This is a genomic window from Pseudomonas sp. PAMC 26793, from assembly GCF_000313235.1.
GTDB lineage: Bacteria > Pseudomonadota > Gammaproteobacteria > Pseudomonadales > Pseudomonadaceae > Aquipseudomonas > Aquipseudomonas yamanorum.
Genome location: NZ_AMXG01000030.1, coordinates 229,995 through 287,665, shown reverse-complemented (window position 1 = coordinate 287,665; position 57,671 = coordinate 229,995). Strand labels below are relative to the sequence as shown.

The window sequence follows — 57,671 nt, the reverse complement described above, 5'->3', positions numbered from 1 at the left end:
TCCAGCGGTAGCACGGCATCATCACCAGGTCGCCGAACAACTCCAGGGCTTCGGTGGCAATCGCGAAATCGACGGTGCCGTCGGCGGCCATCTCGGCGATCTGCATCGGCGAACCCTGGTGCATGTGCAACGCCACGTCCGGGTACTGCTTGATAAAGCTGCTGATCACCGGCGGCAGCGCATAACGTGCCTGGGTGTGGGTGGTGGCGATCGACAGGGTGCCTTTCTTCTCGTTGGAGAATTCCTGGGCGATCTGCTTGATGCTTTCGACCTTGCGCAGGATCTCGCCGGCAGTGGTGATGATGCGCTCACCGGCCGGGGTGACGCGGGTCAGGTGCTTGCCGCTGCGTGCGAACACTTCAACGCCCAACTCATCTTCGAGCAGGCGGATCTGCTTGCTGATACCGGGTTGCGAGGTGTAAAGGCTTTGAGCGGTAGCGGAAACGTTGAGGTCGTGGTGCGCCACTTCCCAGATGTAGCGCAGTTGTTGAAGCTTCATATGTGTCCCTCAAAGCGGATAGACGCCACGGGTATCAGCGACGGTATATAACTATATTAAAGGTCAGACTGATAAATCTAGAACTTTTTATCGTTTTTTACCCATCACACATCATCACTGCGGCGGCGCTGTAAAAGTGGCACCAGGTATACCGGCACCTGAGACAGCTGCAGCACCCGTGCAGCAGTTCTTCCCAGGGGGGTCGCCACACCGACCGCCTGGCTGTGACTACCTACGATCAACAAATCCACAGAGAGTTTCTGCGACTGGTCGAGAATCACTTCACAGGGGTCGCCTTGGATCACCCGCACCGAACGGATCAACTTGAGGTCCTGCTCCCCTTCCCCCAGTTCCTCGCGAAAACTGTCAAGCACCCGTTGCTCGATGGTCGCCATCACTGTCGTCAGGCCCTGGCTTTGCCATTCACTCAAGGCCTTCTCATCAAGGTAGCTCTGCAACACCGATTCGGCGAACAGCCCGATGGGCTCGACCACGTGAATCACGTACAGATCGGCCTTGAACGTTCGTGCCAGCGCCAGGGCATGTTGCATCACATAAGGCGCGTATAGACCGAGGTCAGTGGCGTACAGCATCGAACGAATCATAGAACCTCCTGGGTAGCCAGGATGGCGGGGATTGATTCAGCTTAGCAGCGCCTTTGGCAGTGCTCAGCCCTCGGTCTGAATTTTCAACTCGTTACTGATGCCGTGGGGTACGTGCCCGGTGGCCACGAACTCCCGGGCCTTCTCGCAATGCCCTTCCTGGTCATCGAAAAACACATCGGCGGCAAAGGCCTCGAGGAACGCCGACTTCTCCAGGCCACCGAGAAACAGCGACTCGTCGAGACGGATATCCCATTCCCGCAGTGTGCGAATCACCCGCTCGTGGGACGGCGCCGAACGGGCGGTGACCAGTGCGGTGCGGATCGGGCAGGACTCGTCCGGGAACTCGCGCTGCAACAAGTTGAGCGCCGCTAGGAAACCCTTGAACGGACCTCCGCGCAACGGCTCGCGTGCCGACTCCCGCTCGCTGGCCTGGAAGGCTTCAAGACCTCCCGACTGATAGATACGCTCGGACTCATCGGAAAACAGCACCGCGTCGCCGTCGAAGGCAATCCGCAATTCGGCACTGGAGGCCCGACGTGCGCCGCCCGACAGGATGGTCGCTGCGGCAAACCCGGCATCCAGGGCGCTGCGCACATCCTCGGCATGGGTGGACAGAAACAGGTGGCAGCCAAACGCTGCCAGGTAGGGATAAGGACTGCGCCCGCCGACGAATGCGGCGCGGGAGATATCCAGGCCGTAATGCTGGATCGAATTGAACACGCGCAGGCCGGTGTCGGCACTGTTGCGCGACACCAGCACCACCTCGACCCGGGCACGGCCGAGGCTGGCGTTGAGGCTCAGGAGTTTTTTCACCAGCGGGAAGGCGTCGCCGGGCTCGAGGATTTCATCCTCGTGGTCGATCTGGTACTTGCGATACGTCTCGACCCCTTGGGCCAGGTAGACCTTGTGGCTTTCGCTCAGGTCGAACAGCGCCCGCGAGGAAATCGCCAGCACCAGTTTGTCGCCCAATCCCTTTGCCATGGTGTTCCCTCCAATCAGCGGTTATGCCGATCCATAAAACTCAAGGCCTGGTACAGCGCCTGCATTCTTGGCAATTCACAACCCGCCGCCTTCGCCGCCGCCAAGGGGCGTGCGTAAATCGCCGCCAGTTCCAGCGGGCGCTTGTGCACGTAATCGTGATACATGCTGGGCAGGTAGTCATCCATGCTTTCAGTCATGGTGAACATCTGCCCGGCGTAACTGGCGGGGATTTCATGCCCGCAGGCGTGGGCGCCCTGCACCACTTCGGCCATCAGCGCCTGGATCAGTTCACGGCTGGATTCATCCGCCATCATCGCCGTGGTGCCAGTGCCGAACACGACGGAGAGACCGTTGTAAGGCACGTTCCACACCAGTTTATGCCAGCGTGCCTGATGCACATTGGCCATGGCCTGGGAGTCGATACCGGCCTGGTGAAACAGCGCGGCGCCTGCTTCGACAATGGCCTGCCGATGAGTGTCATCGTTGGCCGCGGGGCCACTGTGGTAACCCAGGTTGACCCGGCCCAGCGCCTGATGTTCGACAATCCCGGGACCGGAACGGTGCACGCCGATGTAGCACAGGCCACCCAGCAAGTGCAGCGACGGCGGCAAGTGTTCCCGCAGGCTGTCTTCGACATCGAGGCCGTTTTGCAGCAGCACCACCTTGGCGTCCGGGGCGGCGATCTGGGCGATGGTTGGAGCCAGTTCGACATTCCCCGTCGACTTGGTGCCCACCAGCAGCCAGTCGCACGGCGGCATGTCTGCGGCGCGGGCATAGGCCTGCACCGGGTGCAGGTGCACGGTTCCGTGGATTGTGCTGTTGAGTTGCAGGCCGCGCTCGCTGACCGCCGCGTACTCGCTGCGCAGCAGGAAATGCACATCGAAGCCGGCACGCGCGAGCATCACCCCGTAGAAGCCACCGATGGCCCCGGTGCCGATAATCCCGATCCGTGGCGACTGTGTTTTTGCAACTTCGGTCATGGCAATTCCTCTGGTAGTCGTTTGAGCGCCTGCTGCACACCTTGCGTCAGGTCGCCGGCGGTCAGACGCGTCAGTGACGCTAATATTCCATGGAATTTCCCGTCGCACACCACAAACAACGCGGGCAGATGAAAGATCTCGTAGCGCTCTACCGCGCCGCCATTGTGGCCAGCATCCACCCAACAGACCCGGTCCACCGGCAAGTCCCAACCCGGCAGTTGCTGGTGCAGGAAGCGGCAGCGCGAGCATCCGTCACCGGTGAACACCACCAGCGAGGTGCCGGAAAGCCCCAATAATTGCTGGTCGATATCCAGATCGGTAAGGTGCAGTTCTTTCACTATGCTGCTGCCACCGCCATCAACTGGACGGTGCTCGGAGTCCGTGTGCATGGGTCGTTTCTTTCCTCACCCTGATGATGTCGCTGTCGAATTAACCCAACGTCCCATTTCCGGCATTTCCCGCCAACGGCTGCACACTATCGGCCTGGGCGGCGTCGCATGCAATTACCCGGGCGGGCGCCCATTGCACTTTTTGTGCAGACGCCGCGGGATTAAAGCGGCCTTTGCCCATTGTCTCGCAGCCTTGTAACGCGCTAAGGTTCGGCTCCCCGCTGCACTTAAATCATGCTGTGCTCCGCCGCACGGGGATCGCTGGCGGCCGGCACCCGTGACCCTGACGAGTAACACGATGGCTGATTTACCGATCAACGACCTTAACGTCGAATCCAACGAGACCCTGATCACACCCGATCAGCTCAAGCGCGAAATCCCCCTGAGCGACGCTGCCCTGCAGACCGTCACCAAGGGCCGCGAAGTCATCCGTGAGATTCTCGACGGCACCGACCACCGCCTGTTCGTGGTCATCGGGCCGTGCTCGATCCATGACCTCAAGGCTGCCCACGAGTACGCCGAGCGCCTGAAGGTGCTGGCGGCAGAAGTGTCCGACACCTTGTACCTGGTGATGCGCGTCTATTTCGAGAAGCCGCGTACCACCGTCGGCTGGAAAGGCTTGATCAACGACCCGTACCTGGACGACTCCTTCAAGATCCAGGATGGTCTGCACATCGGTCGTCAATTGCTGCTGGACTTGGCGGAAATGGGCCTGCCGACGGCAACCGAAGCCCTGGACCCGATTTCCCCGCAGTACCTGCAAGACCTGATCAGCTGGTCGGCGATTGGTGCACGTACCACCGAATCCCAGACTCACCGGGAAATGGCTTCCGGCCTGTCCTCGGCGGTCGGTTTCAAGAACGGTACCGACGGCGGCCTGACGGTGGCGATCAACGCCCTGCAGTCGGTGTCCAGCCCGCACCGTTTCCTGGGTATCAACCAGGAAGGTGGCGTGTCGATCGTCACCACCAAGGGCAACGCCTACGGTCACGTGGTACTGCGCGGCGGCAACGGCAAGCCCAACTATGATTCGGTCAGCGTGGCCCTATGCGAACAGGCGTTGAACAAGGCGAAGATCAAGCCGAACATCATGGTCGATTGCAGCCACGCCAACTCCAACAAGGACCCGGCCCTGCAACCGCTGGTGATGGAGAACGTGGCCAACCAGATTCTTGAAGGCAACCAGTCGATCATCGGCCTGATGGTCGAAAGCCACCTGAACTGGGGCTGCCAGGCGATTCCAAAGGATCTGGCCGACCTGCAATACGGCGTGTCGATCACCGATGCCTGCATTGACTGGGCTGCCACCGAGACCACCTTGCGCAGCATGCATGCCAAGCTCAAGGACGTGTTGCCCAAGCGCCAACGCGGCTGAGCAAACACTGCGGACACAAAAACGCCGGGCTAAACCCGGCGTTTTTTTTGATCGTTCCCCCGCTCTGCGCGGGAATGCATCCTGGGATGCTCTGCGCCCGCCCTACTCAATGCTCAAAGCTTTGCGGCATGGCGCTGGTGGCGCTCCATATAGCGCTCCACGTAAGAGCAGGACGGGATCACCGTATAACCTGCCTCTTCGGCGAACTTCAACGCTTCCTCGGTCAGCGCGGCAGCAATGCCGCGGCCTCGCAATGCGTTGGGCACGAAGGTGCGATAGATATCCAGGGTCTGCTTCCCAAGGTCCATATAGGTCAGATAGGCACGATGACCGTCCACATTGGTCTCGAACTGATGACCAGCCTGGTCATGGTGGATGGACAACGCCTCGCTCATCACTACTCCTCGCGGGTCTTGGTTTCTGACCCCTACCTTACCGATGTTTTTCCGGCGAAGGAACATCTACGCCACCCGGTGCCGGTTTCGACAACGAGAAAAGCGGCCAGTGCCTTGCACTAGCGCTCACAACCAGCACAGGGAAATAGTAGGCGCCAATCGCACAATTGCTCAAGACGCGCTTGTCTTCCGTTGCGCTGGCGGACATAGAAAGGGCCGATCGAGATTCCTTACGTCGATGGCCTGAACATTGCCGGCAGTTGAAGCTTGAGACGAACACGCGCTCTTAAAGTCACCTCAACATGCACAAAAGATACCGAAGACCGAAAAGACAATCTGAACAATAGTGTCAGGGACGATATATAAAATGACTTATGTTTACATGGCTTAACACATGCCAGCCGGCCCTTTCAGGCTGGATCCAATCCTCGGCCGAGTGCAAAAATCTGGATATTTTTTATACAGACTCTGAAAAGATTAGCCAAAATAGATTGGGCGCGAGAATTTTTTTTGCTTCTTGCGCTACGTCAGTTTACTTACTACAAGTAATGGGTAGTATGTACGCCGGCTATTAGCTCACTCTGAGAAAGTAGCCATTTAATAGAAAGTCCTTGAAGGGGAACACGATGAACAACGTTCTGAAATTCTCTGCTCTGGCTCTGGCCGCAGTTCTGGCTACCGGTTGCAGCAGCGTCTCCAAAGAAACCGAAGCTCGTCTGACTGCAACTGAAGACGCAGCAGCTCGCTCCCAGGCTCGTGCAGACGAAGCCTATCGTAAAGCTGATGAAGCTCTGGCTGCTGCTCAAAAAGCACAACAGACTGCTGACGAAGCTAACGAGCGCGCTCTGCGCATGCTTGAAAAAGCAAGCCGCAAGTAATAATCCTTCGGGGTTGTTATCAAGCCGGTCCATTCTTGGATCGGCTTTTTTTTGCCCGCCATTTGGCTGGATTCCAGACAATAAAAAACCCGTCACCGCGCGAGGCGATAACGGGTTATGGATCGTGCAGGCTTATTGCTGCAGATCGACCGGCGTACTCGACACCATAGGCGCCCCGCCCGGCACGCCGATTTCCGTCGGGATACCGTCTTCAGCCGCCACGACGTCACGCACCTGGTCCCAGTTGACCCGCAGGTTGCTGGACAGGTCTTCACGCTTGAGCAAGGCGTTGATCACCGCAGTGTGCTTGTCGACGACCGATGGCGTGCCATCGTCGTTCAATGGCGTATGCGCTTCCAGGTAGACCTTGCCACCGGCTGCGCCGAACTTGTAGGCGTCGTTGATAATCCGCACCGACGTACCCACCGGCACCATGTCAGCCATTTCCAGCACGTTGTTGTTGAACATGCGGAAGCAGCCGTGACTGGTACGGGTACCGATGCCGAACTTCATGTTGGAACCGTGGATCAGGTAGCCGGGCGTGCCCAAGGTGAACTTGAACGGCCCCAACGGGTTGTCCGGGCCGGCCGGCACGACGTTGGGCAACGGGTCGCCATTGGCGGCGTGCTCGGCCTTGATCGAGGCTGGCGGGGTCCAGGTCGGGTTCGGGATCTTGCCCGTGATGGTGGTGTGAGCCACTGGCGAACCCCAGCCTTCACGGCCAATCCCCAACGGGAACGTGTACACCACGTTCTGGCCCTTGGGGTAGTAATAGAGCCGGTATTCCGCCAGGTTGATCACGATGCCTTCACGGGGGCCGGGCGGCAGGATGAAACGCGTCGGCAACACGATCTCGGTACCCGCCCCCGGCAACCAGGCATCGACGCCCGGGTTGGCGGCGACCATCTCCGAATAGCCCAGGTCGTAGGTGGTGCCCAGGTCAGCGAAGGTATCTTCGTACTTGGCCTTGATCACCTGGACCTGGCCAACGATATCTTCACCCGGTGGCGGCAAAGGCAACTGCAAGGCTGCAGCAGGACCGGCCGCGCAGAGTGCAGCAAGAGACAGGCAGCAGGTGACGGCGGAAAGGCGCGACAACATCCGGGAATTCCTTCGCAGATCGACGGGTTGTAAAAAATGGATTGTACACGGCTGCCCGGCGGGCACCCATATTCAAAGTTCGAAGCGCAGCTCTGGCCAGATCGGCGGTGTGCCGCGTTTTTGCGACTCGAGGATCGCCCGGCACAGGGGGCACAAACGCTGGTCCTGGAAGATCGAGCGATCCACCGACGACCAGCGCGGCTGGGCGGGCAATAACGTACCGCAGAGGGTGCGGTCGATGGACCCGCCCAACTCCAATTGACGCGTCACCAGATGCACCCGGACTTCCTGGCAGGCGAACAGATCCAGCTGTTCGTCAGGCTCGATCAGTTGGTAGGCAAACAGGGACCAGGCAGGACGCGACATCGGGGGCTCCAAATCGGGGGGGCGCCACCTTAGCCGAAAGACCGCTGCTAGAAAAGCGTCATAGCAGTGGTTTTAGCGTTGGCCAGACATTTTCCAGCAACTTGCCCTGCGCGCCAACCGCCGGGTGCAATTGGTCAGCCTGCATCAACTCGGGATGGCCGCCGACGCCTTCAAGGAAAAAGGGCACCAGCGGGACGCTTTTTTCCTTGGCCAGCTCCCCGTAAACCTGCGCAAACGCGGTGGTGTATTTCGGCCCGTAGTTGGGCGGCAACTGCATGCCCAACAGCAGCACCTTGGCACCGCTGGCCTTGGACTGGTCGATCATCGATGCAAGATTTTGTTTCAATTGCGCGGGTGGCTGCCCACGCAGGCCGTCATTGCCGCCCAGCTCAATGATCACCAGGTCCGGCTTATGCTCTGCAAGCGCCGCCGGCAGCCGCGCCAGGCCTCCGGCACTGGTGTCACCGCTGATGGAGGCGTTGACCACTTTATCGTCGAAACCTTCGCTCTTGAGCCGTTGTCCCAACAGCGCTACCCACCCTTTGCTGGTATCCAGCCCGAAACCGGCACTGATACTATCCCCAACGATCAGGACTGTACCCGCCGCTGCGTTCTGGGCCATGCACATCAAGGCCAGGCCAGCACTCAAAAACCACATTCGCATTGGATTCTCCATGGGCGCAAGCATTCTCACCGCGCGAAACCTTAGCAAAGTGGTTCCCAGCGCGGAAGGTGAACTGACTATCCTGCACGAACTGAGCCTGGAACTGAACAAGGGCGATAGCCTGGCTATCGTCGGCGCCTCCGGTTCCGGCAAATCCACCCTCCTCGGCCTGCTGGCCGGCCTCGACCTGCCCAGCAGCGGTGAAGTCACTCTCGCCGGCCAAGCCCTGAGTACTCTCGACGAAGACCAGCGGGCACGCATCCGCGCCGAGCACGTGGGGTTTGTGTTCCAGTCTTTCCAGTTGCTCGACAGCCTCAATGCCCTGGAAAACGTAATGCTGCCCCTGGAACTGGACGGCCGCAAGGACGCCCGCGAACGGGCCAGGCACCTGCTGGAGCGCGTCGGCCTGGGCCAGCGCCTCACCCACTCTCCGCGCCAACTCTCGGGTGGCGAGCAGCAACGGGTAGCGATTGCCCGGGCGTTTGCCGCCGAACCTGACGTGCTGTTTGCCGACGAACCCACCGGCAACCTCGACAGCCACACTGGCGAGCGTATCAGCGACCTGTTGTTCGAACTCAACAAAGAGAGCGGCACGACCCTGGTGCTGGTGACCCATGACGAGCGCCTGGCCCACCGTTGCCGCCGCCTGATCCGTCTTGAAGCCGGCCTGATGGTCGCGCCCCTGGAGCCTTGATGGCACGCTTGCCCTTGTTGCGCCTGTTCAGCCTTGCCCTTCGCCAGTTGCTGCGCGATGCCCGCGCCGGCGAACTGCGTGTGCTGTTCTTCGCCCTGCTGGTGGCCGTCGCTGCCAGCACCGCCATCGGTTACTTCGGTGCACGCCTGAACGGCGCCATGATGTTGCGTGCCACGGAATTCCTCGCGGCCGACCTGGTGCTGGAAGGCAGCTCACCCGCCCGTACCGAGCAAATCCAGAGTGGTACCGAGCTGGGATTGCAACACGCCAGGGTCGTGGAGTTCTCCAGTGTTATTGCCACCGACAACGGCATCCAGCTCTCCAGCATCAAGGCGGTCAACGACGAGTACCCGTTGCGCGGCGAGTTGAAGAGCGCCGCCGAGCCCTTCGGCAAGGAAACCACCGGCGGTTCGCCCAAGCCCGGCGAAGCCTGGGTGGAAGCACGGTTGCTGACAGCGCTGGGCCTGAAAATCGGCGACAGCATCGACGTCGGCATGAAGACCCTGCGCCTGGCCCGCGTACTGACCTACGAGCCGGACCGTGCCGGCAACTTCTATAGCCTGACACCCAGGGTGATGATCAACCTGGCCGACCTCGAGGCCACCGGCGTGGTGCAACCCGGCAGCCGCGTCAGTTATCGCGACCTCTGGCGCGCGCCCCAAGGCGGCACCGTACTGCAAACCTATCGCGACCTGATCAAGCCCGGCCTGGCTGCCAACCAGCGGCTGCAGGATGCTCGCGACGGCAACCAGCAGATCGGCGGCGCCCTGGGCAAGGCCGAACGTTACTTGAACATGGCCAGCCTGGTGGCGGTGCTGCTCTCCGGCGTGGCAGTAGCACTCTCGGCGAACCGCTTCGCCAGCCGACGCTTTGATGCCAGTGCCTTATTGCGCTGTCTCGGACTGTCCCGGCGCGAGACCATGTTGCTGTTCAGCCTGCAATTGACCGTGCTGGGCCTGCTGGCCAGCCTGACCGGCGCCCTGCTCGGCTGGCTGGCGCAATTGGGGTTGTTTGCGCTGCTGCATGACCTGCTGCCGGCGGACGTTCCACCCGGCGGGCTGTTGCCGGCCATTGCCGGGATTGGCACCGGACTGGTCGCCCTCGCCGGTTTTGCCCTGCCGCCATTGGCCGCACTGGGGCGCGTGCCACCGCTGCGGGTATTGCGACGCGACCTGCTGCCGATCCCTTCCAGTACGTGGATGGTCTACGGTGCCGCGCTGTTTGCCCTGGGCCTGATCATGTGGCGCTTGAGCCTCGACCTGGTGCTGACCTTCGCCCTGCTGGGTGGCGGCGTGATTGCTGCACTGGTTCTCGGCGGCCTGCTCCTGCTGCTGTTGCAAAGCCTGCGGCGCCTGCTGGCCCGGGCTTCCCTGCCCTGGCGCCTGGGGTTGGGCCAGTTGCTGCGTCACCCCTTGGCGGCGGCGGGCCAGTCCCTCGCATTCGGGCTGATCCTGTTGTCCATGGGACTGATCGCATTGCTGCGGGGCGAATTGCTGGACACCTGGCAAAACCAGTTGCCCAAGGACGCCCCCAACTATTTCGCCCTGAACATCCTGCCTGCCGACAAAGACACCTTCGGCGCACGTCTGCTGGAATTGCAGGCACAGTCTGCTCCGTTGTATCCGGTGGTGCCGGGACGCTTGATCAGCATCAATGGCGCCCCGGTGCAGGAGATCGTCAGTAAGGATTCCAGCGGCGATCGCGCAGTGCAGCGAGACTTGAGCCTGACCTGGGCCGCCGACCTGCCGCCGGGCAACAAGCTGACAGCGGGCTCGTGGTGGACAGCGCAACCGACCGACGAAATTCCCGGCGTCTCGGTGGAGGCCAAGGTCGCTGACAGCCTGAAACTCAAGCTCAACGATCATCTGGTATTCACCGTGGGCGGGGAAAACCGTGAAGCGCGGGTTACCAGCCTGCGGGAAATCAACTGGGATAACTTCCAGCCGAACTTCTTCATGATCTTCCAACCCGGGACCTTGAAGGACCTGCCGGCCACCTACCTGACCAGCTTCTACCTGGCGCCCGGCCATGACCAGCAGATCGTCGACCTGTCCCGGGCCTTCCCGGCGGTGACCATCCTGCAAGTGGAGGCACTGCTTGAACAGCTGCGCAGCATCCTGGCCCAGGTCACCCTGGCGGTTGAGTACGTGCTGTTGTTTGTCCTGGCCGCGGGGATGGCTGTGTTGTTCTCCGGGCTCCAGGCAACCCTCGATGAGCGGATTCGCCAAGGTGCCCTGCTGCGGGCGCTGGGAGCAGAGCGCAAGTTGCTGGTCAAGGCGCGGCGTATCGAGTTCGGGCTGTTGGGCGCGGTCAGCGGCCTGTTGGCGGCGTTGGGTACGGAACTGGTGACACTGGTGCTGTATCGCTACGCGTTCGACCTGACCTGGCACCCACATCCGTGGCTGTTGCTGCTGCCGGTGATCGGTGCCGTGCTGATCGGCGGAGCCGGTGTGTTCGGCACTCGCCGCGCACTGAACGCCAGCCCGTTGACGGTGCTGCGCGAGGGCTGAAAACGCAGATGGCCCGCACGCGTTCATGCGTACGGGCCATCCGTTGTCACTTCACATATTCGATAGCGGTGATCCACCAGCACACTTCGCCGCCAGGGGTCTGCACGAGCGCCTCGTCATCCACCTCTTTGCGCAACAACGCACGCGCCATGGGTGAGTCGATGGAGATGTAGTCCATGCGCTCATAGATCTCATCGTAACCCACGATGCGAAACCGCTTGGTTTCGCCCTGTTCGTTTTCAATCTCCACCCAGGCGCCGAAAAATACCTTGCCTTCCTGCTCCGGCATGTACTCCACCACGCGCATGTCTTCCAGGCGCTTACGCAAATAGCGCACCCGGCGATCAATTTCCCGCAGCAGCTTCTTGTTGTACTGGTAGTCAGCGTTTTCGCTCCGGTCTCCCAGGGAAGCGGCCCACGTGACTTTACGGGTGGTATCAGGACGCTTTTCTCGCCACAGGTAATCAAGCTCCTTTTTCAGGGCTTCATGACCTTCTTTGGTAATCAGCTTGGTGCTCAAAAGCTCTACATCCCCTGGAAGTTTCCATTTTTCAGACCCGCTGCCGCATCAGGCACAACGTATTTAACGCCCGATGTCGACTGTGGAGGTCGATGATAAATGAACACAGGAAAGTAGCCAGACCCACCGATGGATTCCGGCAGCCGGCGTCAATCTGCATCCGACTGGAGTGGGCGTCTTTCAGGTTGGCTGCGTCCGGCCTCACTCAGCCATGGGAGCGACTCATCCAGGGTTTGAAGCGCGCCCCTCAGGGTTTCCCGCAGGACTGGCAACTGAAATAGCGCTGCCGTCAGCTGTTGCTCCTTGTAGCGAATCGCCAGGTCACGATCGTGCAACTGGGCTTCCTGACTCTCCAGGTAGCGCGCACGCTCGTCCATTCGACGCTGCTCTGCCTGATTCAATGCCGAGCAGCCGGCCAGATGCTCCTCCCTGGTGGCCAGCGTACGGGCCAATAGCTCCAGAGACGCTTCTTTTTCGGCAACTCTCTCGGCGCTTCGTTGACTCTCCTGCTCAAGGTCGAGCTTCTCCTGGCGCAGTTCGAGGCGTAGCTGCTCAAGTGCTTCCTCCTGCTTGAGCACGCTGAGCTTTTGCTGTGTCAACTCTTGCGACAGTCGGGAAAGATTGCTCAGCGTATCGTCCACCTCGAACAGTGAGGGCGTTTCCTGCCGGGCAGGCGGCGGCGCCTGGCAGGCGGGTTCAGGCTGTGGTGCTGCCGGTGCCTGCGGTGGCGCGACGACTACCGGCGCCTCGACGGGCGGCTCGATCAGCGGCTCGGTTATCTCGTACATATCCACGGGTGCCTGTGACACCGGTTCGGCCACGGGCGGCGCGGACTCGGAAGGGTCCGCGGCCCTTGGAGGAGAAATCATCCTTGAGGAGAAACGAATAGACGGGACAATCAATGAGCTGCTTTCGATGGCAGGCAAACCGGGCGTCGAGGTTCCCAGGGTAATGACCTTCATCACCAGGGATTTCTTGATCGTCAACGAGTGATGATCTTCAGGCCTGGCGGGGGGCAGCTTGCAGCCTTTCAGGTCAACAAAATGATAAGGAATCTGAGTTTCACCGGTGTTTGCGGACTTGGTCCCGGCTGCCGCGGCAAGCGTCAGTATTTGCTTGAAGACATGGGTCGCTGTTTGCAGGTCTTCCTTGGAATCTATCGCGCCCAGAAAGTACCGATCGGACTTTTTGCGCAACGCTGCGATGTATACCCGTGAACTACCGGGTTCTGTCTCTTCATCCAGACTATAGGCAAGGAAGTTCGAAGCGATCTGGGCCACTGCAAAACCACAAAGCAGTGCGCCGTTGACCGGCGCATCATGCCCGGATTGTTCAAGAACAAGGGTACGTAGAAGCAGCATGACGTTCAGGCTCCATTTCAAATTGGCAGAACTTCAAATACACGCCAAATAAACAACGACAGTAATTAAAGCATCAAAAGCCTAACAATTGTTTCAGCGAGCCATCGCTTGACACGTAGGATTTATCTTATTCAGGCGCCTCAACGTTTCCAACACTGCCTATTGAACGTACCATTTTTTAACAATACGGCCTTGGACATGCGCATAACAAAATATTTCAACCTTTGACTTTTCGAACATTCACAACCTGCCGCTCATGCAGGTTAATCGAGGCCTCACCTTAACCGAGCCTTGCCATAAACATTCAGTAGAAAAGCATAATGATCGAGATAACGAGCCTGACAAAAAAGATGGGCGGGAAAAATATCATCCACGACTTTTCATTCAATGCCCAACCTCAGGAATGCCTGGGATTATTTGGAAATGATGGTGCGGGGAAAACAACTATCGTCAAAATGATAGCAGGCTCGATTCTCCCCTCTTCAGGCCATGTAAAAGTATTCGGTAACGATATTGTCCTCAATACACTCCAGGCGAAGAAAATCACCGGCTACCAGCCAGAACGATGCCTGAGTCATGGCGCAATGAGCGTACAGGGCTTTCTCAGTTTTATTGCCGACGTACGCGGATTCAGCGGCGCAGAAAAGCGCAAGATGATTGACCGCGCGGCCGCCCGGCTCGAACTTTGTCGGATACTCAAATCCCCCATCGAAACCCTTCCGGCAGGGTTGAAACGCAAAGTAGCCATCGCTCAGGCAATCCTGCATGACCCCAGCCTGCTGTTGCTCGATGAGCCAACGGAAGGTCTGAATGCCGACCAGAAACACAAAGTCAGAATGCTCATCAAGTCGCTGACCGACGAAATGACGATCATTGTTGCGTCCCGCACGCCCGAAGCGTTGACCGGCATTTGTAATCGGGCACTGGTCATCGCCGACGGTCGATTAGTGGCAGACACGTCCTTGCCCGAACTGCAGCGCAGTTCCCGGCACTACCAGGCAGTCACCCTTGCAGCCGAGACGCCGCTGGACCTGTTGGCCCTGGCGGTATTACCCGGGGTCGCCGGCATCGAGGAAGACCGCGAGACGCCCGGCACAGTGACCGTACTCGCCATGCCGGGGCAAACCATTTACCCCCATATCAACGCACTGATCACCCACCGCCGCTGGAAAATCAATGCCCTGAACCTAGAGCCAGGACGCCTGGATGATGTCATCCATCACATGAGCCAGGAGGCTTCGGTTTGAAACTTCTACCGGTCATCATCAAGCGTCAACTGGCCAGTTACTTTGGCGCGCCCGTCACTTACCTGAGCACTGCAGCTTTCCTGACAGCCGCCGCCGTATTTGGCTTCCATTCAAGCCAGCTACTGGAACAAAACAGTGTTGACTTGCATGGATTCTTCCAACTGCATCCTTGGCTTTATTTGCTGTTGACCCCTGTGCTTTCCACGCAACTTTGGGCGGATGAACACACTGCGGGCTCCAGGGACTTCCTAAGCACCCTGCCCGTCACGGGTTTCGAGAGGGTAGTCGGGAGGTTTCTGGCGGCCTGGATGATTTCTGGCATTGCCTTGATGTTGACCTTTCCCATTGTTATCACCGTCAATTACTTTGGAAACCCAGACAATACGATCATTGCCTCCCAATACGTTGTAAGTTGGCTATTAGCCGGAAGCTATCTATCGGTGGGCGGTTTTATTTGCACACTGACAAACCATCGCCTGATTATATTTACGGTCACGTTGTGTTTGCTCCTGGTCGCGAGCGGACTGTCTCCCATTCTTGATGCCATTGAACATCAAGCTCCGATCTGGCTCATCGACCGTATTACTTCCCTAAGTCCCTCAACGCGCTTTGACGCCATTGACCAAGGAGTACTGGCGCTTCAAGACAGTTTGTACTTCATCAGCATCATCATCGCATTTCTCGCCATGACGACGATTGCCCTGAACGTCAGAAACAGTTGAGAAGGACACGTCACGATGAAAACGCCGTTAAGCGCCAGCCTCACAATCATCACCCTACTGTTACTCTTTCTTGCTTTTAACCTGGTGTGGGCACTGAAACTTCCAACTATACGGCTGGATTTTTCAGAACATAAAATCCATACATTATCCGAACCTGTACGGACACTGCTCGCCTCACTGGAGCGACCGGTTGACCTGTACTTTTTCAACTCGAGCAAACATCCGCAAAAATCCAATGCCGTAAAAAGCTACGGTAAGCGGGTCGAGTGGTTGCTCAAGGAGTATGAAAAAGCGGCAAAGGGCAAAATCAACCTGCACCTCATCGATCCCAAGCCTTTTTCGGAAGATGAGTACAAAGCCAGGTTACTCGGGCTCGACGACCAACAAGGATTCTTCGGCCTTGTCGGTACCACCACGGGCCAAGGGCCACATAGCATCCAGGCATTCAGGCTGGACCGGGAGTCGCTGCTGGAATATGAGATCAGCCACCTGCTTCATAAAGTGATCCACCCGGAGCAACCGGTGATAGGCCTGATATCCACGCTGCCAATGGACGGCGAACGGGATGAGCACAGCGGCGTGAATACGCCTCCCTGGCAGTCATTGCAGGCACTGCGCCGCCAATTCAACCTCGTTAGCCTGGAGCCAGGCATCGAAAAAATTCCCGAACACGTCAAAACCTTGATGGTGGTCCATCCCGGCAAACTGCCTGACCCAACCCTGTACGCGATCGATCAGTTTGTATTGGGTGCAGGCAAATTGATGATGTTTATCGACCCGCTTGCCGGGCTGGATACCAGCGTCACAGCCCCGGAAAACCCCAGATTGGAAGCATTACTGGCTGCCTGGGGCGTCCAGATGCACGCGAATAAGGTAATTGCCGATCATGACCACGCCACTTCAGTGATCATGACCACAGGCCAGCCCGCGGTGCGCCATCCCGCTGCGCTAACCTTGCCGCGCCAGGCGATGGCACAGGACGACATCAGCACCTGGAAACTCCACAGCATCAATGTCTTGAGCAGCGGTGCGCTGGCCCCCGCCAAGAAGAGCCGCATGACCTTCACCCCGCTGCTGCAAAGCTCCGGGCACGCGGCCCTGTTTGATACTGAGCGCTTTGCCCTGCCGGCGCAGTTCGATTCACTGATCAATGAGGCTGCCGCCCGTGGTCAGCAACAGGTCATCGCCGCCCGCATTGAGGGGCCCGCCTACTCCGTCTTTCCTGACGGGATCAGCGAGAGTAAAGCCGGCTTGCAAAAGGCTGCGCACATCCATGTCGTGGTGGTCGCGGACACTGATCTGCTCAGCGATCGTGTGGCTGGAATGCTCAAGGACAACCACGCGCCGAGTGGCCCCTCGTCAGATAACGCAATGTTTGTCTTGAACACCCTGGATAACCTGGCAGCGCCTGACACTCTGATGAACGTTCGCCCTCGCGCAGGTGGCGGTCGATCGCTGCAGGTGTTACAGGCAATGCGCGAAGACGCGACACGGGCCTTCCAGGAAAAGTCAGCCGAACGTGCGCAACGCCTGGAGCAAACGGAAAAGGAATGGCAATTGCTGAGCCCCCGACCGCTTTCCCCAGGGGCCCAGGCCGTACCTTCCAACGCATTGCTGCAAGCGCTCAACAAGGAGCGCTTGCGAATACCCATGGAGATTCAAGCGCTGAAGGTTCAGTCCTATGCCGAAGTTCACGCCCTGGAGCGCAAAGTGAAGCTGCTCAATACCCTGCCTGTACCGCTGATACTGTGCCTGATTGCGTGGGGTATTTTCCTGCTGCGCCGCCGTCGCCAGCATCTGCCTCCTGCGGCGTTTCACTGAGGGTTCAACGCCGGGCTATCAGCCCTTGCCGGGCAATCCGGGTCAACTGGCGTATCACTTCGCCCGCGTCGCTGGCACTGGGGGCTTGAATAACGGCCAGGTCAAAGCTGTTGGACGCAAAGCGCGCAAGAGAGTCGCCGTCTTCGACAAACTGGATCAAAAAGGCCAAAGGCCGCCCCGTGCGACGTGGCCAACCATCCAGATAACGCAGTAGCGTCGGCTGGTGCTTGCCGCCCAAGAGGATTTTCGGATTGCGTTGGGTAAGGTCCGCGGTGATCGGGGCCAGGCGTATGAGGGGGCGTAGTGCATTCATTGTGTCGTGTCTCTGCCTCAAAAGTCTGCGGGCAGGTGAGAGGCAACACCGAACCAGCGCTTTAGCGGAATTTCGAAGCGGGCCCAGGGCTCTGGCTTCTGTCGGGACTGTGATCAGTCACCGGTGGCGCCCCGCAATTAGCTGTTTAAATCGGCGCAAGCAACATCCTAGAGAAGCCTGTAGGGCGGTGTCAAGAATCCCGAGCAACGAAAAGGCCCGCACAGGGCAGGCCTTTACAGGGAGATTCGCGGTATCAGCGAGTGATGGCGCGGTCGGCAGACAATTTGCCAGCCCCCTCCAACAACACCGCCAGCGTACCGCCCAGCAACGCCAGGGCGAACTCGTAACCGTTGTTGGCCATGAACAAACCGTTATGGATATGCACCGAGAAAATCGCCACCAGGGAGATGATCGACAAGCCCAGAGCCGCAGGGCGCGCCAGCAAGCCAATGATCAGCGCCAGACCGGCGAAGAACTCAGTACCGCCGGACAGCACCGCCATCAGGGTACCTGGGGCCAGGCCAATGCTTTCCATCCACTGGGCAGTGCCTGCCAGGCCACCACCGCCAAACCAGCCAAAGAGTTTCTGCGAACCGTGGGCGGCGAAGATGATCCCGACAAAAATCCGCAGGATCGTCAGGCCGTAGCCAGCGCGGGTGGAGAGGATGCGGGTGATCAATGGGCTCATGCTGATAATCCTTTTCGATGTAGGGGTTGGGTTGGCCGCTATATTAATCAGTTTAAACAATGATAAAAGCCGATAAAACGGCTAATAACAATCGATTTAATAGATTATTTCCGTGACGCCACTCGCGGCGCTGCCGGCTCCAACGACTCCCGTTCCCGATCAAACGCCAGGTAATACTTGTTCACGCTATTAACATAGCTGACGCCGCTCATTCCCACCTGCTCCATAGCAATGCGCTCGACCTGGAAAAACCATTGGTTCGGGTTAAGCCCCCGCCGCCGCGCTTCGGCACGCATTCCCTGGACCCGCTCGGGCCCCATGTTGTAGGCCGCCAGCACAAACGCCATGCGCTCGCGCTCGTTGAGCTTGGGGCTTGAGAAGAACTTGCGCCGGATCATCGCCAGGTATCGCGCGCCGGCCTGCACATTGCTGTCCAGGCTTTCGATGTTGTTCACCCCAACCCGCTGTGCCGCCGACGGGGTGATCTGCATCAATCCGGTGGGGCCGCCGCTGCTTCGAGCGCCGGGATCGAGGGCCGATTCCTTGAACGCCAACGCGGCCAGGTTCAGCCAGTCCATGCCCTGCTCGCGGGCATGCTTTTGCAGCACCGGGCGCAGTTTTTCCAGGCGCTGGCGGTCAGCACGGGCCAGTGGATAACGCACCTGGTACAGGCGGCGATAGATGCGCTGGAACGCCACATCCTGATCGGACGGCGTGTGGTAAGTCTTGAGGAAACGATCAATGCTGGCCCGCAGCATCGAAGCATCCTGGCGCACAAACCAATACTCTTCGCCCGGCTCACTGATCGCTACTTGCCGGTCAAACCGCAGCTTGGGCAGGATCTTCGCCCAGCGCTCGGCAATCGGTCGCTCGACAATGGTCAGGTGGAAAATCCCGGCCTGGACCATCTCCAGCACGTCTTCCACCGCCAGGCTGGGGTCGACCCACTCCACCTTCACCGGCGGCAACTTGTGCAGCGCCAGCTTCTGGTTGACCTGATTGATCGCGTCCGACGCAGCGCTGCCGGTGGTCAAGGCCAGCGTGCGCCCGGACAATTGCTCGAGTTTGGTAAACCGCCGCTCACCCTTGAGCCCTACCAGCCACAGCGGCACGTCGCTGGCAATCGGGTCACTGGTGGCAATCTTGTGGGCGGCCTTCATATCCAGTAATTCGCCGGGGGCGACCAGGTCACCCTCACCGCGCGCCAACGCGCCGATCAACTGGTCCTTGGCCTTGGGAATAATCTTGAGGCTGATCTCCTCACCGTCACGGGCATGGCCGTTGAGGTATTGCTCGAAAGCGCGCAGGCGGTGGTATTCAACACCGATGGCCTGGCCCTGGACTTCGCCGGAACTGTTACGGCTCTGGTTGACCAGCACTCGCAAGGTGCGGCTGCTGCGGATCTGCGCGAGGTCACGGACCTTACCGGGCTTGGTGACTTCCAGCGGCCCGTCCAGACGCGCAACCGCCGCCATGGGCAGCAGTAACGTCAGGCACAACACAAGCAACGCCGAGGGTCGGATCATCCGCTCTCCGGAAGAAAGAATACTGCCCATTGCTTCGCGAAAAACGAGGCGTTGGGGGACAGAAACAGAGCGCCATGAGCGCAGGCTTTGGGCGCAAGGGTGGCACGGCAGATGGCGACAAACCAAACACGGTGTTACTTGCGACTTTCAAAGACAGCTTTAACTCGTTGTAGTTCTTGGCTTTTCTTATAAATCTACAGCTCTGATATGCTTTCCGACCGCAGGCGGAGGTAGCACCATGCAACTCATTGATATCGGCGTCAACCTGACGAACCCAAGTTTCGACGAAAAGCACCAGGCCGTTCTCGACCGCGCCTACGCCGCCGGGGTGAGCCAATTGGTGCTCACCGGCACCAGTGTCGACGGCAGTGAACAGGCCCTGGAACTGTGCCAGCAGCTGGACGAAAGCGGCCAACGCCTGTTCGCTACCGCCGGTATCCACCCCCACTCCGCCAGTGACTGGAACGCCGAGAGCGCCAAGCGCCTGCGCGGTCTGCTCAAGGAAAGCCGGGTACGGGCGGTGGGTGAATGCGGGCTGGATTTCAACCGGGATTTCTCGCCGCGCCCCCAGCAGGAAAAAGTCCTCGAAGAACACCTGGCCCTGGCCGTGGAGTTGAAACTCCCGGTTTTTCTTCATGAACGTGACGCCAACCAGCGCCTGTTGGAAATCCTGCGGGACTACCGTGATCACCTGTCAGCCGCCGTGGTGCACTGCTTCACCGGCGAGCAGCGTGCGCTGTTCAGCTACCTCGACCTGGACCTGCACATCGGCATCACCGGCTGGATCTGCGATGAGCGCCGTGGGACGCACCTGCATCCGCTGGTCAGGGAAATTCCCCGTGGTCGCCTGATGCTGGAAAGCGACGCGCCCTACCTGCTGCCCCGCACCTTGCGGCCCAAGCCCAAAAACGGTCGCAACGAACCCGCCTATTTGCCGGAAGTCCTGCGGGAAGTCGCCCTGCACCGTGAAGAGACCGTGGAAGACCTGGCGCAACACAGCACGGCCTGCGCCCGTGCCTTTTTTGGATTGCCTGTGCCGGATTGACGCGGCGCATTGACCCATATCAAAACCTGCCGGGCCGATAGCGGCACAATAATGGCACCTTGCCAATGCTGTTTCCGCTATCAGAGAAAACCTTCCATGGGTGCCTGGCTTAGCAACATCTCACTGAAGTACAAATTCTGGGCCGTGAACGCGGTCGCCTTCATCACCACCCTGTTGCTGGTGCTGTACGCCGTGCAGCTCGAACAACAGGCTCGCAGCCAAGCCTCTCAGGCTTCGGCGCAAGCCCAGGCGCGCTTGCTCAGTGCCTGGCCCGCCGGCCAACCGCTGCCCAAGGGCGAGCACTGGCTGACCTATGCCAAGGGCAAAGCCCCACAACTGGGCGATGAGGATCTGTCAGCCCTGGCCACCGCCAGTGGATGGGTGGATTTCAATCACATGCCGTTGTTCGGCGAAAACCCGCTGATGGGCGCCGAAGTGATCACCCGCGCCGACGGCCAGCAGGTCGCCGTCCTGGCCTACGGTCCCAGCTTGAGCCAAGTCTTCGAAGGCCGTTTCGCCAACTACGCCGTGGCGGTGATGATTCTGATGCTGGCCATGCTCGGCGCCTCACAGCTGCTGATCCGCTTTCTGCTCAGCCAGCTCAATACCTTGAAAGACGTGATGCTGCACGTCGAAAAAACCGGCGACCTCTCGGCCCGCGTTCCCTTGGCCTGCAAGGACGAGGTCGGGCAGATGGCCAGTGCCTTTAACGCGATGCAGGCGGGTTATCAGCGAGTGGTCAACACCGTCGCGCGCACCGCCAAGCAACTGGACGACGGCGCCGCACGCCTGGCCAGCAGCATGAACGAGGTGCAACACGGCATGCTCGGCCAGCAAAGCGAAACCGACCAGGCCGCGACTGCAATCAACGAGATGACCGCCACCGTCTACCACATCGCCCAGCACGCCGGCGCCACCCGCGACCTGTCCCAGACTGCCGACACCCTCGCCGGCAGCGGCCAGGAGGTGGTCAGCCGGGTGCAGCGCTCGATTGCCGGGCTGTCCACGGGTGTGCAGCAGACCGCCGAAATGATCCAGAAACTGGCCGAGGACAGCCAGAAAATCAACAGCGTGGTCGGTGTGATTCACAGCATCGCCGAACAGACCAACCTGCTGGCCCTCAACGCCGCCATTGAAGCCGCCCGCGCCGGCGAAATGGGCCGGGGCTTTGCCGTGGTGGCCGATGAAGTGCGCAACCTGGCCAAGCGGGTGCAAAGCTCCACCGATGAAATCACCCGCATGGTGTCCGCCCTGCAAGCCGGCACCCGGGACGCGGTGGATTTTATGCAGGAAAGCTCGTTCAAGGCCGACGACTGTGTGCAACAGGCGCAAGAGGCCGGGATTGCCCTCGCTGAAATCACCGGGGCCGTGGCGCAGATGCGTGAGAGCAATACGCAGATTGCCGTGGCGGCCGAACAGCAAAGCCACGTGGCCGAGGAAATGAATCGGGCGGTGGTGAGCATCCGTGACGTCACCGAGAACACCGTGCAACAAACCGTGGACTCGGCCACCACCAGCAATGAGCTGGCAACCCTGGCCGGGGAACTGAGCAAGGCCATCGGACAGTTGAAGCTGTAAACCATAAGTGGATGGCTATGGCGTCCATAGCCATCCTTGATTCGCCGCCCCGCCCCGCCCCGACCTAAACTCTGCTCAAGATGTTTCAACGGACAGAGGAATCACGATCATGGGCAAACGTCATCCAAATCTCCCCGCCTGGCAATGGCGCACTCACCCGCAGAATCATCAGCACGCGACCAATCAAGTGTTGCAGCTGCTGGCGCTGCCGCTGCTGGTGATCGGCTTTCTGCTGATGGTGTCCGGAGTGTTCAGCGAGAACCTGGCGAGCGTCGCTATCGGGGTCGTCGGCATTGTGGCCGCGCTGGCATTGCAGCATCACGGTCGCAGCCTGGAGGCACGCGCCAGCGATGCCTCCAACGATCAACACCTGTTGGTCTGAGGGCTCAGGCGAACACCACCACCGACTGGCGGCTGATAGCGATCAGCTGGCCGTCGGGGCTCCACAGCTGCGCAGCCGCATGGCCGTAGCCGTCGCGGGCATGCTCGATGTGGACCCGGTATTGGCACCAGTCCAGGGTGCTGAGGGTTTGCAACGGTTGGACGAATTCGATGGTCCAGGTCAGGGTGCTACCCGGTGCGGGTTGGGTCAGGTGCGGCAACACCGAAGGTGGCCACGCATCCACCAGCGCGAGAATATGCGCCTCGGTCAGCGGTTCTTCTTTCACATCGCCACGCAAGCGCACCCAACCGCCCATCTCACGGGATTTATTGCCGGTGAATGGTAGGCCGCCGACGCTCCAGCGCATCGCCAGGTGCCGCATGAATTCCGGTGTCACCCCTTTGACGTAGGGCAGCTCCTGGCACTCATCCCAGTGTTTGAAGGTGGGCGCCGGTTCAGCGGCGACGTCGATTTGCGACGGCCGCGACGCGCCAAAACTGGCCTGCACCAGGGTCATCGTTTCACCGTTCTGCACCACACGGCCCAGCAACTGGCTGACAGCCTTGCCTTCGCGCAGCACTTCGACTTCGTAGCGGGCAAACACATCCGGCGCCACCGGGCCGACAAAGGTAATCGCCAGCGAACGCAACGGGCGATCCGCCGGGACCTGCGCACGCAGGGCCTCGTACGCCAACGCCACGACCAGGCCGCCGAACGTGGCACGGCCCTGGGCCCATTCGGCCGGGATCGAAACGTCCAGCGGGTGGTTGCGGGCAGCGTCGAGCAAATCACTGAAGCGCATGGCGATCTCAACTTAAAAAAAGAATTGAGGGATCTTAACCACCCGGCCTGCGCCATACAGCGCCTATTCCAGCCAAAAGTCCGGACAGATAGGCCGCAGGTTCAAGCGAAGCAGTCGGCGTTCAGTTTATCCAGCACACGGTCCGCCTGCCCTTCAGCCTCGGCCATGGTGCGGTGCCAGCCGGATACGCACGGCTGCAAATCAGGTTCGTGCCCGGCTTGCGCCAGCCATTGCCAGCAGTCGTGCCAATCGCCGAGGGCGCCTTGGGCGGCCTTGAGACGGGACACCGCTTTGCGGGGCAGCTTATCCAGCTCGGGATAAGCCTCGGCCGCATAACGCACACGCTTGATCAACAGGCGCAGACGATGGCGGTCATGGTTGGGATCGTGCAACGCTTCGCCGAGTTTTTTCCATTGCTTGGCCAGGCGTTTTTCAATGCGGGTGCGCAAGCTGTTGAGCAATTTCTGCCGTTGGGATGCGCGGATAAAGCGGGGGAATGCTTCGAGGATCAACAGCAGTTGCGCCAGCTCCGGCCCTTGTGCCACCGAGCGGTAGGTGGCTGGCTGCTGCCGCATACGCCGCTCAGCTGCTTCGTGATGGCCATGCTGGTGGAGGTACGCCGCCAACACTTCACGGTCGCGAAACGGCGTGGTCAGTTGGCCCACGGCACTGGCGGCCTGTTCGAGCTGCTCGACGCCGGGCAACCCGCGCAACGGCCGCAACAGGCTGCGCAAGCGCCGCACCGTGGTGCGCAGATCGTGCAGGGCCTCATCATCCGTGACGGCGGCGAGGCGCGCCTGGCAGCTCAGTAACCCTACTTCCAGGCCGATGACCTGAGCGACTAGCTGATCTACCAACGCTGCCATGCCTGTTTCCCCTGTTGAAGAACGGGCGCCTGCTTGGGCAAACGCCACACAACACTATCGACTACCTTTCCTTGGCACCCTGATCAGGATCAACGTCCTGCGCGCGACTCACGAATATAGAAACGCGCTTTCTCGGCCTTTTCCGAGCAACCTTCAAAGGCTTCGAACTGCTGCTGGGTCTTGGCGCCAGTCAACAACGACAGAGCCTTGGAGTAACTCACAGTACCGGCAAAACCTTCGGCCTTGGCCAGGTCCAGTTCGTGCCACGCAGCGTCCAGTTGCGTGCCGCAGCTGTCGCGATAAGCAGTTTTCCCGGCACAACCGGCCAGGGCCAACACGATCACAGGTACACACATCCAGGCTTTCATCAAATGACACCTCAAGAAAAGAAAAAACAGTCACTGGTGTAGACGTTGCCTACACCGAAAAGTGCCTTATCCGACTGCCTGAATCCGCAGTGCCGATTGCCAGAGCATACCCGAGCCCAATGGCTCCCTCGCGAAAATATTCGGTTGTGACCGTGATGATTGAAGCCCGACCCTCGATGGGTGCATTGTGGGCACCTGTTTTGCGAAGGATCAGGTCATGAAGAAACGTGTTGCATTGGTGCTGGGCTCCGGTGGCGCCCGGGGCTACGCCCATATCGGCGTGATCGAGGAAATCGAAAAACGCGGCTATGACATCGCCTGCATCGCCGGCTGCTCCATGGGTGCGGTGGTGGGTGGGATCTATGCCGCGGGCAAGCTGGACGAGTATCGAAACTGGATCGAAAGCCTCGACTACCTGGACGTGCTGCGCCTGGTGGACGTGAGCTTTCGCTTGGGGGCGATTCGTGGCGAAAAGGTGTTCGGGCAGATCCGCAAGATCGTCGGCGAGATCAATATCGAAGACCTGCGCATTCCCTACACCGCCGTGGCCACCGACCTCACCAACCAGCAGGAAATCTGGTTCCAGGAAGGCTGCCTGCACCAGGCCATGCGTGCCTCGGCGGCGATTCCCAGCCTGTTCACCCCGGTGATGCAGGGCAACCGCATGCTGGTGGACGGCGGCCTGCTGAACCCGCTGCCGATCGTGCCGGTGGTGTCCAGCCATTGCGACCTGATCATTGCGGTCAACCTCAACTCCACCAACCAGAAGCAGTACAAGCTTCCGGTGATCCAGCGCCCACCGGCGTTCAGGAGCCGCTTCGATAACCTGGTGCGCTCACTGGGTTCGCACTTGCCGTTTCGGCGCAAGCAGGCCGAGCAGTTGTTGATGCTGGAACAGGAAGCGCTGCTGGCCCAGGCCGCCGATATCAACCCTTGGCTGGACTCTGCCGAACCCGAGGCACAACAACCGGCGGCCGCCCCGGAAGAGGCCGGCGCGCCGAAGTCGGCGACCGGCTCGTTCATCATCGATAACGTGGGACCCGCGTCGCTGCTGGATTTGATCAACCAGAGTTTCGAGGTGATGCAGACGTCCCTGGCGCAGTACAAGATCGCCGGGTATCCGCCGGATATTTTGATCAACGTGCCGAAGCGGGTATGCCGGTTTTTCGAATTTTACAAAGCGCCGGAGTTGATCGCGCTGGGGCGGGAGATCGCGAGCGATACGCTGGATCGGTACGAGAGCGAGCAACACTGAAGTTTTATAAGCAGGGCTTTTGTGGCGAGGGAGCTTGCTCCCGCTGGAGTGCGAAGCGCTCCCAGGATTTTGGGGCTGCTGCGCAGCCCAACGGGAGCAAGCTCCCTCGCCACAGGTTAAGCACCACCCTTAAGCTTCGGTGTTCAACAACCGATAGCCCACCCCGGCCTCAGTCACGATAAACCGTGGCTGGGTCGGATCATCTACCAGTTTCTGGCGCAGATGGCCCACTACAATCCGCAGGTAATGGCTGTCTTCGGTATGGGTCGGGCCCCAGATATCCTTGAGCAGTTGCTGCTGGGTAATCACCCGCCCGGGATGGCGGGCCAGTTGCGCCAGCACCGCGTATTCCTTGCGGGTCAGCGCCACTTCGACACCGTCCAGCAACACCCGCCGATAGGCCAGGTCTACGGTCAACGGGCCAAAACGCAATGCCGCTTCCTGGGCCTCCCCCGCCGGCGCCTGGCGCAACAATGCCCGTACCCGCGCAAGAAACTCCTGGATGCCAAACGGCTTGGTCACATAGTCATTGGCGCCGTTATCCAGCGCCTCGACCTTTTGCACTTCACTGGCTCGCACCGACAGCACCAGCACCGGTACCGTGGACCATTCACGAAACTCGCGCAGCACCTGCTGGCCGTCCATGTCCGGCAGGCCCAAGTCGAGCACCAGCAAGTCCGGTTTACTCAAGGCGGCCTGGGCCAGGCCTTCGTTGCCGGTGCCGGCCTCGATCACTTTGTAGCCCTGGGAGGCCAGGCTGATACGCAAGAACTTGCGGATCTGCGGTTCGTCGTCAATGACCAAAATCGTCGCAGTCTGGCTCATGGTGTCCAATCAAAATCCGTGAAAAAAAGAGGGTAGCTCAAGGTTCGCTTTCCAGGCCAGGCTGGGCCTGCAATGGCAGGAATAAAGTGATGCAGGTGCCGCGGCCTTCGATGCCGTCGGCCACGCTGATATGCCCGCCGTGCGCACCGACCATGCCCTGGCAGATCGCCAGGCCGAGACCGGTACCCTGCCCGCCCCGGTCGCCGCGGGCGGCGGTGTAGAACATGTCGAAAATCTTCGCCCGCTCCGCCTCGGGAATGCCCGGGCCTTCATCGGCAACGGCAAAGAACAATTGATTACCCTGCACGCCAGCACTGAGTTGCAGGCGGCCTTGTGGCGGTGAGAAGCGTGCGGCGTTTTCCAGTACGTTGACCAGTGCCTGCTCGATCAAGGCGGCGTGCACGTAGAGCAATGGCAGCTCGGACGGCACATCAGTGGTCACTTGCAGCGGCGCCAGCACCGCACGCAAACGGCCCAGGGAGCTGCCGACGATGTCGCCGGGCGAGACCCAATCCCGCGCCAGCTTCAGGGCGCCGTGGCCCAGGCGGGTCATGTCCAGCAGGTTCTGGATGTAGCGATCCAGGCGCTCGGCTTCATCACGGGTACCTTCCAGCAACTCCCGACGGTCTTCCAGGGGAATCGCCTCGCCGAGGGCCAGCAGGCTGTCGATGCTGCCACGCATGGAGGTCAGCGGTGTGCGCAAATCGTGAGACACGGAGGCCAGCAAGGCGCTGCGCAATTGCTCGGTTTCGCCATGCAGACGTGCCGCTTCCAGTTCCTGGCCGAGCTGCGCACGGGCCAAAGCTTGGGCCAATGGCTGACTCAAGGCGGTGAGCAGACGACGGCGTTGCCCGCTCAGTTCAAGCCCGGCTTTCGGGCTGACACCCAGCAGGCCCAACGGGCCTTCTTCGCCGGACAAAGGCCACCACCACCAGCGCCCGAACGGCAAGGTGCCGGTGCCCATGCCGGCCGGTTGATCGTGCTGCCAGGCCCAATCGGCGGCGGCGCGCTCGGCTTCGGTGAAGGTGATCGGGCCACCGGTCTCGACCTTCCAGTCACCCTGACCGTCGCGGTTGAGCAGGCACAATTGCAGGTCGCTCCAGCCTTCCAGGTGATGCGCGGCGGCACTGATCACCGCCTGGCGGTCCGTGGCGGCGGTGAGCTTGCGGGACAGGTCGAGCAACTCGGTGGTTTCTTCCTGGGTATCGCGCAACGCCTGCAACTGCCGACGCTGGCGCGCGGCCAGGTTGCCGGTGAGCGCGGCCATCAGCAGGAAGAACAACAGCGTCAGCACGTCCTCTTCACGCTGGATCGCGAAGGAAAAACTGGGCGGGATAAACAGGAAGTCGTAGGTCAAAAACGAGAGTGCCGCCGTGGCCAGCGCCGGGCCCAGGCTGCTGCGCACCGCCACCAGCAATACCGCCGCGAGGAACACCAGCGAGATATTGGGCAACGGTAGAACGCTCGATACTCCCCACGCCACGGCAGCGGCGATGACCGTCGCGACCACGGCCAGGGCATAGTCAAACCACACCAGCCCACGCACATCCGGCAGGCGCGGCGGGGCCGGGACCTCGTCGCTGTCGAGGACGTTGATTTCCAGGCCCCGGGCATTGCGCAGCAAGCGTGAGGCCAGGCCACCACCAAACACGGTGCGATGCCAACGCGGCCGGGACTGCCCCACCAGGATCAAGCTGGCGCGACGCTCGGCGGCGTGCTGGATCAGGGTCTTCGCCACCTCACCCGCCCGCAGCAACACCACTTCACCACCAAGGCGCTCGGCCAGTTGCTGAGCGTTTTGCAGGCGCAGGCGCGATTGTTCATCCCGCACCCGGCCGTTATCCACATGCACCAGGCTCCACGGCAAATGCCGACGCTGGGCCACGCGGCTGGCGTGACGCACGAGGCGTTCAGCCTGGGCATCGCCATCCACGCCCACCAACAACCGGCCGCGCACGGCGGGTGCGGCCTGGCCCAGTTGGCGGTAACCCTGGGCCAGGTCATCGTCGACGTGGGCCGCAGCGGTTTGCATCGCCAGTTCGCGCAGGGCCATGAGGTTGGTCTGGGTGAAGAACGCATCGATGGCGGCGCGAGCCTGTTCCGGCACGTAGACCTTGCCGTCCCGCAGGCGCTCCAGCAGTTCGCGGGATGGCAGGTCGATCAGCAGCAGTTCGTCGGCTTCCTGCAAGACCCAGTCGGGCAAGGTCTCGCGCACTTGTACGCCGGTGATGCCGCGCACCTGGTCGTTGAGGCTTTCCAGGTGCTGGACGTTGACGGTGGTGAAGACGTTGATGCCGGCGGCGAGCAATTCCTGGATGTCTTGCCAGCGTTTTTCGTGGCGGCTGCCGGGGGCGTTGCTGTGGGCCAACTCGTCCACCAGCACCAGTTTGGGCTTGGCGGCGAGCAGGCCGTCGAGGTCCATTTCTTCCAGCACCACGCCGCGGTATTCGGAGCGCAGCAGCGGCTGTTGTGGCAGGCCGCTGAGCAAGGCTTCAGTCTCGGCGCGGCCGTGGGTTTCCACCACGCCGGCGATCAGCCGCACACCCTGGCGCAGTTGGGTGTGGGCGGCCTGAAGCATGGCGTAGGTCTTGCCCACGCCGGGGGCGGCGCCGAGGAAGACTTTGAGCCGGCCACGGCCGTCCCGGGGTAGATCGGCTAACAGGGCATCGGCGCGGCCGGAGTCGCTCATGCGGGCGGTCTTCCTTCAGGTGTTGATGTGGAGATTGTGATGCCGTCATCGCGGGCAAGCCCGGCTCCCACATTGGAGTGCATTTCCCTGTGGGAGCCGGGCTTGCCCGCGATTGGCGGCGCCACGGCTTACAACTTTTCCAAGGCCATATTCAGCGCCAGCACGTTCACCACCGGCGGCCCCACCAACGGGCTTTCGATGTGCTCGTCCATCAAGCGCTCCAGGGTGGCCACCGGCAGATTACGTGCGGCGGCTACCCGGGCCAGTTGATAGGCAATCGCCTGCGGTGGCAAGTGTGGATCAAGACCGCTGCCGGAGGTAGTCAGCAATGCCATCGGCACTGGGCCCTGGTCTGGCACCAGCAGTTTCTTGGCATCGTCAAATACACGAGTGGCCAGCGCTGGGTTGCTTGGGCCGAGGTTGCTGGCGCTGCTGGAAACCGTAGCAAACGCACCGGCAGATGGCCGCGGGTGGAACCAGCCGTCACCGGTGAAATCCTGGGCGATCAGGCTCGAACCGCGAACCTTGCCGCTGGCATCGTGTACCAGGCTGCCGTTGGCTTGGTCGGGGAATGCGACTTGCGCCACGCCGGTAACAACCAGGGGATAAGCCACGCCGGTGATCAGGGTCATCAACACCAGCAGGCTCAGGGCCGGGCGGATTATGTTAGACATTTCAAATTCCTCAATTCGGTTATTGCAACCTGCAGGCACCGGTTTGCCGGTACCTGCGGGCATCGAGTCAAACCAGGTGCAGCGCGGTCAACAGCATGTCGATCGCCTTGATGCCCACGAACGGCACCACAATCCCGCCCAGGCCGTAGATCAGCAGGTTGCGGCGCAGCAACGCCGCCGCACTCGCCGCCTGCACACGTACACCGCGCAGTGCCAGTGGGATCAGCACCACGATGATCAACGCGTTGAACACGATGGCCGAGAGGATCGCGCTCTGCGGGCTTTGCAGGTGCATCACGTTGAGCACACCCAGTTGCGGGTAGATCGAGGCGAACAGCGCCGGCAGGATCGCGAAGTACTTGGCCACGTCGTTGGCGATGGAGAACGTCGTCAGTGCACCGCGGGTCACCAGCAATTCCTTGCCGATCTGCACCACGTCCAGCAGCTTGGTCGGGTCGCTGTCGAGGTCGACCATGTTGGCCGCTTCACGGGCGGCTTGGGTGCCGTCGTTCATCGCCATGCCGACGTCCGCCTGGGCCAGCGCCGGGGCGTCGTTGGCGCCGTCACCGCACATCGCAACCAGGCGACCATCATTCTGTTCGTGACGAATACGTGCCAGCTTCTTCTCTGGAGTGGCTTCGGCGAGCACGTCATCCACACCGGCCTCAGCAGCAATCGCGGCAGCGGTCAGCGGGTTATCGCCGGTCACCATCACGGTGCGGATCCCCAGCTTGCGCAGCTCGGCGAAACGTTCGCGGATGCCGGGCTTGACCACGTCCTTGAGGTGAATCGCGCCGAGCAACTTGCCGTCGGCACACACCAGCAACGGTGTACCGCCGCTCTGGGCAATCTTGTCGATTTCCCGGGACAGCGCCGGTTGCAGGTCGCGGCGTTGCAGGCCGATGAAGGCCAGCAGCGAATCCACGGCACCTTTACGGAACACACGGCCCTGGTAGTCGACGCCGGACAGGCGGGTTTCCGCGCTGAACGGTACGGAGGTCAACTCATCCGTCGATGGCTCGGCTTGCGGGTGCTGGCCACGCAGGTACTCGACGATGGACTTACCTTCGGCCGTGTCGTCCGCCAGGGACGCCAGCAGTGCGCCTTCGGCCAGCTCCTTGCCACTGACACCCGGCGCGGCGATCACGTTGGTGCAGCGACGGTTACCGAAGGTGATGGTGCCGGTCTTGTCCAGCAGCAGTACGTGCACGTCCCCCGCTGCTTCCACCGCGCGACCGGATTTGGCGATCACGTTGAGGCGCACCAGGCGGTCCATACCGGCAATACCGATGGCCGACAACAGGCCGCCGATGGTGGTCGGAATCAGCGTCACCAACAGCGCCACCAGAAACACCAGCGGCAGGTTGCCATTGGCGAAGTGGGCGAACGGCTGCAGGGTCACCACCACCAGCAGGAAGATCAGCGTCAGGCCGATCAGCAGGATATCCAGCGCGACTTCGTTGGGGGTTTTCTGACGTTTGGCGCCTTCCACCAGGGCGATCATACGGTCCAGGGTCGACTCGCCCGGGTTGGCGGTGATACGGATCATCAACCAGTCCGAAACCAGGCGGGTGTTGCCGGTGACGGCCGAGCGGTCGCCGCCGGACTCACGGATAACCGGAGCGGACTCGCCGGTGATCGCCGCTTCATTGACCGCAGCAATCCCTTCGACGACTTCGCCGTCACCCGGGATCATTTCCCCGGCGACCACACGCACCACATCACCTTTGCGCAGGCTGGTGGCCGGTACGACTTTGAAGCTGCCGTCGGTTTCCTTGCGACGGGCGCTGAGGCCCTCGCTGCCCGCCTTGAGGCTGTCGGCACGGGCCTTGCCGCGACCTTCAGCCAAGGCTTCGGCGAAGTTGGCGAACAGCACGGTGAACCACAGCCACACCGCGATTTGTACGGCGACGTAGGTCGGTACGGCAACATCCGGCACGAAGCACAGGATGGTGGTGAGGATAGCGGTCAGTTCGACCACCAGCATCACCGGCGAACGTTGCAGCTGGCGCGGGTCCAGCTTGACGAACGCCTGAACCAGCGCCGGGCGCCACAGGGCCGACATTGCGGTCTTGGCCGGCTCCTGGGTTTTCACCGGAGCCGCGTTTTTTGCAGGCATATTCATTTTCATATCCCCTTAGAAGCCCATGCTCAAGTGTTCAGCGATAGGCCCAAGTGCCAGCGTCGGCAGGAAGGTCAGGCCGCCCACCAGCAAAATGGTCACGGTCAACAGGGTCACAAACAGCGGGCCGTGGGTCGGGAAGCTGTTCTGGCCAATCGGTGCGGTCTTCTTCACCGCCAGGCTGCCGGCCAGGGCCAGTACCGGGAGGATGTAGCCGAAGCGACCCAGCAACATCGACAGGCTCATCATCAGGTTGTGGAACGTGGTGTTGGCGCTGAAACCGCCGAACGCCGAACCGTTGTTCGCACTGGCCGAGGTATAGGCGTACAGCAACTGGCTGAAACCGTGGGGGCCAGGGTTACTGATGGCACTGGCCGGGCCCGGCAGGGTCGCAGCGATGGCGCCCAGTACCAGGGTGCCCACCGGCATCACCAGCAAGGTCACGACCAGCAGTTGCACTTCCTTGGCCTGGAGTTTCTTGCCGAGGTATTCCGGTGTACGGCCAATCATCAAACCGGCGAGGAATACCGCAATCAACACGTTGAGCAACATGCCGTACATGCCGGCACCAACGCCGCCGAAGATCACTTCGCCGACCATCATGTTGACCAGCGAGACCATCCCGCTCAGGGGATTGAGGCTGTCTTGCATACCGTTGACCGAGCCGTTGGACGCGGCGGTGGTCGCCACCGACCACAACACGGTGCCGGTGGTGCCGAAGCGCGCTTCTTTACCTTCCTGCGGCGCGGCCTGTTCAACCGCCGGGTTGTTCAGCGTCGGGTTGAGCTGGTACTCGGCCCACATCGCGGTTGCGCCGCCGATGATGAACAAGGCCAGCATGCAACCGAGGATCGCCCGACTCTGACGCAGGTCTTTCACGTAGTGGCCAAAGGTGAACACCAGCGCGACCGGGATCAGGATGATTGCACCCAGCTCGAACAGGTTGGCCCAGGCGGTCGGGTCTTCGAACGGATGCGCCGAATTAACACCGAAGAAGCCACCGCCGTTGGTGCCCAATTGCTTGATCGCAATCTGGCTAGCGGCAGGACCCAGCGGGATCACCTGGTCAACGCCCTGCAGGGTCACCGCGTTCACGTAATGAGCGAAGGTTTGTGGCACCCCCTGCCAGACCAGGAACAACGCAAACACCAGGCACAACGGCAACAGGCCGTAGAGGGTAGCGCGGGTCATGTCGACCCAGAAGTTGCCCAAGGTCTTGGTGGATTTGCGACCGATCCCACGGCACAGCGCAACCAGCACGGCGAGGCCGGTGGCGGCGCTGACGAAGTTCTGCACGGTGAGACCGGCCATCTGGCTGAGGTAGCTCAGGGACGCTTCACCACTATAGTTCTGCCAGTTGGTGTTGGTCATGAAACTGATCGCAGTGTTAAACGCCAGTGTCCATTCCAGACCCGGCAATTTCTGCGGGTTCAGCGGCAGATACTGCTGGAACAGCAAAAACGCGAACAGCAGCAGGAAACCCGCGAAGTTGAATGCAAGCAGCGCCAGCGCATATTTCTGCCAGCTCTGTTCCTGATCTGCATCGACACCCGAGAGGCGATAGCAAACACGCTCGACCGGACCGAATACCGGCGTGAGCCAGGTTCGCTGCCCTTCCATTACCTTGTAGTAGAACCGCCCCAGGGCCGGTGCCGGAATCAGCACCAAGGCAAAGAAGGCGATGATCAGCCAATAGTCATAACTGTGCATAGCCTGCTCCTAGTTCCGATCCGCGCGTAACAGCGCAACCAGCAGATAAATGAACAGCGCCACAGCCAAAAGCAGTGACACCCAGTCCAGAACGCTCATGGAAGTTTCTCCGTCGTGCGGCGACTGCCGCGTGTAGGAGGATTGTCCGCAGGAGTGGCGTAAAGGAACGAGAGCGACGGTATGGGTGGGGCGTAAAGACGGCGTAAAGAGTGGGTTTATGCGGGGTTTACGGGGGGATTTGTGAGCGTTTCCTGTAGGCAGCGCCCTTATCTGGTGCAGGCCCAGAGCGTATTCAAACGCCAAACCGTCCCCTCGGCGACAGTTCGGCGCCTTTACGACATGGCATTGATGAATGGCATGTCCGCTGCAATGCCCTGAAACATTCCAAACCGTTCAGGGAGCGTTACACGATGAACACACAACTCAAACCCACCTTGGGCACCCTGCATTTGTGGGGCATCGCCGTCGGGCTGGTGATTTCCGGGGAATATTTCGGCTGGAGCTACGGCTGGGGCGTGGCAGGAACACTGGGCTTCCTGGTGACCTCATTGATGGTCGCCGCCATGTACACCTGCTTTATATTCAGTTTCACCGAACTGACCACTGCAATTCCCCACGCAGGCGGCCCGTTTGCCTACAGCCGGCGGGCATTTGGTGAAAAAGGCGGATTGATTGCCGGGCTGGCAACGCTGATTGAATTCGTGTTCGCCCCGCCCGCTATCGCCCTGGCCATTGGCGCCTACCTGAATGTGCAGTTCCCGGCCCTCGACCCGAAACACGCGGCCGTCGGCGCCTACATTGTGTTCATGGGCTTGAACATTCTTGGCGTGAAGCTGGCGGCGACCTTTGAACTGGTCGTATGCGTGCTCGCCGTCGCCGAACTGCTGGTGTTCATGGGTGTAGTCGCTCCCGCTTTCAGCTTCAGCAACTTCGCCCTGAATGGCTGGGCCGGCTCCGACACCTTCGGCGCGCCGGCGATTGCCGGAATGTTTGCGGCGATTCCATTTGCCATCTGGTTCTTCCTCGCCATCGAAGGCGCCGCCATGGCCGCCGAAGAAGCGAAAGATCCCAAGCGCACCATTCCAAAGGCCTACATCAGCGGCATCCTCACCTTGGTAATCCTGGCGATGGGCGTGATGTTCTTTGCCGGCGGCGTCGGCGATTGGCGCACCCTGTCGAACATCAACGACCCCCTGCCCCAAGCAATGAAAACCGTGGTCGGCGACAGCTCGGGCTGGCTGCACATGCTGGTGTGGATCGGCCTGTTCGGCCTGGTGGCCAGCTTCCACGGGATCATCCTCGGTTATTCCCGCCAGTTCTTCGCCCTGGCGCGCGCGGGGTACCTGCCCTCTTTCCTGGCCAAACTGTCGCGCTTTCAGACGCCGCACCGGGCAATCATCGCCGGCGGCATCGTCGGTATCGCCGCCATCTACAGCGACGGACTGATCAACCTGGGCGGCATGACCCTGACCGCAGCAATGATCACGATGGCCGTGTTCGGCGCCATTGTCATGTACATCATGAGCATGCTCAGCCTGTTCAAACTGCGTAAGACCGAACCGCTGCTGGAACGCACCTTCCGCGCACCGGGCTATCCGATCGTGCCGGGGATCGCGCTGGTACTGGCCGTGGTGTGCCTGGTAGCGATGGCATGGTTCAACGCGCTGATCGGCCTGATCTTCCTGGGCTTCATGGCGGTGGGGTTCGTGTACTTCCAACTGACCGCGCAAGACCGCGCCGATGCACCGGCCGATGCGATGTTGACCGGGCTATAAGGTTACCGAGGCAGAACGGGCCTACAATGAACTACTAACAAAGCCCGTTACTCAAAGCAGTCATTACCGTGGGAAATTTCCCCACGGTTTGCTGCCTCAAGGAGAGCCCTATGCCGTGGTATGCCTGGTTGATATTAGTGGTCGCGATCGGTTCGATCGTCGGTGGTTTGTTGATGCTGCGAGACAGCGCCAACAAGGTTGAATTGACCGAAGAACAACGCCAGCGCGTGGCAGAGCGAAATGCCCAGGCGGACTCCAAGGATGCCCAGGATCGCTGAGGCTGAAGCGGCTCCCCGTTGAGCCGCACAATTTTGTAAACACCCGCGTATGCCCAGCCAAGCTTGGTTAATATGGCCTGATGTTTCGGAGGCCGTCCTATGCGCTATTCACAAGACCACAAAGCTCAAACCCACCAGCGCATCATCAAGGAAGCCTCGGTACGCTTTCGCCGCGACGGCATTGGTGCGACCGGTCTACAGCCGTTGATGAAAGCGCTGAACCTGACCCATGGCGGGTTTTATGCGCACTTCAAGTCCAAGGATGAGTTGGTAGAGAAGGCGTTGCAGGCGGCGGCGGCAGAGTTGGATGCGCATTGCGAAAAGCTGTTTAGCCAGGAACGGCCGTTGGAAGCGTTTATCGACAGCTATCTGTCTAAATGGCACCAGACCTCCCCGGATCAAGGCTGCCCGCTGACGACGATGTCATCGGAGATGGGGTTGCGTGGGCAGAACAGCCGCACCACCGATGAAGTCCTCAATGCTCGACTCAAGCAGGTTGAAACGGCGCTTGGCAACCCGAATGCCGGGGAGCAGAGCCTGGTGCTGATGTCGACGCTGGTGGGGGCGTTGGTGCTGGCAAGAAGCGTGGAGAGCGCCGAGTTGGCAACACGGATTCTTGATGGGGTGCGGGGGAGCTTGAAGGCGGAGGTTGTTGAACAAAAGAAAGCCGGTCGATGACCGGCCTCCTCGCCTGTTTTTCAGGTTCTTATTTCACCTCAAGCCTGTCGCGGTTCTTTTCCAGAAGCGCCTTGCCGATTCCCTTTACTTCCAGTAACTCATCTATCGCCGTGAAGGGGCCGTTGGTTTCACGGTAGGCGATGATGGCCTTCGCTTTGGCTGCGCCGATGCCGAAGAGGTCGCGACGCAGGGTTTCGGCGTCGGCGGAGTTGAGGCTGACTTTGGTGGTTTGGTCGACCTTGGTCATTTGGGCGGCGATGGGGGTTGGGGTCTCGGGTTTGGTGGCGGGTGCGGCCGTGGTGGCTAGCGAGAGGCTGGTGAGGAAGGCGAAGATGAAGGATGAGAAATACGCTTTATGCATTGGTGACGCTCCATGACATCGATAAGGGAAAAGCAGCTTTTCCGAAGCTGCTTTTCAAACTTAGGCGATGTTTGGGGAGAGTCAAAAATGGGTGAGTTACAGGGTGTGAGCTGAGTAAGCAGTCCTTGAGCCCGCCAGTGAAAGCACCTGGCCGCCAGCCCCAACTACGCTCCCGACGCTCTTGCGGGTCTGCTCGCCAGGACGATGCAACGAAAAAGCCGAAACGTGTACCTTTCCTCCCTGATAATCCGGCGTCCAATTACTGGAGCACTCGCCTCGCACCTCATCGGTTGAGGGTTACGAACCGCCGCTGCAGTAGTAAACCTGCTCACTGAGCCTCAACCGCTAAATGTGGACTGCGCAGGTTTCACCAAGTGCAGGGCCGCTTTAGGTTCGCCTTAAGTTAAATGCATGCGCACTATAGAAACCTAGGATGAACAAAAATATAGGCCCTGTAGACGGCGAAGAAAGCCCATCTTGAAACAGATTGAATACAGTAACGAATGGGAAAATCATGGCGACCATCGCAATATAAAATCTCTTTTGATAATCGTCATTTTGCGCATTCTTGAAAAACGGCTTGATGATGCTCCACAGAAACAAAATATAGAAGAACCCTGCAAGCCCACCCATCTTCCAGATGGCACCAAGATACTGATTATGTGGCGTATACCCTGAAGTACCTACGTCATTGTTAAAATATCCAAGTTCGGAGTCAAACAATCCATACCCACTAAACCCAGTACCAAATATCGGGCTCTTCATCAAATCTTCAGCCAGAATCACATACAACCCAAGCCTACCGGAAGATACACCATCCCAATTCCCTGAGTAGATATTGTTTGCCATAATCACGATTTTGGCAAAGAGCTCCACAAAGTAATCAGAGAAAAACGAGATAATAACGGCCGATGCAATGAGAGCAGAAAAAATGTATAAAACAACCATAGCCAGTCGTTTAAACGTCATCCTTCCGGCAAAAAAACAACACAGGCAACTTATGATCACCCCAAAGGCAGCTTGCCTGGAACCGCTGCCCAAAACCAGAATCAAACTGCATAACATACCGACATATGCGATCAACCTGACGTTTCTTTGTGGCCTCATGACCACCCCTAGCGACAGGCACACCATGAAGGCAAATGAGAAAAACACTGCAATTCCGTTTATGCCGTTACTACCATGAAATTTGAGACCGAGAAATGTCGGAGCAAATACACCACCATAAATGAATTCCCCTGGAACCCTTTCAAACTCAGCAAATATGGCCACATTCCCTTTTATAAAAATTGCATCCAACGTTGCTGCCAACGCCGTCGCGGACAGCAGGTAAATGAGCGTTTTATTGAACTTCTCCGGCTGAAAGTCTCCCGCTGCTACACTTCTTCCGAGCAAGTAAATCAGGTACGGCTTGAAGAAAAAACCCAGAGAAAGAAGCGCTCTTGCGATATTTCCTGGCTGGAAAAACAACTGTACATAGATCAGCGAAACCAGCGACAGCACAATGCTTATCAACAGCCATTTGTTGATTCTTTGGTGAGCCAGAAAAACATAGGGCAGTGCAAACAGGCACAATACATCTGCAGGAGCGATCTCGACGCCAAGAGCCGGAACAAATATACGCAATGGAATGCATAATAAGATGGCTGAAAAAAACAGAAGCATCTTTTACGGTCCTTGCAGTTGGTACTGACAAAAAAAGAAAGAACTGTACGCGACGACCGCACAAATGTCCATTTGATATCGAGCAGCTCCCCTGATATCGGAAAGCACACTTCGTTTTTGACGTGCGGCAGACTTCCAGGACAACTGAGACAGCGCATTTGCAAACTGCTTTCCCTACGCCGAGAAACGGAAGTGCACTACCAAGTGGTCAAAGATAGCCAATTGGCGTGCGCTTCCAGCCCCTCAGCAACTTTCCGCCGTTCAATTTCAGTTAATACGTGAGACTAGCTAAAAATCACTACATTCACGGCGTGATCTTATAGATCGAGGCGGCGCTGCTGGTAGATCCAGTCGACGATTTCGCCGTCCGGGGAGTAACCGCTGACGGTTTCGCGCAGCAGTTGGCGCACACGCGTGTAGTCATCCTGTTCAACCGCGCTGAGCAGCTCCGTTAAACGGGCCTTCAAGACGTCCCACGGCAAGTAGTCCTCATTGGCACTCATAATCATCGGGTGCGGAGTCGTGACTACGTTATCGCCGATCAGCAGTTCCTCATAGAGTTTTTCGCCGGGGCGAAGCCCTGTGAACTCAATGGAGATGTCGCCTTGAAGATTTTTATCAGAGCGAATACTCAAGCCGGACAGATGGACCATTTTCTCCGCCAGCTCGACGATTTTCACTGGCTCGCCCATATCCAGAACAAATACGTCCCCCCCCTGCCCCATGGAGCCCGCCTGGATAACTAATTGAGCAGCTTCAGGGATGCTCATGAAATACCGGGTGATCTTGGGGTGTGTAACCGTCAGCGGGCCACCGGATTTTATTTGCTTGTGAAACAACGGGATCACCGACCCGGACGAGCCCAGTACATTGCCGAACCGCACCATGGTAAAGCGAGTCTTGTTTACCCGGGAAACACTAGAAGTCTCACCGAAGAGCACCGGAGCGATCTCACTGCTGAGCGCCTGCAGCGTCATTTCTGCGAGACGTTTCGTGCTGCCCATTACATTGGTCGGACGCACAGCCTTATCAGTAGAAATCAGCACGAAGTTCGCCACATTGGCGCGTAAAGAAGCTTGTGCAGCGCTCAACGTGCCCATCACATTATTCAATACGCCTTCAGCGATATTATGCTCGACCATCGGTACATGCTTGTAGGCCGCCGCATGGTAGACCGTGTTGACGCGCCAGGTCTTCATGACGTCAAAGAGCTTTTCCTGATTGCGGACAGAGCCCAGGATTGGCAATAACTTAACTGAAAGTGACTCACGTACGATTCGCTGCTCAAGCTCTTGCAGGATGCTGTAGAGATTGAACTCGCTATGTTCATAAAGCAGAAGTGTCGTGGGTTGTAGCGTGAGAATCTGGCGGCAAAGCTCAGAGCCGATTGAACCACCCGCCCCGGTGATAAGAACCGACTGATCCTTGATGCAATGTTCAAGCAGCTCATCCTGAGGGGGCACAGAGTCACGACCTAGCAAGTCAGCGATATCAACTTCCTGGATATCGTCGACTTTTACTCGCCCGCTGGCCAAATCCATAAAGCCGGGCACGCTTTGCACATGGAGCGCGAAGCCCTCCAAGAAAGTCAATATCTCCCGGCGGCGCCCGCGACTGGCAGACGGAATGGCGAGAAGAATCTGCTGGGCACCGGTGACGTCAAGCATCTGCTGGATATGCTTTGGTTTATAGACATGCAAGCCTGAAATCACTCGATCGGCAATGCTGCTGTCATCATCAATAAAGGCGACAGGACGCAACAGCCTCCCCATGCGTAACGCAGCAACCAACTGATTACCGGCTGCACCCGCACCATAAATGGCCACCTTCGGCAGTCCATCATCTCGATTGGTAAAAGGGACGTGTTGCGCAGCTGTAAACCAGTCTCCCAGGAAATACTGGCGCATCGCGAGGCGTAGCCCCCCGATCATGACCATGCTCAACCACCAGTAATTGAAGATGACCGAGCGCGGAACAAACATTTGATGGTTGCCGCTCCAATAAACAACCAGTGCGAGAATCAACGATGACAGGCTGACGGCCTTGATAATTGCGATCAGCGCATCGTTTCCAAAATAGCGCATCACTGCACGGTACATACCAAACCGTACAAACAGCGGAATCGCGATGACCGTGGCGCTCAGGAATAGCCATAGGTACTCAGTGAAAGGATTGATCAGCTCATCAATCCCCAAACGAACGACAAAGGCCATCCAAAGGGCAAACCAGACAAGAAAAACGTCGGTCACTACCTGGAAGGCACGTTTCTGCCGCCGCGTTAACCCTAGTAATAAGGTTCTCAACTTATCCATAACGCCTTGAAACACCTCTGTTACTCCTAAAGTACATCCGCCACCACCATGGATGGTTCCAAGGGAACTCATCCCATGATGATGGAAAATTCCATTTGACTGGCCCGCAGCTCAAATCCTTCTGCGTTGCAAACAAAGACGGGCATTCCTGACTGTCTAACTGATTACTCTTCGGTAGCCAACTGCATAACGGTCTTGAGCACCGAGCAAGTCTTGTCGATTTCAAGCTGCGTCAACGTTGGGTGGACAAGAAACATCACACTTGTTTCGCCGAGTTCCCGTGCTACCGGCAAACGGCTCGTCGGACGCCAGCCAGTATTGTCAAACGCCTTCTCCAGATAGACCTCGGAGCAGGAACCGGAAAATACCGGAACTTCTCGTGCCGAAATTTCCGCCAGAATACGATCGCGATCCCATCCGGCCTTGAGTGCCTGAGGCTCTACGAACACGTAGCACTTATACGCTGCGTGAACACTGCCCTCAGGCATGACTGGCACGCGCAAACCTTTGAGTTGGCTGGCGCACTCCCATATCTGCCCGGCATTCGCCAGCCGACTGGCCTGCCAATCTGTCATGCGCTTGAGTTGAATCCGACCGATTACGGCCTGAACCTCAAGCATTCTCCAGTTCGTACCGAAGCTCTCGTGCAACCAGCGAAAACCAGGGGGATGGTTACGTTCATAGACAGCCTCCCAGCTTTTGCCATGATCCTTGAACGACCACATATCCGACCACAACTGACGATCGTTGGTAGTGACCATTCCGCCCTCGCCGCCTGTCGTCATGATCTTGTCCTGACAAAAGGACCAGGCTGAGATATGGCCAATTGACCCCACTGGGCGCCCTTTGTATCGAGCTCCATGAGCCTGGGCACAATCTTCGATCACTTTAAGGTCGAATTCCTCGGCCAGAGCCATGATCGGATCCATATCGCAAGGCCAGCCGGCCAAATGCACACAGATGACGGCTCGGGTGCGAGGAGTCAGCACAGCTCGGATAGTCTGTGCGCTGAAGTTTTGCGAATCGCGATCCACATCAGCAAAAACGGGAACAGCCCCGGCATTCACAATGCTCGAGACGGAAGCGAGAAAAGTGCGTGAGGTGACAATCACTTCATCGCCAGCACCGATACCCAAGGCTTTCAAGGCTAGGTCCAGGGCAACCGTTCCGTTGGCCAGGCCGATGGCGTATTCAGTGCCCGCCCATGCCGCGAACTCCTTTTCAAACTCACGCCCCTGTGTACCGGTCCAATAGTTGACCTTATTGGACAGAATCACATCACGTACGGCATCAGCCTCCTCTTCAGTAAAAGAGGGCCAAGGAGAAAATGGTGAATTCAACACAACCAGTACCCGTCAGTTTTCATTCGAAAATATGTAAGACTCGTCAACACGAGCCCCGTTGCAATTCGCTCAGTACGCTGTTTGCGCGACGACGACTTTTCAAGAGCCGTCCAATAACCTGGCCGGCACTCCGGCGACTGTAACCTCGTCTGGCACGTCTCTGACAACTACAGCGCCAGCACCAACCATGACCTGTGAACCGATGCTCACAAGTTGTCGCACGCAGGCACCTATGCCAATCCAGCTCAAATCCTGCACACACACACCGCCTGCAAGCCGGGCGCCGGGGCTGATGTGCACACACGATCCCAATAGACAATCATGGTCGACACTGCAGCCCGTATTGAGAATAGCGCCACTGCCAACTCTGGCATCAGCATTTACCACCGCTCCAGCAAAAACCACCGATCCTTCACCAAGCGTGGCATACCGGCTGACTGTTGAGTCCGGATGGCGTAGCGTAACCAGCGTAGCGCCTGCCGCCTTTAGCTGATCCAGTTTTGCCTGGCGAACCCGATTGTTGCCGATCGCCACCAGCACCCCGTCAAATTCATGCACAGTGGCCAACAACCTCTCCGTGTTGCCTACAACGTTCCAGGCACCATTTCGAAGTAAGCCGGGCCAAGCGTCATCAAAGAACTCAATGGTGCCCCATCCACAGCATTCGGCTGTATCCGCGACGACTTTGCCATGGCCGCTTGCACCCAGCACCGCAAGGCGGCTCATGACTTGGAGCCTGTGAACTTCGATGCTGTAGCTTCGCCTTTGGCACTGATACCGTCACGTACCAGAACTTTCTTGATCGTCAGGAAAATCACCTTCATGTCCAGCCAAAAAGACTGATTATCAACATACCAGGTATCCAGCTTGAACTTTTCTTCCCACTCAATTGCGTTCCGCCCGTTGATCTGCGCCCAACCGCTGACGCCAGGGCGAACCTCATGACGACGGTACTGCTCGGCACTGTAGAGAGGCAGGTATTCCATCAGCAGCGGTCGAGGGCCTACCAGACTCATGTCGCCTTTGACCACATTCCACAACTCAGGCAATTCATCCAGGCTACTGGATCGCAGAAAACTGCCAAAGGCTGTCATGCGCTGGGCGTCCGGTAAAGGCTCACCGTTTGCATCATGAGCATCTCGCATCGTACGGAACTTGATCATTTCGAACGGCTTGCCGTCACGACCTGGACGTACCTGACGAAACAGAACAGGAGATCCCAATTTCTTGCGAATGTTCCAGGCAATTACTGCTATGACCGGAGAAAGCAGAATTAGTCCAAGTAACGCCGCAAATAAATCAAAACCACGCTTGATCATCTGGCAACACCCTCCAGCCAATCCACAAACCGATCAGCCAACTGACGTCGGTCAAACTCTCTGACCGCCAATTCTCTGCCTCGTGCGCCCTTGGCCCGCAACTCATCACGATCATCTGCCGCCTGGATCAACGCATCTGCGAAAAGCGCAGCATCATCAGGAGGTACGACAAAACCGCAGTTTTCCTTGGAAATCATCTCAGCGAGCCAGCCTGGATAGTTATTTAAAACAGGCAACCCCGAAGCGATATAGTCGAAAAACTTGTTAGGCGACGTCCCGTAGTAAAAGGCCGGTACGTTTGCCAATATTTGCAGGCCCAGATCCGCGCTGGCCATCAAGCCGGACAACCGGGCCTTGTTCACCGGGTCATGAAATATCACATTGTCCAGGTGTTCTTCCGCGGCGCGCTTCTGAAGCGCGGGCTTGAGCTTGCCCTGCCCGATCAAAACCAGCCGGATATCATCGCGCTTTCGCAATTTTAGTTCTCGAGCCGCATCGAGCACCGCGTCCAGCTTGTTGGCCACTCCATGGGTACCCGCAAAGACCGCAACCAGATGACTTTTATCCACTCCAGCCGGCAACCATGGCTCAGCAGGAGTGTTAAAAATATCAAGATCACAACCGTTTGGGATCATTTCGATTCGGTCACGCGCCACGCCGCGGTGTGCAATGCCATCCACAATACCTGGCGACAACCCAATGAGCCGGTGAGCCGAGCGGTAACTTGCCCACTCAAGAAAAGACATGGCGCCAAGGATCACTGGATTACGAATGACCCCCATCGCTTTCGGCAGCTCAGGCCAGAGATCCCGCACCTCGAAGATAAATGGCTTATTGCGAAACCACCGGGCGAATATCCCGGGGATACCGGCTGTCAATGGTGTGGTAGTCGCGAAAACCAAATCGTAACGCTCGGTTAGCGCAATACCGATACTGCGTACTGCAAACTTCAGAAAGCTGAGCGCTCGAACGAACAAGCCATCGCTGTTGGAGTACGCGAGGTCAAATTCGATGATATCGATACCATCGACGGTACCTTTGCGTTTTCCGCCAACGAAAGGGCTTTCCAGCCCCGTTTGGCCACCACCATAGCTGCCACAGACCATGGTCACCTGGTGCCCCCTGGCAACCAGGCGACGGGCCATCTCATAGGACCGGATACCGGTCGCTCCTTTCGGAGTCGAAAAATGCTGATGAAAATAAAGGACTTTCATGTCTACCAGTGATACTCCGTAGTCAAAACGCCCGCCGAAGTCACCTCAACCTCAAGCACCGGCACTTCAGTTTTTTGTAAGTAGTAACGAGACTCCCAACCCTGGACAAGCTCTCGCCGAACGATAGGCATGCTGCCCGCAACCGACAATCGATGTGAGCCGTTGGTCAGGACGGCGCCCTCAAGCCGCCAGTCCCCCGGCTGCAAACGCCAGCGTAGGACGGCACGATCCTTGAATCCGGTAAATTCATCCCTGACCTGCATGCCGGTATCGGTCAGACTGACGTGTCGCTTATGCCGGACTCCGCTGCCGTCGATATACGTGGCGCCGCAGGAGCTGGTCGCGGCCAGGTCAACCAGACGCTCGACCTCGCGGGTTCGCAGCCATTGCCCAAAAAGAAACCGGCTGAGTCTGGGCATCTGGTCTCGCCCATCAAATTGAAGGGTGTTGTGGCTGGCCGTTCCAGGAAAATAACTCAGCCATTGGGCAGAGGTGTTGTAGCTGAAGGTCCCTGCATCCCGGAGCAAGTTAATGCCTGCACGCCATAGATCCACATGCAGGGCATCTGCCTGGCTGGGCCGAAATCGGAAGCGCGGATAGCGCAATACGGCGTAGGTCTGTTCACGCCTTAACAATGCATAACCACCATGATCAAACCGTTGACTACCTGGACGCTCCGCTACCGCCGACGGGCCAGGCAGCAGCAGCCAGCGCAGTGGCAGATCCCATTCACCTGCCGCCTCGTACGCTCTCTTTCCGGCAAACAACGCCATGGACAACTGGACTGCTGGCCTGAAGTCGCGATAGTCCGTATCCGTCAGTGGAAGCAGTCGGGCGCCATCATTTGCGCCAATGTTCGGAGCATCACCAGTGTGCTCGTCGACTAACGAAAATAACCAATGCGCGGCTGTGCGAGCCCTGAGTTGGAAGGTGGCGGAGAACGCCGGGAGCCCCAGTTTGTTTCTCCAGACTTCAACCATGGAAAACGTGTCGAGCATTACCCGATGATAATTGACGGAGTACTGGCTGAAACTGCCATCTTGCTCAATCAACCGAGCGGCACGATTTTCAAGCCATTTGCGCCCCAATCGCTGCCAGCGTTCGCCCTCGGGGCAACCGCTTGAGGTCAACCAACTGCCGCCGACAAAAAGTGCAGCCGCCTCGGAAGTCCCGTGGTTATTGTCCTGAGCCATCGCATAGCTCAGCGTCGGCTCGATACGCTTGAGGTGCAGTCGGACCAGATCCACAAGCCCCGGCAACGGGTTGGCAAACTGTTCGAGAATGACCGAACTCATCGCCAGGTGCAGGACACGAATGGACGCCTCCTGACCGCACTTCCAGTTCGGACCGCAATAGGGAGGATTGTTGACACACCAATCCGTCAACCAACCGTTTAACTGCGCCGTCCCTGAAGCCCCGCTAACACAGGACTTCTGGGCAAAGACCAACGTCCAGTCAAATCGCGAAGCTTCCCAGATATTCTTGATATCACCGACAGCGGCATCAAAATCAGGAATCCGCCACCATTCCCGGCCGGGATCAGGCACTCGAACTCCATTCAGCGGATTCAAATGCCAGTCAGGGGGCGCGTCCGATACCGGGCATTCCCAGAACCCGAAATATCGGACCTGGGAATCCCATTGGGACGCACGCGGCAACGCGCCGGCCTGTCTTGCACTTTCCGCAAAAAACGGGCCCCGGGGAATTTCAGCCCGAAGGCGTCTGACCGGGTTCAAGCCAGTCTTGACCCCAAGCCGATAGGTCAATGCACGCGTCAGGTTGCCAAAACCGAGAGCTATCGCAGTTTTGGCCTTAACAAGAAGAAGGCTCATTGCTCGCGCAGAATCCGGGCAACTTCAATGCTCACGCGCGCCACTTCGAATATTTCATCGGAGGTGATCGGCGTGACAGCCCCATTTTGCACCGCTGCAAGGAAAGCCGCAGCGCACTCGCTTTGCCCCTTGTTCTGCTTCCAGAGATTCAGCTTGCTGAAGCCCGGCCAGCCAAAACCCTTCAACTTGCGGAAGTTATCCAATTGCAGGACGCGCCCGGCAGCAAAGACTTCAACTCGCTCCTTTGGAAAGCTTGAAGCGCCATTGGCCAGATAGTGGATTGTGCCGAAAGAGCCATCCTCAAACCCCAGGGTAATCGCCGCTTTATCTTCCGTAATGGCAACAGCAGGCGTATCCCCCATTCTGCGGGCCTGGATCGAAACAATTTTACTGCCCGCCAGAAAACGCATCAGATCAATGAAATGACACGCTTCGCCAATAATACGGCCACCGCCGACTGACGGGTCCTGGGTCCAGTGATTCGCAGGAATCGCTCCGGCATTCATCGTCATGATGAAAGACTTGGGCTCTTTTACCGCCGAGAGCAACGCCTTCATCTTTTGGACCTGCGGCGAAAAGCGTCGATTGAACCCAACCATCAGATGCGGCTTGAGCCCTTGTTCGACAGCTTTCCGATAGGCCTCTTCAACCGTCACCAGGTCTTGAGCTTCAATTGCCAATGGCTTTTCGACGAAGACATGTTTACCTGCCTCCAGCGCCTGGGCAACAAAACGGGCGTGACTGTCGTGACGGGTGACAATCGCAACGGTGTTGATCGTACTCTCGCCAAGCATCGCGCTGATATCAGTCGAGGCTTGTGCAAATCCAGCCTTGGTCCCGTGTATTACACCGTTGATACCGCCGGCAGTAACAATCGTATGGAACTGAGCGCCCGCAGCCTTGAATGCCGGGATCAGCATTCTGGATGCATAGTTTCCTGCACCGATGAAGCCAACGACGGGTTTGACTGGGTCGAAACTGGCTACCGCGTGGGGTGCCAGCACGACTTCCTTGATGTTTCGCTCGGTATCTCCCGAGGAATACTGAAGGATGATGCCCAGCGCCGAGTTATCCGTCGTCAGCGTCTGATAGGCATCAGCGGCGTCTTCGAATGCAACCCGATGGGAGATCAACGAGTTGACCTCCAATTGGCCGCTGGCGAGCATATCCAGAACGGCTTCAAAGTTGCGCTGCTCAGTCCAACGGACGAAACCTATCGGAAAGTCATTGCCTTGATCTTCGTAACTTGGATCATAGCGCCCGGGCCCGTAAGAACACGAAACCTGGAATGTCAGTTCCTTCTCATAGAAGTCAGCTCGACTCAACTCAAGCCCGGTGACCCCCACCAGAACAATGCGCCCACGCTTGCGACACATATGTGCAGCCTGGGTGACCGGATCGGACGACTTGGTAGAGGCCGTAATAATGACACCGTCCACCCCTCTTCCGCGGCTGAACGTCATCCCCGCCGAAACAACATCCTCTCCCTTCCCGGGATTGCAGGTTTCGGCGCCATAACTGCGAGCCAGCGCCAGTTTTTGCTCATCAAAGTCAATGGCAAGTACCCGGCAGCCCTGGGCACGCAGGAGCTGAACCGTCATCAGTCCGATCAGACCTACGCCGGTGACTACAAAGGTTTCCCCCAGAGTCGGTTGAGCCAGCCGAATGCCCTGCAAGCCAATGCTGGCCAGCACGGTAAACGAGGCGGCTTCGTCGCTGACCGAGTCCGGAATCAAGGCACACAGATTCTTGGGAACAACAACGATATCGGCATGAGGACCATTGGAAACCACACGGTCGCCGGGCTTGAACCCGGACACGTCACTCCCCACGGCACCCACAACACCCACGTTGCAGTATCCAAGTGGCAACGGCTGCGCAAGCTTCGAGCGAACGGCTTCCACCGTTGTCGCCAAGCCATCGGTCTGGACCTTTTGCAGAACCATGCGGACCTTGTCAGGTTGCTGGCGAGCTTTTTCCAACCAGTTGGCCCGGCCAAACCCTACCAGCATGCGTTCCGTGCCGGCAGAAATCAGCGTATTGGTTGTATTGATCTTTAGCGTGCCACTGCGAACGGCGGGAGCGGGCGCGTTAACCAATGACGTCTCACCGCTAGCCATGTTCTGAACAACCTGCTTCATGCATTCACACCAATAAAGTTAAAAATTCACTCATCACTGAGAAACTTGTATAGAGCTATCTATCCTACCATCGGACAAGGCCGGGGCGTCGCAGCCCGCTCAACCGTCGAGAGCGAAATCGCCGTCCAGGTACTGTTTGCACCAGAGTTCCATGCAAACGATGCCAAACAGTGTGTAAGCAGCGTCTATTCGACCGGAACGATCTGCTTCGATCAGATGCGCCACCGCTTTGGGGTCGAAAATTCCCCGTTTCAGCAAAGAAGCAGGAGAAAGCACCTCATCGACCAAAGGCTTCAAGCGCCCCTGCAACCAGTTGCGAAGCGGTACACCAAAGCCCGTCTTGGGCCGGTAGATGACGTCGTGAGGCAGATAGGGTTCCATGGCCTTCTTGAAAATCCATTTCCCTTCCCGGCCTTTCTGTTTGATATCCGACGGCAACGAACCCGCCAGGCGTACCAGATCAAGGTCGAGCAGCGGAACACGCACTTCAACGCCCGTCGCCATACCCATTTTATCGGTGTAGTTCAGGTTGTGATCGGTGAGAAAATGCTTGCACTCCAAGGTGAGCATTTTATCAAGGGGCGTTGCATCCGAAGGCAGCCGCGAGAGTGTTTCTCGCATAGGCGCAAACAGATCGTCTGCCGCCAACTGGCGTCGCAAGTCGGGGGCCAACAGGCCATACGCCTGATCAGGCTCAAGCCAGAGGAAATAACTGATCAAGCGATCATCTGCAGGCAAGTCCGCGTAGCGAAAAGCCTTCCCGAGACGACGAGACAGCGGAGACGAAGCCGGAAGCAAGCTTGAGCTGCTGGCCAGTACCGAACGCAGCGGTCGAGGCATCCCTCCCCACCAGCGCTCCTGCGCCAGAGCGAAATGACGACGATAGCCTGTGAAAATATCATCTCCCCCAGCCCCGGAGAGCAGAACCTTTATGCCATTCTGGCTTGCCAGTTCCGAGATGAACAATGCATTCAATGCGGCCGGATCCGGCGTAGGTTCATCGAGCAGATAAACCATTTCCGGCAGACGATCCATCATCTCATCGCCGACGCCTACTACATGCAGGTCGACATCCAGATGCTTGGCAACGCGCTGTGCGTACGGAAGGTCATCGGCGAACCCCTCGCTTGCGGTGGAACCGTTGTCGACACGAATGCTGAAGCACTGCAATCGCCCTTTGTCGCGCATTTCCTGCGCCGCAAACGCGACGATGGCGCTGGAGTCCAAGCCGCCTGACAAGAATGAACCCAACGGGACATCGGATACCAATTGACGCTGGACGGCAGTCCTGACTGCATCGGCGACATCAACAGCGACATCGGCAACCGTTTTTGTCAGGGGTTTCTCGGAAATCGGCAGTTCGTAGTAAAACCAGCTCTTCTCGATATGCCCATTACGGACGCATAACGCTTGGCCAGGTAAAACTTTTTTGATATCCCGCACAATCGTCCGATCCCCTGGTGACCAGAGAAAACCAAGGTGCGCGAGTACGGCTTGCGGGTCAATTTCAGTTTTACTGAAGCCGCCTCGGATCAAGCCTTTCATCTCACTTGAAAATGCAAAACAACCATCATTGGAATGGATGTAGAGGGGTTTGACGCCCATCTGATCTCGAGCCACCCAAAGTGTTTCAGTGTCGCGCTCCCAGAATACGACCGCGAAAATCCCGTTCAAGCGGTTTAAACACTCAATTCCATAACGACAGAACAGTGCGAGCAATACTTCGGAGTCGGACTGACTGGAAAAGTGATCCCCCGCCGCTTCGAGATGAGCCCTTAATTCTCGAAAGTTATAGATTTCACCGTTAAACACCATGACCACTCGCCCATCGGCAGAGACCATTGGTTGGTGACCGGCCGAAGTCGTATCGAGAATGGAAAGGCGCACCTGGCCCAGCCATACACCAACGTCAGTGTCGGACCAGATGCCTTGATCATCGGGCCCGCGACGTCGAATAAACGAAAGCGCCGAAGAGAAATCAATAGATTCCCGCGTTCCGTTATGAATGTAGCCCAAAATTCCGCACATATCAGTTTCTCTAGATTGGGTTATTAACTGGCTCTTCGCGCTTTGAGCTCAACAATAAAAAAGGAAGCCATATAGACGCCATGAGCAGAGCGACCGAAGCCAATTCTCCTCGGAAAAGGTGAAGCATGGAGGCGACCGTTAACGCATAGACTCCCAACGCTCGGTCGCTTTTAGGGTTATAGATAACAGCACCATGCAGGCGCCCCCATATAACCCCAAGAAGAAGTCCGCCCACCAGCACGCCGAGGACGCCAAAATTCATGTAGAACTCTCCAAAAATACCCGGAGGCATTGTCGTTCCTTGCAGCAGCCACATGTTGGGCCAGAAGGCGCCTGTAAATATACCAGCAGCGGTAAGCGGCTTATTCGGGAAAAGCACAGATGGCAACAAAATCAATACAAGCATCAACAACGTCTTTCCGTTCTGCCACTCAAGCCCTTGTGGCATAGCGTCTATCAGCACAGTCATCGTCTGCAACTGCATAAGATTGCCAGTAAACTGTATCATCAGAAAATGAAAAAGCGACAAGAACACTCCTTGATCTTGATTAATAAAGGAGAAGCTTCCCGTCACGAGGTACTGCTGTTTGAACAGATGATAGGCCATCAACGAAACAAACATCACAATACCCAGTAAAGCGCATTTAAAAAAACTGACCTGTTTGACTCGATAATGCCGAACTATAACTAACGAAAGCACAATAATAAAAAGCGTTGATTTTTGCCCTTGAAGTGAGCAGATAAATAATCCACCCAAAAAGTAAACCCAAAAACAAACTCGCTCGAAAAGGGACTTCTTCTTGTCGCGCGTCAAACGGATAAACCATGCCAGCGAAACGGAAAGTAAAAGATTCTGTAGCAGGAACAAGCCGTTCAAACCTGCAAACGCCCTGGTTCGGTCACTGGCACCTTGGAGCAGCCCTGAAATCCCGCCCAGCAAGAAAAGAATTGCTGCAAATGCTAATATCGCAACCAGGGTGAACATTAATGATCGCTGAGAAAAGATCTTTGGATCTACAATATAACGGAGCTTGACTGGAATTATAAGATGCGTCCTGCGCCCCAAATAACAGCCTGTCAAAACAAGCAAAAGAGCGCCGACATACAACAAAATGGCCTTTTCAATGGAGCCACTTTTGTCGGAATAAACAAACCCCCAAATTTGACTAAACCCGTCAACCCCCTTGATAAAGGGGTATAAAGGAACAATGACGCCCGCGCACCAAATTACCAGAAAGAAAAAACCGGCACCAAAAAAGTCAAAACCGCTCTTGCTTACCGGTGAACTCAAGGCACTGCCGTCCAAATCAGTTCCGCTCAAGGTAGCTCCCTTAATCATAAATCAGCGAGGCGGATTTTCACCGCCGTCAGAAGCAGCGTAATCGACAGAAGCGCACCGACTGCATACGCCAGAACTCCAGCCCAGCCACCCAACACGGGAATACCAAAATACAGGATCATGAGAGCGAGTGCGCCTTCAAGAATATTAACTTTCAGGCTCAAACCAAAAACGCGTAGCGCCACAAGCATCGTGCCGCAAGCCAGTGCGATAGCTTTCAGCGGTAACGTCAACGCCAACACAATCACATACATGGCGGTCAACTTATATACACCACCCACAAATATCAGCCACGTTGCTGAGGCGACAATCAACAACAAAGCTACTGCTGACGACACCTTGAGCATACTTTTTACAAAAGCATTATACCTCGTACACAACACGCCTTTATTATTGAGCACCTCAACCAGATCGGGAAGCGCTCTTTGTGCAATGATCGCCAAAGGAAGCAAGCCAAGGACAAGGCTTAATATGGCTATACCAAAAAAACCTATTTCCTCAGTTCTTATATGAAATGCAGTCAGCATAAGAACCGGCAAACTATCGACTAGCAATCGGACGAAAAGCCCGGCATTGATGGTCAGGCCAGACGTAGCCGTTTCGATCACCTTGCGCCGGTCTACCTGCACAAAATTCAGCGCAGGAAAAATATAAGTCCTGAGCTTCCACCAAACAGCAACCAGGCAGAAGAACTCACCCAGATAACGGGCGATGATCCAACCTTCGACACCATACAACTTAGTAAGCACAACATGTAACACAATGCCAACCGCCGTAACCAGCATCAATATGAAATAGATTTCACTGATTGCTTTTACGCCTTGGGCAAACCCTGTAGTGACGCGTAGCAGGTTCGTGAGCAATACCAGCCCGCAAGCATTTAACACATACAAACTAATCGCCGAAGACAACAAATACTTGTGCGCGACGTATATACCAACAATGACCACGGCTGACGTAAGGCCGACCAATAAAAAAACCTGTCGCAGAACGTCACTCTGACGAGAAAGACCAGTACTTGCCGCCGTATCTCGGATGGCGATACTTTGCATTCCCAAGCTACCCGCCAATACGACAAGTGCGATTACGGTTTCCAAGGAACGCACGACCCCGACAACTGATGGGTCCACCCAAGGCGTGATCAAAAACTGACTAATTATTACACCACCTTGAATACAAGCCGTGATAAAAAAAAGATGCAATAGCCTCGAATTCTCGAAGATGCTGATTAGACGAGCTAACACGCAGTACCACCATTAATCTCGATAAATATTCTCAATGAGGCTCACCCTTATTTTATCGCTGCAAAGAATCCAAGACACTTTTGAGCGCTGCACGGCGAGCGGCAATGGAATAGTTGGAGGAAATCCACTGATGCCTGGCTTTGGCATCTTCAGCACAAGTCGGCGTGGCGACAACCGCCTCCATGGCCGCAGCAATTTCTTCCTGGCTATCTGGCTGAACCCAGTAAGCGAAGTCACCCGCGACTTCTGGCACCGCGCCCCGAGGCGAAGTTATCACTCGCGCGCCACACGCCATCGCCTCGCCGATCGCATGCCCGAAACCTTCATAAAGCGTTGGTTGCACATAGGCCAGGCAATTACGGTAATGATGCAGCTTCTCTTCGTCGGAAATCATCCCGACAAACTCCACCTTGTCTCCTACTCCCAGGCGATGCGCAAGGTCTTTTAGTTCCTGCAGGTAGTCACCATGCTTACCAGCAACAACCAGTCGAAGATGACTTGCGTTAGCCGAAACTTTTGCAAACGCCTCAATCGTCGGAATGAGCCCTTTGCGAATGGCATTTGTACGACTAGTCCAGGTCACCGTAAAAAAGTAATCCGATCCGACCGCCGGGAGTTCGCCAGGAGAATAGTAGTCCGTATCAATTGCCAGCGTCGCATACACCGGATTCCTGACCGGTAGGTTAGTTGTAACCTCCTCACACTCAGATCTTGAGATAAACAGGTTTCGATCAGCTAGCAACAACGAGGTGCGTAGTACCGCTTTCTGCCATAACGGGCGATCCAAGTAACATAGACCTGGAATTTCCTTCCTGCAGGTGGAGTAGTCAAAAGCTCCAGTTACAATTACCGGCCGACGACGTAGTTTTCCGGCGAGCAACGGAAGCGGCGAGTGCCCCCACCACCAACAAAAATAGAGATCCGCTTTCCAATCTAATGTGCCCGGCGTCCCTGACAGAACGACTTCGTGCCCGAGTTCCTTGAGAATCCGAATATCGACCCGATAAAACTCAACTTTATCGAACATCTCGCGCCAATTAGCGTGAGCGGACATATTAGCAAAAAAACATATACGCACAGTGCACCAACCCGTTACCTACCACTAATATTAAACAAGCGCTTTCTGCCGATACATTGAAAGCAATGTATCGTGCAGACTAGGCACGTCAATTCCACCTACCATATCAAAGAGCTTGGCCGGACTACCGTAAAGCTCTTTAACTTCATCTTCCCTGACAAAAGCAGGATCAACTATTATCGTTGGCCGATAACCTGCAATCTGTGCCATTTCATCAATCACGCTCAGTAAAGAAATGCTGCGCCCCGAGCAAATATTTACGAACTCACTACGTTGATCAGACGTCAAAAGCCTTAAATAGGCTTCCACCACAAAACCGACATCAGACAAGTCGCGGGAAACATCCAGATTGCCTAGCCTGAGTTCTTTTTCCCCACGAGCAAATGCGCCCACGATCTTGGAGAAAACGAATGACTCCGATTGGCCTGGCCCGGTGTAGTTGAATGGCCGCACTACCAATATAGGCATACGAGAAAACCACTTGCGGACAAGGGCCTCCATCGTCAGCTTACTCAGTGCGTAATGGTTAACGGGCTGCGGCTCATTGCTTTCTGAAATGGGCGATGTAATGGCGTTTCCGTAAATATTTGCACTGCTTGCAATGATGACCTTTTCAACAACCACCTCGGCCTCCTTAATCGCATTAAGAAGGCTTTCTGTCCCCAACACATTGACTCGGTAGAATGACAAAGCATCACTGCCGGTGACATGCGCCAGCGCCGCCAAATGAATAACATGAGTGGGTTGAACCTGCTTTATCCAACCACTGAGTCGCTCCGTGTCATTCAGGTCCGCGTCCAGATGATCAAACTCACAGGCTAGCCGCTCCCCACCCAAACCGGCAACGCGCCAGCCGGCCTGAGTGAGGCTTTCCGCCAAGTGCTTCCCGGTGAAACCCGAGAGCCCTGTGATCAGTACTGTTCGATCTTTACTTTGAAGTGCCATTACGAACCCTTCTCAAGTCAGCTTCAACCATCAACTGGCACAGTTGCTCCAGCGTTGTTTCTGGTTTCCAGCCTAACCGTTCTTTTGCAAATGACGCATCGCCAATCAACAACTCTACTTCTGCGGGTCGATAGAAGCGCGGATTAACTTTTACCCGGGTGAAGCCAGTGCGACGATCAACGCCGAATTCATTCTCGCCACTTCCAGACCAATCGATATCGACACCAACGGCCTTGAAGCTCATGGCAACAAAATCACGAACGGTTTCGGTGCGATTAGTGGCCAATACAAACGTTTCCGGCGTGTCGATTTGCAACATCCGGTGCATGCCGTCTACATACTCTTTAGCGAAACCCCAGTCTCGCTTGGCATCCATGTTGCCGAGTTCCAACACTTGCTGCTGGCCCATTTCAATACTAGCTACAGCATCGGTAATTTTCCGAGTAACAAACTCTTTCCCTCGCAGCGGAGACTCATGATTGAACAGAATGCCGCTGGTGGCAAAAATATCATATGATTCGCGATAGTTAATGGTTGTCCAATGCGCAAACAACTTCGCAACACCGTAAGGACTACGCGGGTAGAAGGGAGTGCTTTCAGATTGTGGAACAGCCTGTACCAAGCCAAACATTTCAGATGTCGAAGCTTGATAGAAACGAATCTTCGGATTTACTATTCGGATTGCTTCGAGCAAATTGAGCGCGCCCACACCCGTAATCTGCGCGGTAGTAATAGGCTGATCGAAAGAAACACCTACGAAGCTTTGAGCCGCCAGGTTATAAACCTCATCCGGGGCGCAATTCTGAATTAAACGAATAGTCCCGGAGAGGTCAGTCAAATCAAATTCGACGAGATGAAGATCATCATGCCCAAGAACGCCAAGCTCCTCTAACCGCCAGAAACTTACAGAACTTGTCCGGCGATAGGCGCCATAAACCTTATAACCCTTGGACAGCAGCAGTTCGACAAGGTAAGCCCCATCCTGACCTGTAACACCAGTAACCAGCGCATGCTTCTGCATCTGTACAACTCCTAAAAATTTAAGCCTTAAACACGTCCATAGGTATCGTCAAATCGAACAATATCATCCTCACCCAAGTACGTTCCCGACTGTACCTCTATGATCTCAAGAGGGATGGTGCCGGGATTGGAGAGGCGATGAACATGGCCAATAGGGATATAAGTACTCTGGTTCTCGTTCAGCTGAAAAACGCGATCTTCACAGGTGACCTCAGCGGTACCGGATACGACAATCCAATGCTCCGCCCGATGGTAATGCTTCTGTAAACTCAACGTTGCTTTCGGCTTCACCAATATTCGCTTCACCTGAAAGCGCGAGCCGGAATCTATACTGTCGTACCAGCCCCAAGGGCGATGAACGCGACGATGAAGCTTTGACTCTGGCCTGGCCTTGACATTCAACGCTTCGACAATGGCCTTGACACCCTGGCTACGGTCTTTATCCGCAACCAATACAGCATCAGGCGTTTCGACAATAACAATATTTTCAAGCCCCACGGCCGTTACCAAACGGTGAGAGGCATAAACCAATGTGTTGGAGCTTGAGTCTATTATTACATCGCCATGGGTAGCGTTTTGTTTTTCGTCCTTCTCACTCGAGCGCCAAACAGCATCCCATGCACCCAGATCGGACCAACCGGCATCCATCGTCAGCATTTTCAATGTCAGGCCGGCTGAAGGTGTTTTCGCACAATGCTCGATCACGGCATAGTCAATCGACTCTGGCGGTATCAGGGAAAACGCGTCCAGTTGTGGTCGAATAAACCCGTTATCCTGAACTCGGCCCTTCCACGCGGCTTCAGTTGCGTCGAAGATGTCGCTTCTGAACGTGCTCAGTGCTTTCAACCAGACTGACGCACGCAGCACAAAAATACCGCTATTCCAGAAATAGCTTCCATCTTCCAGGTATTTTTCCGCAGTTGACCGCTCAGGCTTTTCAACAAACGCATCCACCCTCTTGACAGTAGAGGGGTCTGCCGAGTGGATATAACCATAACCCGTTTCAGGGCGATCAGGCGTGATCCCCAAAATCACAATGCTGCCGTCTTTTGCTATTTCGACAGCTTTACTGACCGTATCAGTAAAGGCTTGAATATCGAGAATCATCTGGTCGGCCGGGACCACAACCAGGACTGGGTCAATCTCCT

General features: G+C 57.5%; 52 protein-coding genes and 2 pseudogenes (2 of these 54 cut by a window edge). 15 read left to right on the top strand and 39 right to left on the bottom strand.

The features are described 5' to 3' along the window. From cysB to D109_RS0113500, 5 genes are all read right to left on the bottom strand, one after another. On the bottom strand, nt 1–499 hold the 5' portion of the coding sequence (gene cysB / locus D109_RS0113520) for an HTH-type transcriptional regulator CysB (protein WP_010176165.1). It extends 476 nt beyond the left edge of the window; only the first 499 of its 975 coding nucleotides appear in the window; its start codon is at nt 497–499; its stop codon lies off the left edge, out of view. Nucleotides 500–603: 104 nt separating this feature from the next. Continuing rightward, nucleotides 604–1,104 carry a universal stress protein gene (locus tag D109_RS0113515; RefSeq protein WP_017477371.1) on the bottom strand — a complete coding sequence of 167 codons (501 nt, stop codon included), beginning with the start codon at nt 1,102–1,104 and terminating at the stop codon, nt 604–606. A 63-nt stretch (nt 1,105–1,167) separates the two neighbouring features. Beyond that, entirely contained in the window at nt 1,168–2,085 is a 918-nt protein-coding gene (locus tag D109_RS0113510) for a 5'-nucleotidase (RefSeq protein WP_017477370.1), read from the bottom strand. A 14-nt stretch (nt 2,086–2,099) separates the two neighbouring features. Then, complete coding sequence (locus D109_RS0113505) at nt 2,100–3,065, bottom strand: putative 2-dehydropantoate 2-reductase (RefSeq protein WP_017477369.1); 966 nt, start codon at nt 3,063–3,065, stop codon at nt 2,100–2,102. Continuing rightward, a complete protein-coding gene (locus D109_RS0113500) occupies nt 3,062–3,454 on the bottom strand; it encodes a hypothetical protein (protein ID WP_017477368.1) in 393 nt (130 codons plus the stop codon). Before D109_RS0113500 ends, D109_RS0113505 begins: the two co-directional genes overlap by 4 nt. Between D109_RS0113500 and D109_RS1000000132855 the strand changes: the two are divergent. Both D109_RS1000000132855 and D109_RS0113495 read left to right on the top strand, forming a co-directional pair. After that, a pseudogene (locus tag D109_RS1000000132855) lies at nt 3,453–3,575 on the top strand (PilZ domain-containing protein); the annotation flags it as partial. The gene D109_RS0113500 and the pseudogene D109_RS1000000132855 overlap by 2 nt on opposite strands. 177 nt (nt 3,576–3,752) lie before the next feature. Further along, nucleotides 3,753–4,829, top strand: coding sequence for a 3-deoxy-7-phosphoheptulonate synthase (locus tag D109_RS0113495; protein WP_017477367.1), 1,077 nt, complete (start codon nt 3,753–3,755; stop codon nt 4,827–4,829). A gap of 113 nt (nt 4,830–4,942) precedes the next feature. Here the strand turns inward: D109_RS0113495 and D109_RS0113490 are convergent, their stop codons facing one another. After that, entirely contained in the window at nt 4,943–5,224 is a 282-nt protein-coding gene (locus D109_RS0113490) for a GNAT family N-acetyltransferase (protein WP_003189869.1), read from the bottom strand. 626 nt (nt 5,225–5,850) lie between these two features. On the opposite strand from D109_RS0113490, the gene oprI reads away from it, so the two are divergent. Then, entirely contained in the window at nt 5,851–6,102 is a 252-nt protein-coding gene (gene oprI, locus D109_RS0113485; protein WP_003172710.1) for an outer membrane lipoprotei OprI, read from the top strand. A 132-nt stretch (nt 6,103–6,234) separates the two neighbouring features. Here the strand turns inward: oprI and D109_RS0113480 are convergent, their stop codons facing one another. The 3 genes from D109_RS0113480 to D109_RS0113470 form a co-directional block, all read right to left on the bottom strand. Further along, nucleotides 6,235–7,203, bottom strand: a complete 969-nt coding sequence (locus D109_RS0113480) for a L,D-transpeptidase family protein (protein WP_017477366.1) — start codon at nt 7,201–7,203, stop codon at nt 6,235–6,237. A 72-nt stretch (nt 7,204–7,275) separates the two neighbouring features. Then, entirely contained in the window at nt 7,276–7,569 is a 294-nt protein-coding gene (locus tag D109_RS0113475) for a hypothetical protein (RefSeq protein WP_003218723.1), read from the bottom strand. A gap of 58 nt (nt 7,570–7,627) precedes the next feature. After that, nucleotides 7,628–8,233: an arylesterase gene (locus D109_RS0113470; protein ID WP_026077944.1), complete on the bottom strand. Its 606-nt coding sequence runs from the start codon at nt 8,231–8,233 to the stop codon at nt 7,628–7,630. A gap of 10 nt (nt 8,234–8,243) precedes the next feature. Between D109_RS0113470 and D109_RS0113465 the strand changes: the two genes are divergently transcribed. Both D109_RS0113465 and D109_RS0113460 read left to right on the top strand, forming a co-directional pair. Continuing rightward, nucleotides 8,244–8,927, top strand: coding sequence for an ABC transporter ATP-binding protein (locus D109_RS0113465; protein WP_010176179.1), 684 nt, complete (start codon nt 8,244–8,246; stop codon nt 8,925–8,927). Further along, the gene (locus tag D109_RS0113460; RefSeq protein WP_017477364.1) at nt 8,927–11,437 is read left to right on the top strand and encodes an ABC transporter permease; all 2,511 of its coding nucleotides are present in this window, start codon (nt 8,927–8,929) and stop codon (nt 11,435–11,437) included. Before D109_RS0113465 ends, D109_RS0113460 begins: the two co-directional genes overlap by 1 nt. Before the next feature lie 46 nt (nt 11,438–11,483). On the opposite strand, the gene greB is transcribed toward D109_RS0113460, so the two are convergent. Further along, nucleotides 11,484–11,957 carry a transcription elongation factor GreB gene (greB, locus tag D109_RS0113455; RefSeq protein ID WP_017477363.1) on the bottom strand — a complete coding sequence of 158 codons (474 nt, stop codon included), beginning with the start codon at nt 11,955–11,957 and terminating at the stop codon, nt 11,484–11,486. Between the two features lie 149 nt (nt 11,958–12,106). Then, nucleotides 12,107–13,318 (bottom strand): hypothetical protein, encoded by a 1,212-nt coding sequence (locus D109_RS0113450; RefSeq protein WP_017477362.1) that lies wholly within the window; start codon nt 13,316–13,318, stop codon nt 12,107–12,109. Between the two features lie 320 nt (nt 13,319–13,638). Here D109_RS0113450 and D109_RS01000000131915 point away from each other — a divergent pair, with 320 nt between their 5' ends. From D109_RS01000000131915 to D109_RS0113435, 3 genes are read left to right on the top strand one after another with little or no spacing between them, the layout of a single operon-like run. Continuing rightward, the gene (locus D109_RS01000000131915; protein WP_017477361.1) at nt 13,639–14,565 is read left to right on the top strand and encodes an ABC transporter ATP-binding protein; all 927 of its coding nucleotides are present in this window, start codon (nt 13,639–13,641) and stop codon (nt 14,563–14,565) included. After that, nucleotides 14,562–15,287, top strand: coding sequence for an ABC transporter permease (locus tag D109_RS0113440; protein ID WP_017477360.1), 726 nt, complete (start codon nt 14,562–14,564; stop codon nt 15,285–15,287). The genes D109_RS01000000131915 and D109_RS0113440 overlap by 4 nt, the downstream gene beginning before the upstream one ends. 15 nt (nt 15,288–15,302) lie before the next feature. Continuing rightward, nucleotides 15,303–17,108 (top strand): Gldg family protein, encoded by a 1,806-nt coding sequence (locus D109_RS0113435; protein ID WP_017477359.1) that lies wholly within the window; start codon nt 15,303–15,305, stop codon nt 17,106–17,108. 4 nt (nt 17,109–17,112) lie between these two features. Here D109_RS0113435 and D109_RS0113430 read toward each other — a convergent pair whose 3' ends face one another. From D109_RS0113430 to D109_RS0113420, 3 genes are all read right to left on the bottom strand, one after another. Next, nucleotides 17,113–17,421: a hypothetical protein gene (locus tag D109_RS0113430; RefSeq protein WP_017477358.1), complete on the bottom strand. Its 309-nt coding sequence runs from the start codon at nt 17,419–17,421 to the stop codon at nt 17,113–17,115. Nucleotides 17,422–17,674: 253 nt separating this feature from the next. Further along, on the bottom strand, nt 17,675–18,109 hold the full coding sequence (locus tag D109_RS0113425; RefSeq protein ID WP_017477357.1) for a DoxX family protein: 435 nt from the start codon (nt 18,107–18,109) through the stop codon (nt 17,675–17,677). Between the two features lie 104 nt (nt 18,110–18,213). Then, nucleotides 18,214–19,635, bottom strand: coding sequence for a transglycosylase SLT domain-containing protein (locus D109_RS0113420; protein ID WP_017477356.1), 1,422 nt, complete (start codon nt 19,633–19,635; stop codon nt 18,214–18,216). Between the two features lie 238 nt (nt 19,636–19,873). Here D109_RS0113420 and D109_RS0113415 point away from each other — a divergent pair, with 238 nt between their 5' ends. The 3 genes and pseudogenes from D109_RS0113415 to D109_RS01000000131910 form a co-directional block, all read left to right on the top strand. Continuing rightward, nucleotides 19,874–20,680, top strand: coding sequence for a TatD family hydrolase (locus D109_RS0113415; RefSeq protein ID WP_017477355.1), 807 nt, complete (start codon nt 19,874–19,876; stop codon nt 20,678–20,680). A 96-nt stretch (nt 20,681–20,776) separates the two neighbouring features. After that, entirely contained in the window at nt 20,777–22,258 is a 1,482-nt protein-coding gene (locus tag D109_RS0113410; protein ID WP_017477354.1) for a methyl-accepting chemotaxis protein, read from the top strand. Between the two features lie 109 nt (nt 22,259–22,367). Beyond that, a pseudogene (locus D109_RS01000000131910) lies at nt 22,368–22,625 on the top strand (terminase); the annotation flags it as partial. Between the two features lie 19 nt (nt 22,626–22,644). Here D109_RS01000000131910 and D109_RS0113400 read toward each other — a convergent pair. The 3 genes from D109_RS0113400 to D109_RS0113390 form a co-directional block, all read right to left on the bottom strand. Continuing rightward, a complete protein-coding gene (locus tag D109_RS0113400; protein WP_017477352.1) occupies nt 22,645–23,442 on the bottom strand; it encodes an acyl-CoA thioesterase II in 798 nt (265 codons plus the stop codon). A gap of 101 nt (nt 23,443–23,543) precedes the next feature. Then, on the bottom strand, nt 23,544–24,308 hold the full coding sequence (locus tag D109_RS0113395; RefSeq protein ID WP_017477351.1) for a CHAD domain-containing protein: 765 nt from the start codon (nt 24,306–24,308) through the stop codon (nt 23,544–23,546). 89 nt (nt 24,309–24,397) lie between these two features. Further along, nucleotides 24,398–24,676: a hypothetical protein gene (locus D109_RS0113390; protein ID WP_017477350.1), complete on the bottom strand. Its 279-nt coding sequence runs from the start codon at nt 24,674–24,676 to the stop codon at nt 24,398–24,400. Between the two features lie 217 nt (nt 24,677–24,893). On the opposite strand from D109_RS0113390, the gene D109_RS0113385 reads away from it, so the two are divergent. Beyond that, nucleotides 24,894–25,931 (top strand): patatin-like phospholipase family protein, encoded by a 1,038-nt coding sequence (locus D109_RS0113385; protein ID WP_017477349.1) that lies wholly within the window; start codon nt 24,894–24,896, stop codon nt 25,929–25,931. Between the two features lie 129 nt (nt 25,932–26,060). Here the strand turns inward: D109_RS0113385 and D109_RS0113380 are convergent, their stop codons facing one another. The 6 genes from D109_RS0113380 to kdpF all read right to left on the bottom strand — a co-directional run bounded on the left by D109_RS0113380 (nt 26,061) and on the right by kdpF (nt 34,050). Next, on the bottom strand, nt 26,061–26,756 hold the full coding sequence (locus D109_RS0113380; protein ID WP_017477348.1) for a response regulator: 696 nt from the start codon (nt 26,754–26,756) through the stop codon (nt 26,061–26,063). A gap of 37 nt (nt 26,757–26,793) precedes the next feature. Further along, nucleotides 26,794–29,445: a sensor histidine kinase KdpD gene (locus D109_RS0113375; RefSeq protein ID WP_017477347.1), complete on the bottom strand. Its 2,652-nt coding sequence runs from the start codon at nt 29,443–29,445 to the stop codon at nt 26,794–26,796. Between the two features lie 128 nt (nt 29,446–29,573). Continuing rightward, nucleotides 29,574–30,119 carry a potassium-transporting ATPase subunit KdpC gene (gene kdpC, locus D109_RS0113370; protein WP_017477346.1) on the bottom strand — a complete coding sequence of 182 codons (546 nt, stop codon included), beginning with the start codon at nt 30,117–30,119 and terminating at the stop codon, nt 29,574–29,576. 67 nt (nt 30,120–30,186) lie between these two features. Next, entirely contained in the window at nt 30,187–32,244 is a 2,058-nt protein-coding gene (kdpB, locus tag D109_RS0113365) for a potassium-transporting ATPase subunit KdpB (protein WP_026077943.1), read from the bottom strand. A 12-nt stretch (nt 32,245–32,256) separates the two neighbouring features. Next, nucleotides 32,257–33,951, bottom strand: a complete 1,695-nt coding sequence (kdpA, locus tag D109_RS0113360; protein WP_017477344.1) for a potassium-transporting ATPase subunit KdpA — start codon at nt 33,949–33,951, stop codon at nt 32,257–32,259. A gap of 9 nt (nt 33,952–33,960) precedes the next feature. Then, nucleotides 33,961–34,050 carry a K(+)-transporting ATPase subunit F gene (gene kdpF / locus D109_RS1000000132850; protein WP_017477343.1) on the bottom strand — a complete coding sequence of 30 codons (90 nt, stop codon included), beginning with the start codon at nt 34,048–34,050 and terminating at the stop codon, nt 33,961–33,963. Between the two features lie 311 nt (nt 34,051–34,361). On the opposite strand from kdpF, the gene eat reads away from it, so the two are divergent. The 3 genes from eat to D109_RS0113340 all read left to right on the top strand — a co-directional run bounded on the left by eat (nt 34,362) and on the right by D109_RS0113340 (nt 36,682). Further along, the gene (gene eat / locus D109_RS0113350) at nt 34,362–35,726 is read left to right on the top strand and encodes an ethanolamine permease (protein WP_017477342.1); all 1,365 of its coding nucleotides are present in this window, start codon (nt 34,362–34,364) and stop codon (nt 35,724–35,726) included. A gap of 110 nt (nt 35,727–35,836) precedes the next feature. Continuing rightward, nucleotides 35,837–36,004: a DUF2897 family protein gene (locus D109_RS1000000132845; protein WP_017477341.1), complete on the top strand. Its 168-nt coding sequence runs from the start codon at nt 35,837–35,839 to the stop codon at nt 36,002–36,004. A gap of 99 nt (nt 36,005–36,103) precedes the next feature. Further along, nucleotides 36,104–36,682, top strand: a complete 579-nt coding sequence (locus D109_RS0113340) for a TetR/AcrR family transcriptional regulator (protein ID WP_017477340.1) — start codon at nt 36,104–36,106, stop codon at nt 36,680–36,682. Between the two features lie 28 nt (nt 36,683–36,710). Here D109_RS0113340 and D109_RS0113335 read toward each other — a convergent pair whose 3' ends face one another. The 16 genes from D109_RS0113335 to D109_RS0113260 form a co-directional block, all read right to left on the bottom strand. Beyond that, on the bottom strand, nt 36,711–37,043 hold the full coding sequence (locus D109_RS0113335; RefSeq protein WP_017477339.1) for a helix-hairpin-helix domain-containing protein: 333 nt from the start codon (nt 37,041–37,043) through the stop codon (nt 36,711–36,713). Nucleotides 37,044–37,430: 387 nt separating this feature from the next. Continuing rightward, nucleotides 37,431–38,708, bottom strand: a complete 1,278-nt coding sequence (locus D109_RS0113330; RefSeq protein ID WP_017477338.1) for an O-antigen ligase — start codon at nt 38,706–38,708, stop codon at nt 37,431–37,433. A gap of 317 nt (nt 38,709–39,025) precedes the next feature. Next, entirely contained in the window at nt 39,026–41,020 is a 1,995-nt protein-coding gene (locus D109_RS0113325; protein WP_026077942.1) for a nucleoside-diphosphate sugar epimerase/dehydratase, read from the bottom strand. Nucleotides 41,021–41,184: 164 nt separating this feature from the next. Beyond that, entirely contained in the window at nt 41,185–42,363 is a 1,179-nt protein-coding gene (locus D109_RS0113320) for a DegT/DnrJ/EryC1/StrS aminotransferase family protein (protein WP_026077941.1), read from the bottom strand. 99 nt (nt 42,364–42,462) lie between these two features. Continuing rightward, nucleotides 42,463–43,089, bottom strand: a complete 627-nt coding sequence (locus D109_RS0113315; RefSeq protein WP_017477335.1) for an acetyltransferase — start codon at nt 43,087–43,089, stop codon at nt 42,463–42,465. Then, entirely contained in the window at nt 43,086–43,682 is a 597-nt protein-coding gene (locus D109_RS0113310) for a sugar transferase (protein WP_017477334.1), read from the bottom strand. The genes D109_RS0113315 and D109_RS0113310 overlap by 4 nt, the downstream gene beginning before the upstream one ends. Continuing rightward, complete coding sequence (locus D109_RS0113305; RefSeq protein WP_026077940.1) at nt 43,679–44,896, bottom strand: glycosyltransferase family 4 protein; 1,218 nt, start codon at nt 44,894–44,896, stop codon at nt 43,679–43,681. The genes D109_RS0113310 and D109_RS0113305 overlap by 4 nt, the downstream gene beginning before the upstream one ends. 2 nt (nt 44,897–44,898) lie before the next feature. Beyond that, the gene (locus D109_RS0113300; RefSeq protein ID WP_017477332.1) at nt 44,899–46,728 is read right to left on the bottom strand and encodes a heparinase II/III-family protein; all 1,830 of its coding nucleotides are present in this window, start codon (nt 46,726–46,728) and stop codon (nt 44,899–44,901) included. Further along, nucleotides 46,725–48,869, bottom strand: coding sequence for a bi-domain-containing oxidoreductase (locus tag D109_RS0113295; protein WP_017477331.1), 2,145 nt, complete (start codon nt 48,867–48,869; stop codon nt 46,725–46,727). Before D109_RS0113295 ends, D109_RS0113300 begins: the two co-directional genes overlap by 4 nt. A 99-nt stretch (nt 48,870–48,968) precedes the next feature. Continuing rightward, a complete protein-coding gene (asnB, locus tag D109_RS0113290) occupies nt 48,969–50,897 on the bottom strand; it encodes an asparagine synthase (glutamine-hydrolyzing) (RefSeq protein ID WP_017477330.1) in 1,929 nt (642 codons plus the stop codon). 10 nt (nt 50,898–50,907) lie between these two features. Beyond that, complete coding sequence (locus D109_RS0113285) at nt 50,908–52,218, bottom strand: oligosaccharide repeat unit polymerase (RefSeq protein WP_256219498.1); 1,311 nt, start codon at nt 52,216–52,218, stop codon at nt 50,908–50,910. A 14-nt stretch (nt 52,219–52,232) separates the two neighbouring features. After that, a complete protein-coding gene (locus D109_RS0113280) occupies nt 52,233–53,480 on the bottom strand; it encodes a membrane protein (RefSeq protein ID WP_017477328.1) in 1,248 nt (415 codons plus the stop codon). 52 nt (nt 53,481–53,532) lie between these two features. Next, nucleotides 53,533–54,507, bottom strand: a complete 975-nt coding sequence (locus D109_RS1000000134955) for a glycosyltransferase family 4 protein (RefSeq protein ID WP_256219497.1) — start codon at nt 54,505–54,507, stop codon at nt 53,533–53,535. A gap of 81 nt (nt 54,508–54,588) precedes the next feature. Then, nucleotides 54,589–55,503, bottom strand: coding sequence for a GDP-mannose 4,6-dehydratase (locus D109_RS0113270; protein WP_017477326.1), 915 nt, complete (start codon nt 55,501–55,503; stop codon nt 54,589–54,591). After that, nucleotides 55,487–56,524: a GDP-mannose 4,6-dehydratase gene (gene gmd / locus D109_RS0113265; RefSeq protein ID WP_017477325.1), complete on the bottom strand. Its 1,038-nt coding sequence runs from the start codon at nt 56,522–56,524 to the stop codon at nt 55,487–55,489. The genes D109_RS0113270 and gmd overlap by 17 nt, the downstream gene beginning before the upstream one ends. 26 nt (nt 56,525–56,550) lie before the next feature. Next, a protein-coding gene (locus D109_RS0113260; protein WP_017477324.1) for a mannose-1-phosphate guanylyltransferase/mannose-6-phosphate isomerase crosses the window boundary here: on the bottom strand, nt 56,551–57,671 show its 3' portion. The gene runs 328 nt beyond the window's last position; the window shows 1,121 of its 1,449 coding nt (coding positions 329–1,449); the start codon falls outside the window, past its right edge; it ends in the stop codon at nt 56,551–56,553.

Coding starts and splice junctions, on each gene's coding strand:
- D109_RS0113515 (WP_017477371.1), bottom strand. CDS start 1,104: ATGATTCGTTCGATGCTGTACGCCACTGACCTCGGTCTATACGCGCCT.
- D109_RS0113510 (WP_017477370.1), bottom strand. CDS start 2,085: ATGGCAAAGGGATTGGGCGACAAACTGGTGCTGGCGATTTCCTCGCGG.
- D109_RS0113505 (WP_017477369.1), bottom strand. CDS start 3,065: ATGACCGAAGTTGCAAAAACACAGTCGCCACGGATCGGGATTATCGGC.
- D109_RS0113500 (WP_017477368.1), bottom strand. CDS start 3,454: ATGCACACGGACTCCGAGCACCGTCCAGTTGATGGCGGTGGCAGCAGC.
- D109_RS0113495 (WP_017477367.1), top strand. CDS start 3,753: ATGGCTGATTTACCGATCAACGACCTTAACGTCGAATCCAACGAGACC.
- D109_RS0113490 (WP_003189869.1), bottom strand. CDS start 5,224: ATGAGCGAGGCGTTGTCCATCCACCATGACCAGGCTGGTCATCAGTTC.
- oprI (WP_003172710.1), top strand. CDS start 5,851: ATGAACAACGTTCTGAAATTCTCTGCTCTGGCTCTGGCCGCAGTTCTG.
- D109_RS0113480 (WP_017477366.1), bottom strand. CDS start 7,203: ATGTTGTCGCGCCTTTCCGCCGTCACCTGCTGCCTGTCTCTTGCTGCA.
- D109_RS0113475 (WP_003218723.1), bottom strand. CDS start 7,569: ATGTCGCGTCCTGCCTGGTCCCTGTTTGCCTACCAACTGATCGAGCCT.
- D109_RS0113470 (WP_026077944.1), bottom strand. CDS start 8,233: ATGCGAATGTGGTTTTTGAGTGCTGGCCTGGCCTTGATGTGCATGGCC.
- D109_RS0113465 (WP_010176179.1), top strand. CDS start 8,244: ATGGGCGCAAGCATTCTCACCGCGCGAAACCTTAGCAAAGTGGTTCCC.
- D109_RS0113460 (WP_017477364.1), top strand. CDS start 8,927: ATGGCACGCTTGCCCTTGTTGCGCCTGTTCAGCCTTGCCCTTCGCCAG.
- D109_RS0113450 (WP_017477362.1), bottom strand. CDS start 13,318: ATGCTGCTTCTACGTACCCTTGTTCTTGAACAATCCGGGCATGATGCG.
- D109_RS01000000131915 (WP_017477361.1), top strand. CDS start 13,639: ATGATCGAGATAACGAGCCTGACAAAAAAGATGGGCGGGAAAAATATC.
- D109_RS0113435 (WP_017477359.1), top strand. CDS start 15,303: ATGAAAACGCCGTTAAGCGCCAGCCTCACAATCATCACCCTACTGTTA.
- D109_RS0113430 (WP_017477358.1), bottom strand. CDS start 17,421: ATGAATGCACTACGCCCCCTCATACGCCTGGCCCCGATCACCGCGGAC.
- D109_RS0113425 (WP_017477357.1), bottom strand. CDS start 18,109: ATGAGCCCATTGATCACCCGCATCCTCTCCACCCGCGCTGGCTACGGC.
- D109_RS0113420 (WP_017477356.1), bottom strand. CDS start 19,635: ATGATCCGACCCTCGGCGTTGCTTGTGTTGTGCCTGACGTTACTGCTG.
- D109_RS0113415 (WP_017477355.1), top strand. CDS start 19,874: ATGCAACTCATTGATATCGGCGTCAACCTGACGAACCCAAGTTTCGAC.
- D109_RS0113410 (WP_017477354.1), top strand. CDS start 20,777: ATGGGTGCCTGGCTTAGCAACATCTCACTGAAGTACAAATTCTGGGCC.
- D109_RS0113400 (WP_017477352.1), bottom strand. CDS start 23,442: ATGCGCTTCAGTGATTTGCTCGACGCTGCCCGCAACCACCCGCTGGAC.
- D109_RS0113395 (WP_017477351.1), bottom strand. CDS start 24,308: ATGGCAGCGTTGGTAGATCAGCTAGTCGCTCAGGTCATCGGCCTGGAA.
- D109_RS0113390 (WP_017477350.1), bottom strand. CDS start 24,676: ATGAAAGCCTGGATGTGTGTACCTGTGATCGTGTTGGCCCTGGCCGGT.
- D109_RS0113385 (WP_017477349.1), top strand. CDS start 24,894: ATGAAGAAACGTGTTGCATTGGTGCTGGGCTCCGGTGGCGCCCGGGGC.
- D109_RS0113380 (WP_017477348.1), bottom strand. CDS start 26,756: ATGAGCCAGACTGCGACGATTTTGGTCATTGACGACGAACCGCAGATC.
- D109_RS0113375 (WP_017477347.1), bottom strand. CDS start 29,445: ATGAGCGACTCCGGCCGCGCCGATGCCCTGTTAGCCGATCTACCCCGG.
- kdpC (WP_017477346.1), bottom strand. CDS start 30,119: ATGTCTAACATAATCCGCCCGGCCCTGAGCCTGCTGGTGTTGATGACC.
- kdpB (WP_026077943.1), bottom strand. CDS start 32,244: ATGAATATGCCTGCAAAAAACGCGGCTCCGGTGAAAACCCAGGAGCCG.
- kdpA (WP_017477344.1), bottom strand. CDS start 33,951: ATGCACAGTTATGACTATTGGCTGATCATCGCCTTCTTTGCCTTGGTG.
- kdpF (WP_017477343.1), bottom strand. CDS start 34,050: ATGAGCGTTCTGGACTGGGTGTCACTGCTTTTGGCTGTGGCGCTGTTC.
- eat (WP_017477342.1), top strand. CDS start 34,362: ATGAACACACAACTCAAACCCACCTTGGGCACCCTGCATTTGTGGGGC.
- D109_RS1000000132845 (WP_017477341.1), top strand. CDS start 35,837: ATGCCGTGGTATGCCTGGTTGATATTAGTGGTCGCGATCGGTTCGATC.
- D109_RS0113340 (WP_017477340.1), top strand. CDS start 36,104: ATGCGCTATTCACAAGACCACAAAGCTCAAACCCACCAGCGCATCATC.
- D109_RS0113335 (WP_017477339.1), bottom strand. CDS start 37,043: ATGCATAAAGCGTATTTCTCATCCTTCATCTTCGCCTTCCTCACCAGC.
- D109_RS0113330 (WP_017477338.1), bottom strand. CDS start 38,708: ATGCTTCTGTTTTTTTCAGCCATCTTATTATGCATTCCATTGCGTATA.
- D109_RS0113325 (WP_026077942.1), bottom strand. CDS start 41,020: ATGGATAAGTTGAGAACCTTATTACTAGGGTTAACGCGGCGGCAGAAA.
- D109_RS0113315 (WP_017477335.1), bottom strand. CDS start 43,089: ATGAGCCGCCTTGCGGTGCTGGGTGCAAGCGGCCATGGCAAAGTCGTC.
- D109_RS0113310 (WP_017477334.1), bottom strand. CDS start 43,682: ATGATCAAGCGTGGTTTTGATTTATTTGCGGCGTTACTTGGACTAATT.
- D109_RS0113305 (WP_026077940.1), bottom strand. CDS start 44,896: ATGAAAGTCCTTTATTTTCATCAGCATTTTTCGACTCCGAAAGGAGCG.
- D109_RS0113300 (WP_017477332.1), bottom strand. CDS start 46,728: ATGAGCCTTCTTCTTGTTAAGGCCAAAACTGCGATAGCTCTCGGTTTT.
- D109_RS0113295 (WP_017477331.1), bottom strand. CDS start 48,869: ATGAAGCAGGTTGTTCAGAACATGGCTAGCGGTGAGACGTCATTGGTT.
- asnB (WP_017477330.1), bottom strand. CDS start 50,897: ATGTGCGGAATTTTGGGCTACATTCATAACGGAACGCGGGAATCTATT.
- D109_RS1000000134955 (WP_256219497.1), bottom strand. CDS start 54,507: ATGTTCGATAAAGTTGAGTTTTATCGGGTCGATATTCGGATTCTCAAG.
- D109_RS0113270 (WP_017477326.1), bottom strand. CDS start 55,503: ATGGCACTTCAAAGTAAAGATCGAACAGTACTGATCACAGGGCTCTCG.
- gmd (WP_017477325.1), bottom strand. CDS start 56,524: ATGCAGAAGCATGCGCTGGTTACTGGTGTTACAGGTCAGGATGGGGCT.